Annotated in this window: 54 protein-coding genes (1 of these 54 only partly in view); 17 read left to right on the forward strand and 37 right to left on the reverse strand. The window is 55.0% G+C overall.

The window, feature by feature from the left end; genetic code table 11:
- Positions 1–10 precede the first annotated feature (10 nt).
- A complete protein-coding gene (locus tag GSQ62_RS09970) occupies positions 11–607 on the forward strand; it encodes an NADH-quinone oxidoreductase subunit C (protein WP_161889359.1) in 597 nt (198 codons plus the stop codon).
- A gap of 51 nt (positions 608–658) precedes the next feature.
- Here GSQ62_RS09970 and GSQ62_RS09975 read toward each other — a convergent pair whose 3' ends face one another.
- The 7 genes from GSQ62_RS09975 to GSQ62_RS10005 all read right to left on the reverse strand — a co-directional run bounded on the left by GSQ62_RS09975 (position 659) and on the right by GSQ62_RS10005 (position 4,315).
- Complete coding sequence (locus GSQ62_RS09975; protein WP_161889360.1) at positions 659–1,063, reverse strand: endonuclease domain-containing protein; 405 nt, start codon at positions 1,061–1,063, stop codon at positions 659–661.
- A 195-nt stretch (positions 1,064–1,258) separates the two neighbouring features.
- Positions 1,259–2,053, reverse strand: a complete 795-nt coding sequence (locus GSQ62_RS09980; protein WP_161889361.1) for an SPFH domain-containing protein — start codon at positions 2,051–2,053, stop codon at positions 1,259–1,261.
- Entirely contained in the window at positions 2,053–2,241 is a 189-nt protein-coding gene (locus GSQ62_RS09985) for a hypothetical protein (protein WP_161889362.1), read from the reverse strand. The genes GSQ62_RS09980 and GSQ62_RS09985 overlap by 1 nt, the downstream gene beginning before the upstream one ends.
- Before the next feature lie 118 nt (positions 2,242–2,359).
- The gene (locus GSQ62_RS09990; protein ID WP_161889363.1) at positions 2,360–2,719 is read right to left on the reverse strand and encodes a HepT-like ribonuclease domain-containing protein; all 360 of its coding nucleotides are present in this window, start codon (positions 2,717–2,719) and stop codon (positions 2,360–2,362) included.
- On the reverse strand, positions 2,716–3,006 hold the full coding sequence (locus GSQ62_RS09995; protein WP_161889364.1) for a nucleotidyltransferase family protein: 291 nt from the start codon (positions 3,004–3,006) through the stop codon (positions 2,716–2,718). The genes GSQ62_RS09990 and GSQ62_RS09995 overlap by 4 nt, the downstream gene beginning before the upstream one ends.
- A 90-nt stretch (positions 3,007–3,096) precedes the next feature.
- Positions 3,097–3,630: a hypothetical protein gene (locus tag GSQ62_RS10000; RefSeq protein WP_161889365.1), complete on the reverse strand. Its 534-nt coding sequence runs from the start codon at positions 3,628–3,630 to the stop codon at positions 3,097–3,099.
- Positions 3,631–3,802: 172 nt separating this feature from the next.
- Positions 3,803–4,315, reverse strand: a complete 513-nt coding sequence (locus tag GSQ62_RS10005; RefSeq protein WP_161889366.1) for a DUF6252 family protein — start codon at positions 4,313–4,315, stop codon at positions 3,803–3,805.
- A 216-nt stretch (positions 4,316–4,531) separates the two neighbouring features.
- Between GSQ62_RS10005 and GSQ62_RS10010 the strand changes: the two genes are divergently transcribed.
- The 4 genes from GSQ62_RS10010 (at position 4,532) to GSQ62_RS10025 (ending at position 11,338) form a co-directional block, all read left to right on the forward strand.
- Positions 4,532–5,758: an NADH-quinone oxidoreductase subunit D gene (locus GSQ62_RS10010; RefSeq protein WP_161889367.1), complete on the forward strand. Its 1,227-nt coding sequence runs from the start codon at positions 4,532–4,534 to the stop codon at positions 5,756–5,758.
- Positions 5,759–6,133: 375 nt separating this feature from the next.
- The gene (locus GSQ62_RS10015; RefSeq protein ID WP_237586580.1) at positions 6,134–7,006 is read left to right on the forward strand and encodes a phosphatase PAP2 family protein; all 873 of its coding nucleotides are present in this window, start codon (positions 6,134–6,136) and stop codon (positions 7,004–7,006) included.
- A gap of 83 nt (positions 7,007–7,089) precedes the next feature.
- Entirely contained in the window at positions 7,090–9,528 is a 2,439-nt protein-coding gene (locus tag GSQ62_RS10020) for a DUF5686 and carboxypeptidase-like regulatory domain-containing protein (RefSeq protein WP_161889368.1), read from the forward strand.
- A gap of 292 nt (positions 9,529–9,820) precedes the next feature.
- Complete coding sequence (locus tag GSQ62_RS10025) at positions 9,821–11,338, forward strand: NAD(P)H-hydrate dehydratase (RefSeq protein WP_161889369.1); 1,518 nt, start codon at positions 9,821–9,823, stop codon at positions 11,336–11,338.
- Here the strand turns inward: GSQ62_RS10025 and GSQ62_RS10030 are convergent.
- The 11 genes from GSQ62_RS10030 to GSQ62_RS10080 all read right to left on the reverse strand — a co-directional run bounded on the left by GSQ62_RS10030 (position 11,328) and on the right by GSQ62_RS10080 (position 20,666).
- Positions 11,328–12,236, reverse strand: a complete 909-nt coding sequence (locus tag GSQ62_RS10030; protein WP_161889370.1) for a UbiA prenyltransferase family protein — start codon at positions 12,234–12,236, stop codon at positions 11,328–11,330. The genes GSQ62_RS10025 and GSQ62_RS10030 overlap by 11 nt on opposite strands.
- A 117-nt stretch (positions 12,237–12,353) precedes the next feature.
- On the reverse strand, positions 12,354–12,926 hold the full coding sequence (locus tag GSQ62_RS10035) for an inorganic diphosphatase (protein ID WP_161889371.1): 573 nt from the start codon (positions 12,924–12,926) through the stop codon (positions 12,354–12,356).
- Between the two features lie 62 nt (positions 12,927–12,988).
- Positions 12,989–14,692: an alkaline phosphatase PafA gene (gene pafA, locus GSQ62_RS10040; RefSeq protein WP_237586581.1), complete on the reverse strand. Its 1,704-nt coding sequence runs from the start codon at positions 14,690–14,692 to the stop codon at positions 12,989–12,991.
- Positions 14,693–14,862: 170 nt separating this feature from the next.
- Entirely contained in the window at positions 14,863–15,753 is an 891-nt protein-coding gene (atpG, locus tag GSQ62_RS10045) for an ATP synthase F1 subunit gamma (protein ID WP_161889372.1), read from the reverse strand.
- 69 nt (positions 15,754–15,822) lie between these two features.
- A complete protein-coding gene (gene atpA / locus GSQ62_RS10050) occupies positions 15,823–17,403 on the reverse strand; it encodes a F0F1 ATP synthase subunit alpha (RefSeq protein WP_161889373.1) in 1,581 nt (526 codons plus the stop codon).
- 2 nt (positions 17,404–17,405) lie between these two features.
- Positions 17,406–17,963, reverse strand: coding sequence for an ATP synthase F1 subunit delta (gene atpH / locus GSQ62_RS10055; RefSeq protein WP_161889374.1), 558 nt, complete (start codon positions 17,961–17,963; stop codon positions 17,406–17,408).
- 57 nt (positions 17,964–18,020) lie between these two features.
- Positions 18,021–18,515: a F0F1 ATP synthase subunit B gene (locus GSQ62_RS10060; RefSeq protein WP_161889375.1), complete on the reverse strand. Its 495-nt coding sequence runs from the start codon at positions 18,513–18,515 to the stop codon at positions 18,021–18,023.
- 140 nt (positions 18,516–18,655) lie between these two features.
- Complete coding sequence (gene atpE, locus GSQ62_RS10065) at positions 18,656–18,916, reverse strand: ATP synthase F0 subunit C (protein ID WP_114782027.1); 261 nt, start codon at positions 18,914–18,916, stop codon at positions 18,656–18,658.
- Between the two features lie 39 nt (positions 18,917–18,955).
- Positions 18,956–19,996 carry a F0F1 ATP synthase subunit A gene (gene atpB / locus GSQ62_RS10070; RefSeq protein ID WP_161889376.1) on the reverse strand — a complete coding sequence of 347 codons (1,041 nt, stop codon included), beginning with the start codon at positions 19,994–19,996 and terminating at the stop codon, positions 18,956–18,958.
- 38 nt (positions 19,997–20,034) lie between these two features.
- Positions 20,035–20,424, reverse strand: a complete 390-nt coding sequence (locus GSQ62_RS10075) for a hypothetical protein (protein WP_161889377.1) — start codon at positions 20,422–20,424, stop codon at positions 20,035–20,037.
- Between the two features lie 5 nt (positions 20,425–20,429).
- Positions 20,430–20,666, reverse strand: coding sequence for an AtpZ/AtpI family protein (locus GSQ62_RS10080; protein ID WP_161889378.1), 237 nt, complete (start codon positions 20,664–20,666; stop codon positions 20,430–20,432).
- Between the two features lie 313 nt (positions 20,667–20,979).
- On the opposite strand from GSQ62_RS10080, the gene porW reads away from it, so the two are divergent.
- Genes porW through uvrC form a run of 3 tightly spaced genes read left to right on the forward strand, consistent with a single transcriptional unit; the run spans position 20,980 to position 28,024 of the window.
- On the forward strand, positions 20,980–23,859 hold the full coding sequence (porW, locus tag GSQ62_RS10085) for a type IX secretion system periplasmic lipoprotein PorW/SprE (protein ID WP_161889379.1): 2,880 nt from the start codon (positions 20,980–20,982) through the stop codon (positions 23,857–23,859).
- Between the two features lie 4 nt (positions 23,860–23,863).
- Positions 23,864–26,185: a penicillin-binding protein 1A gene (locus tag GSQ62_RS10090; protein ID WP_161889380.1), complete on the forward strand. Its 2,322-nt coding sequence runs from the start codon at positions 23,864–23,866 to the stop codon at positions 26,183–26,185.
- Positions 26,186–26,197: 12 nt separating this feature from the next.
- Complete coding sequence (uvrC, locus tag GSQ62_RS10095; RefSeq protein WP_161889381.1) at positions 26,198–28,024, forward strand: excinuclease ABC subunit UvrC; 1,827 nt, start codon at positions 26,198–26,200, stop codon at positions 28,022–28,024.
- A gap of 437 nt (positions 28,025–28,461) precedes the next feature.
- Here uvrC and porN read toward each other — a convergent pair whose 3' ends face one another.
- From porN to GSQ62_RS10150, 11 genes are all read right to left on the reverse strand, one after another.
- Complete coding sequence (gene porN / locus GSQ62_RS10100) at positions 28,462–29,328, reverse strand: type IX secretion system ring subunit PorN/GldN (RefSeq protein WP_161889382.1); 867 nt, start codon at positions 29,326–29,328, stop codon at positions 28,462–28,464.
- A gap of 21 nt (positions 29,329–29,349) precedes the next feature.
- Positions 29,350–30,945: a type IX secretion system motor protein PorM/GldM gene (gene porM / locus GSQ62_RS10105; RefSeq protein WP_161889383.1), complete on the reverse strand. Its 1,596-nt coding sequence runs from the start codon at positions 30,943–30,945 to the stop codon at positions 29,350–29,352.
- A gap of 57 nt (positions 30,946–31,002) precedes the next feature.
- Positions 31,003–31,800, reverse strand: coding sequence for a type IX secretion system motor protein PorL/GldL (gene porL / locus GSQ62_RS10110; RefSeq protein WP_161889384.1), 798 nt, complete (start codon positions 31,798–31,800; stop codon positions 31,003–31,005).
- A 77-nt stretch (positions 31,801–31,877) separates the two neighbouring features.
- Positions 31,878–32,897 (reverse strand): T9SS ring complex lipoprotein PorK/GldK, encoded by a 1,020-nt coding sequence (gene porK, locus GSQ62_RS10115; RefSeq protein WP_161889385.1) that lies wholly within the window; start codon positions 32,895–32,897, stop codon positions 31,878–31,880.
- 229 nt (positions 32,898–33,126) lie between these two features.
- On the reverse strand, positions 33,127–34,092 hold the full coding sequence (locus GSQ62_RS10120) for a PorP/SprF family type IX secretion system membrane protein (RefSeq protein ID WP_161889386.1): 966 nt from the start codon (positions 34,090–34,092) through the stop codon (positions 33,127–33,129).
- A gap of 162 nt (positions 34,093–34,254) precedes the next feature.
- The gene (locus GSQ62_RS10125; RefSeq protein WP_161889387.1) at positions 34,255–35,058 is read right to left on the reverse strand and encodes a uroporphyrinogen-III synthase; all 804 of its coding nucleotides are present in this window, start codon (positions 35,056–35,058) and stop codon (positions 34,255–34,257) included.
- A 67-nt stretch (positions 35,059–35,125) separates the two neighbouring features.
- On the reverse strand, positions 35,126–36,298 hold the full coding sequence (locus GSQ62_RS10130) for a DUF4271 domain-containing protein (RefSeq protein ID WP_237586582.1): 1,173 nt from the start codon (positions 36,296–36,298) through the stop codon (positions 35,126–35,128).
- Positions 36,270–37,331 carry an MraY family glycosyltransferase gene (locus tag GSQ62_RS10135; RefSeq protein WP_202621767.1) on the reverse strand — a complete coding sequence of 354 codons (1,062 nt, stop codon included), beginning with the start codon at positions 37,329–37,331 and terminating at the stop codon, positions 36,270–36,272. The genes GSQ62_RS10130 and GSQ62_RS10135 overlap by 29 nt, the downstream gene beginning before the upstream one ends.
- A 169-nt stretch (positions 37,332–37,500) precedes the next feature.
- The gene (locus tag GSQ62_RS10140) at positions 37,501–37,905 is read right to left on the reverse strand and encodes a hypothetical protein (protein WP_161889388.1); all 405 of its coding nucleotides are present in this window, start codon (positions 37,903–37,905) and stop codon (positions 37,501–37,503) included.
- Positions 37,889–38,623 (reverse strand): lipoyl(octanoyl) transferase LipB, encoded by a 735-nt coding sequence (lipB, locus tag GSQ62_RS10145; RefSeq protein ID WP_161889389.1) that lies wholly within the window; start codon positions 38,621–38,623, stop codon positions 37,889–37,891. Before lipB ends, GSQ62_RS10140 begins: the two co-directional genes overlap by 17 nt.
- 1 nt (position 38,624) lies before the next feature.
- Entirely contained in the window at positions 38,625–39,620 is a 996-nt protein-coding gene (locus tag GSQ62_RS10150) for a bifunctional phosphoglucose/phosphomannose isomerase (protein ID WP_161889390.1), read from the reverse strand.
- Positions 39,621–39,685: 65 nt separating this feature from the next.
- Between GSQ62_RS10150 and GSQ62_RS10155 the strand changes: the two genes are divergently transcribed.
- Entirely contained in the window at positions 39,686–40,048 is a 363-nt protein-coding gene (locus GSQ62_RS10155; protein ID WP_161889391.1) for a YraN family protein, read from the forward strand.
- Here GSQ62_RS10155 and GSQ62_RS10160 read toward each other — a convergent pair.
- Complete coding sequence (locus GSQ62_RS10160; protein WP_161889392.1) at positions 40,045–40,965, reverse strand: toxin-antitoxin system YwqK family antitoxin; 921 nt, start codon at positions 40,963–40,965, stop codon at positions 40,045–40,047. The genes GSQ62_RS10155 and GSQ62_RS10160 overlap by 4 nt on opposite strands.
- 349 nt (positions 40,966–41,314) lie before the next feature.
- Positions 41,315–43,138 carry a molecular chaperone HtpG gene (gene htpG, locus GSQ62_RS10165; protein ID WP_161889393.1) on the reverse strand — a complete coding sequence of 608 codons (1,824 nt, stop codon included), beginning with the start codon at positions 43,136–43,138 and terminating at the stop codon, positions 41,315–41,317.
- A 253-nt stretch (positions 43,139–43,391) separates the two neighbouring features.
- Here htpG and GSQ62_RS10170 point away from each other — a divergent pair, with 253 nt between their 5' ends.
- From GSQ62_RS10170 to GSQ62_RS10180, 3 genes are all read left to right on the forward strand, one after another.
- A complete protein-coding gene (locus GSQ62_RS10170; RefSeq protein WP_161889394.1) occupies positions 43,392–43,715 on the forward strand; it encodes a hypothetical protein in 324 nt (107 codons plus the stop codon).
- A gap of 190 nt (positions 43,716–43,905) precedes the next feature.
- Positions 43,906–46,302 carry a TonB-dependent receptor gene (locus GSQ62_RS10175; RefSeq protein WP_161889395.1) on the forward strand — a complete coding sequence of 799 codons (2,397 nt, stop codon included), beginning with the start codon at positions 43,906–43,908 and terminating at the stop codon, positions 46,300–46,302.
- A gap of 73 nt (positions 46,303–46,375) precedes the next feature.
- Positions 46,376–46,942 carry a hypothetical protein gene (locus tag GSQ62_RS10180; RefSeq protein WP_161889396.1) on the forward strand — a complete coding sequence of 189 codons (567 nt, stop codon included), beginning with the start codon at positions 46,376–46,378 and terminating at the stop codon, positions 46,940–46,942.
- Positions 46,943–47,005: 63 nt separating this feature from the next.
- Here the strand turns inward: GSQ62_RS10180 and GSQ62_RS10185 are convergent, their stop codons facing one another.
- Positions 47,006–47,638 carry a YdeI/OmpD-associated family protein gene (locus GSQ62_RS10185; protein ID WP_161889397.1) on the reverse strand — a complete coding sequence of 211 codons (633 nt, stop codon included), beginning with the start codon at positions 47,636–47,638 and terminating at the stop codon, positions 47,006–47,008.
- 251 nt (positions 47,639–47,889) lie between these two features.
- Here GSQ62_RS10185 and GSQ62_RS10190 point away from each other — a divergent pair, with 251 nt between their 5' ends.
- The 3 genes from GSQ62_RS10190 to GSQ62_RS10200 all read left to right on the forward strand — a co-directional run bounded on the left by GSQ62_RS10190 (position 47,890) and on the right by GSQ62_RS10200 (position 49,896).
- The gene (locus tag GSQ62_RS10190) at positions 47,890–49,134 is read left to right on the forward strand and encodes an MFS transporter (protein ID WP_161889398.1); all 1,245 of its coding nucleotides are present in this window, start codon (positions 47,890–47,892) and stop codon (positions 49,132–49,134) included.
- A gap of 171 nt (positions 49,135–49,305) precedes the next feature.
- The gene (locus GSQ62_RS10195; protein ID WP_161889399.1) at positions 49,306–49,512 is read left to right on the forward strand and encodes a hypothetical protein; all 207 of its coding nucleotides are present in this window, start codon (positions 49,306–49,308) and stop codon (positions 49,510–49,512) included.
- 51 nt (positions 49,513–49,563) lie between these two features.
- A complete protein-coding gene (locus GSQ62_RS10200; protein ID WP_161889400.1) occupies positions 49,564–49,896 on the forward strand; it encodes a DUF4286 family protein in 333 nt (110 codons plus the stop codon).
- A 265-nt stretch (positions 49,897–50,161) separates the two neighbouring features.
- On the opposite strand, the gene GSQ62_RS10205 is transcribed toward GSQ62_RS10200, so the two are convergent.
- The 4 genes from GSQ62_RS10205 to GSQ62_RS10220 form a co-directional block, all read right to left on the reverse strand.
- The gene (locus GSQ62_RS10205) at positions 50,162–50,635 is read right to left on the reverse strand and encodes a GNAT family N-acetyltransferase (protein ID WP_161889401.1); all 474 of its coding nucleotides are present in this window, start codon (positions 50,633–50,635) and stop codon (positions 50,162–50,164) included.
- A gap of 87 nt (positions 50,636–50,722) precedes the next feature.
- Entirely contained in the window at positions 50,723–51,466 is a 744-nt protein-coding gene (locus GSQ62_RS10210; protein ID WP_161889402.1) for an acyl-[acyl-carrier-protein] thioesterase, read from the reverse strand.
- 85 nt (positions 51,467–51,551) lie between these two features.
- Positions 51,552–51,983, reverse strand: a complete 432-nt coding sequence (locus GSQ62_RS10215) for a hypothetical protein (protein ID WP_161889403.1) — start codon at positions 51,981–51,983, stop codon at positions 51,552–51,554.
- Positions 51,984–52,236: 253 nt separating this feature from the next.
- On the reverse strand, positions 52,237–54,435 hold the full coding sequence (locus GSQ62_RS10220) for a prolyl oligopeptidase family serine peptidase (RefSeq protein WP_161889404.1): 2,199 nt from the start codon (positions 54,433–54,435) through the stop codon (positions 52,237–52,239).
- A 268-nt stretch (positions 54,436–54,703) separates the two neighbouring features.
- Here GSQ62_RS10220 and GSQ62_RS10225 point away from each other — a divergent pair, with 268 nt between their 5' ends.
- On the forward strand, positions 54,704–55,360 hold the full coding sequence (locus GSQ62_RS10225) for a 2OG-Fe(II) oxygenase (protein ID WP_161889405.1): 657 nt from the start codon (positions 54,704–54,706) through the stop codon (positions 55,358–55,360).
- A gap of 116 nt (positions 55,361–55,476) precedes the next feature.
- Here GSQ62_RS10225 and GSQ62_RS10230 read toward each other — a convergent pair whose 3' ends face one another.
- Positions 55,477–56,478, reverse strand: coding sequence for a sugar nucleotidyltransferase (locus tag GSQ62_RS10230; RefSeq protein ID WP_161889406.1), 1,002 nt, complete (start codon positions 56,476–56,478; stop codon positions 55,477–55,479).
- A gap of 297 nt (positions 56,479–56,775) precedes the next feature.
- On the opposite strand from GSQ62_RS10230, the gene GSQ62_RS10235 reads away from it, so the two are divergent.
- A protein-coding gene (locus tag GSQ62_RS10235; RefSeq protein ID WP_161889407.1) for a LemA family protein crosses the window boundary here: on the forward strand, positions 56,776–57,181 show its 5' portion. It continues 173 nt past the right edge of the window; only the first 406 of its 579 coding nucleotides appear in the window; it begins with the start codon at positions 56,776–56,778; its stop codon lies beyond the right edge, outside the window.

Below are 57,181 nucleotides of genomic sequence, written 5' to 3' on the forward strand. Positions count from 1 at the left end.
ATTAGAAGCGGTGTCTTTCGAAGAGCTAAAAGCCCTGATAGGCGATATATTCGGTGCGGAGGTGATTGTAGCGGAGAATACGGACAAGCTGCAACCCTACCTAGTGCTGCAGACGGAGCGCCTGGCGGAAGTGTGCCTCGCCCTGCACGACCACGAGCAGACCTACTTCGATTTCCTCTCCTGCATCACTGGCATCGACAACGGCCCGGAGGCGGGTACCATGGAGGTAGCCTACAACCTCTACTCCATCCCCTACGACCACCACCTGATGCTGAAGGTAATAGTGGAACGCAACAACACGCCAGAGCAACCCATCCCAGCCGTTCCGACCGTCAGCCATATATGGCGCACCGCCGACTGGCACGAGCGCGAGGTGTTCGACATGGTGGGCATCTACTTCACGGACCACCCGGACATGCGCCGCATCCTCTGCGCCGCCGACTGGGAAGGCCACCCGCTCCGCCGGGATTACAAACTGCAGGATTACTACCACGGCATCAAAGTGCCCTACGACAACCACAACGAGAACAGCGGCTTCCGCGGAGAGCCACAGCAACTCACAGGCACGCCCACGCCTTTTTCCGATAAGCGCGAGAAACCGGAGTAGGTTATATATGCTTTTGGCTTAGTATAAACTGACTTGGTATATAGAACCGGGTCAAAATACAGTACCGGGTCCAACCACCCCTGCCCCTCCTTGTCCAAGGAGGGTAGTTTTACTACTGCTGATTTCCTGTAGCACGGCATCCAGGTTTTGAAATACCTCCTTATTCTCAAATCGGATAACTCTGATTCCCAATTCTTGTAGCGCTTTATCCCGTTCTGTATCCACCTGTTCAGCAACTATATGCTCGTGAACTTGTCCATCCAACTCAATTGCCAATTTTTCGGAAGGACAGTAGAAGTCAAGGATATAATTGCCTACGCTGTGTTGCCTTCTGAACTTACGGCCGCTCAATTGCCCAGCCTTCAGATATTTCCACAACTCAGCCTCAGCAGGCGTTAAGTTACTTCTAAACTCTTGACGATTTTCCTTCAGATACTTCCTGTTATGCAGCGTCATTATAGCATAGATTTTGATAAAGTATAGTAAACGAAGGCACGCAGCATTAGGAGTAGCAGACTCCCCTCCTTGGACAAGGAGGGGCAGGGGTGGTTGGATACAGTCGGCCTCGGAACCACACTAATTTCCTATATAAACAGCAAGGCTGCCAGTTATATATCTGGCAGCCTTGCCTTACTCTAAAGCTATATCTACCTACTCCACGTTCTTGAAAAACGTGGGGGAGTTGCCGTAGAGCGGGGTGCGGCCGTCCCATTTCTCGATGAACTGCTGCTGGATGAGCAGGGGCGTGAGCGTGCGCTGGCGCAGTTCGTTGGCCCGGGCCTCGGCCTCGGCTTCCACTATCTTTTTGCGGGCCTGCGCCTCGGCCACCTTCAGTTCGTTCTCTACCTGCATGGCCTGCTGCACGGCCTTGTTCTTCAGGTTCACGGCCTGCACAATCACGTCGGGGTACTGCAGGCCGCTCGTCATCTGCTCCAGCTCAAAGCCTTCTTTTCTCAGGGCATCACCGAGCGCCGCCTGCACCTTGTCTTCAAACGACTGGCGGTTGGAGATGATGCTGTCGGTGCTGTACTGGTTAAACTGGATGCGGAAGGCGTCGCGGGTGTAGTTGTACAGCGTGGTTTCGGTGATCTGGCCTATCTCCTTGCGGTATTTGCTGAAGATGCGGGGGCTCTCGCCGGGCATCACCCGGAACGAGATCGTGGGGTCGACGGTGAAAACGGAGCCGTCTTTGGCGTTCACCGAAAAAGGATTGTAGTCCACGGTTTGCACGTACGTCGGAAACTCGAACACCTCCTCGGTGAGCGGGTTGTACCACACGCGCCCCGTTACCAGCGACACGTCCTGCACGCCTTTTTCGGAGCCATATAGTTTCACGAGGATGCCTTCGTGCCCGGCGTCGATGCGGGTGCAGGAGGTCATGGCGGTAACGGAGAACAGAAACAGGAGGACGACAATCGCGGTCCAGGTAAAAATTCGGGTGTTCATCAGGCGTCGAGCTTAGAAAGGGAATAGCGAATAATAAAGAAATTAACAACAGCAAGCAAGGCCAGCAACAACAGCCCCATCATCACGGCGGTGTCAGAAGGCTTCCGGAGGAGCGCAGCCACCTCGGTGAAGGCAAATATGTCAGCCAAAAGCAGCAGGCCCAGCAGGAGGATGTATGGGAATCTCATGGGGAGGATAGGGTGTTTAACGGTTGGGGCAAGCAGCATAGCGGATTTCATGGTGTGCCCTATCCGGGCTTCAATTTGCCTACATGTTTGCGGTGGATGTTGCTTTTTACATTTGAGCTTACCCCCTGTTCTCCTTTTCTTTTTGTAGTATTTCCTCCAATTGAATCTTGTTTTTAAGTAGGTGGTCTTCGGCTATCTCCCATAGAATCTGGGGATCAATTGTATGATATTCGTGCGATGCAAAGTTCCTCAGTCCATACATCTGTCGCCATGGAAGCTCCGGATATTTAGCCTTGATTTCCTTTGGTACCTGATTGGCCGCTTCTCCAATGATTTCGAAATTCCGGGTGACGGCATCAATCACCATTTCATTCTGCAGGAAGCCCTGCAGCCCATCTACCGTATCTAAATACCTGACAATTTTACTAATTGCCTCTATCATATCTTCAATAAAGACCAGGTTGTCTCTCTTTCTCATATATACTTAACCTGCTGCATGATAGCTGGCTTCCATTGCTTTTTAAGAGACCTTTCAGTTACTAAGTCAATCTTTCTCCCAACCACGGCTTCCAGGTAATCTTTTAAATCGAAGAACTTCCATCCGATTTTTCTATTAAAAGCAACGATAACATCCAAATCAGATTCATCCCTATAGTCGCCGTTGGCAAACGACCCAAAATACCCTATCTGCTCAATGCCGTACTCGTCTCTTAAATACGGCTTTACTGCTCTGATTTTAGCTTCTATATCTTCCGGAGTTTCCATACTTTAAAAAAAACACATTCTCTTTTGATTCAACGTAAGATTAACGGCCCGGCTATGGTGCGTTTATGGGGCTGAGTTATTTTTTTAGACTTAATACTTTTCAAGCTCAGCTTTGAGTTTTCCTTTAATAAAGAAGTTAGGAACTGTAGCCTTTATCAAATCTTTTACCAGCTTGTTTTGGTCAGTATCATTTGATTGTAAATATTGAAGTCCTGGCCAAGTATTGGAGTGTACAGCAAAGATTCCAAGCTGAGGGCTATAGTAGTGAATGACTTCGCCATCCAGTATACCTTTATTTTGTACATACTTGGTTACCATCAATTCATTACCATTGAGAATTAAGGTTGTATCCATGATAGGAAGCAAGAGCCCATCCTGGTAGGAGCTAACAGTAAAGGAGCTATCTCGATTCTTATGCAGAATGTAGTAGTTCAACGTGTCCCATTGGGCATAATATGAAAGTATAGAAGTATCTTTCTTCTCTTGTCTATCAAATCTGGAAATCTGGTTTATTTTATCATCCTTTAGGGTTACCCAATAATACTTTGTCTCTTGCTCTTTCTTGGTACAAGAGAGGGAAATGCCCCATAGAAGGATTAATAAACCAAGGATTTCTTTTTTCATTTATTACAATTTAGCCCAACGGCCTCGCCTAATAAGGTGTGCGAGGCGGAGCCGAATCATAACTTATTAGGCTGTGTTAGGTGGTTTTGTTTTACCTTTTCAATACTATAATCTTGCTGTCAAAGTTTGCTTTCCATTTTGAAGGACTGGCAAATTACAAGCTTAAAACCTGTTAATATTCTGAATACTTACCGTTAAACGAACCTTTAGTTACTTCCACAGTTTCTCCCGTAACAGAATTCCTTCCCCTAAAGTAGAAAGTTCCAGCAACCGTTTTCTTGACTCTATCTAATGAAGTAATTGTTAACTTTCCCGTATGTGAAGCGTCTGTTTTGAAGTTAATATTATGTTCTCTTGTATAACTGCCACTGCAGCATGTTTGTCCTGCTAGAACATAATCACCTACTCCTATCCCTCTTGTGTGGTCAATTACTCCGACTAATACAGAACTTGAACCATTGTAGGCCCCAATCCAAAACTGATTATTGTCATCTAATAAATGGAAAGTGAGGGGACTTGATTTAAAATCATTACTCTTAGGCCACCACTTCTTACCATTCACCTCTACACAGAAGGCTTCATTTCTACACAAATTATCCTTGCTGCAGCTTAACAAAAAAAATAATAATAGGAACACACTTAACTTTGCTTTCATAACGAAGAGTTTATCTTTTTGAGATTTCATAGTTCCAATATCACCTAACTACCGTGTAGCAGCAGTTATCCCTTTTAGCCTTCCAAAATAGCAGGATAAACGGAACTGAACTACCGAATATACTATATATAATCTTATATATAAACAAGTTGCCACCGTTTATCATCCTAAGCCCGCCTTTTATACAGCCGACAACTTCCCGCTTCATAACTCCCGCATTTTTGCGAACTTTGCATATACCTCATCATGCCTTACGGACCTTTGGAAACCAACACCATATATAAAGACTACCTGCTGCAGTCGGAGCCCAACAAGTTCAGCCTCGACAACCTGAGGGCGGGCGAGATGATTGTGAACATGGGCCCGCAGCACCCGAGCACGCACGGCGTGCTGCGCCTGGAGGTGGTGACGGACGGGGAAATCATCACGGACGTGGCCCCGCACATCGGCTACCTGCACCGCTGCTTCGAGAAGCACGCCGAGCACATGGCCTATAACCAAACCATTCCCTACGTGGACCGCATGGATTACCTGGCCGCCATGAACTCGGAGCACGTGTGGTGCATGGGCGTGGAGAAGCTGCTGGGCATCACGGACCAGATCCCGAAGCGGGTGGAGTATATACGCGTGCTGGTGGCCGAGCTGAACCGCATCGCCTCGCACTTTGTGGCCATCGGCACCTACGGCATCGACATCGGCGCTTTCACGCCTTTCCTGTGGATGCTGCGCGACCGCGAGCACATCCAGCGCCTGCTCGAGTGGACTTCCGGCGCCCGCATGCTCTACAATTATATATGGGTGGGCGGCTTGTATTATGATTTGCCCATCGGGTTTGAGAAGCGCTGCCAGGAGTTCATCGATTACCTGAGGCCCAAGCTCGACGAGATTGACACGGTGCTGCTGGAGAACAGGATTTTTATTGACCGTACCGCCAACGTGGGCATCCTTCCGCTGGATGTGGCCATTAACTACGGCTGCTCCGGCCCCATGCTGCGCGGCTCCGGCCTGAAATACGACTTGCGCCGCGTGGACGGCTACAGCGTGTACCCGGAGTTGGAGTTTGATGTACCGACCGGCACCGGCCTGGTGGGCAGCGTGGGTGATTGCTGGGACCGCAACTACGTGCGGGCGCTGGAGTGCCGCGAGTCCGTCAAAATCATACAGCAGTGCCTCGACCGCCTGCAGGGCGACTATAAACGCACCCCCGATTTCGACCCGCAGGCGGCCTGCCCGAAGAAGCTCCGCACCACCGGCACGCAGGAACTTTACTTCCGGGGCGAAACCCCGCGCGGTGAGTTGGGCTACTTCTTCCGCACCACCGACCGCAGCGACGTGCCGTTCCGCTGCAAAGGCCGCTCTCCCTGCTTCTCCAACCTGTCGGTGCTGCACGAAATCGCCAAAGGATGTATGGTAGCGGATCTGATCGCCATTGTGGGCTCAGTGGATATCGTGCTGGGCGAGCTGGACCGGTAGCTTCCATATATAAGCTGAGCTACTTTCTATATAGCGCGAGCCTCCTGACCTTTTCGGAAGTGAACTGTTCAAGATTGGCATATGACCTCCCCGTGACATCGCTCGGGACAGGCTGTAGGGACAGGTCGCGACCTGTCCACTCGTTGGCCTGTGGATGAAACGGAGGCGGCCAAAGTGACAATGAACCTTCATCCTTCAATCATACGCATCCTGTCCATCCCATAAATCCTGCAAATCCTGATTCAGACAGATTGGCCCGGGAACGACATCCAGACACGGGCCAGAAAGTCTAATTATATATAAATTGCGTGTATAACCCCGTTCCAACAGCACCCGTTAAGATTTAGTACATTCCCGAAAATTAACACAGGCTTCATGATGCTTACCCCATTGCGGCATACCTATAAACTCAACAAGCTACTCACCGTCCATCTGCTCTGGCTGAGCATGCTGCTGAGCCCTGCCATGGCCGTGGCACAGGTGCAGCCCAGGCATACCACAAAGCCCGACACGGTAAAAATCCACGAGGAAGGCTTTGTTCCGCCGGATACCGTATTGCCGGGCCAGAAGCACCCGTTTACCGAGGCGCAGCGCCTGGAGGGCCATAACGGGCGCTACCTGAAGCGGGCTGTGCTGCCGTCCGCCATTCTGATTGGTGCCGGCATCTACACCATTCAGGACCGGGGCTTCATCAGCAGCTTCGACACCCGCGACGCCCGCAACAAGGTGCTCCCCGAGTTCGCCACCAGCGCCGACGACTTTATCATGCTGGCGCCGCTGGTCGGTCTATATGGCTTCAATTTGATTTCATCACAAAACCGCCACCAGTTGAGCCGCCAGACGCTCCTGCTGTTTTCCTCCGGCGTGCTTGCCTCGGCCATGGTGTGGCCCACCAAGAAATTCACCGACATCGACCGCCCAAACGGGAAACCGCATGCCTTTCCTTCGGGGCACACCGCCTACGCCTTCACCATCGCCACGTTTATGGACAAGGAGTTCCGCCACAAAAGCCCGTGGGTGAGCGTGGCCAGCTACACGGTGGCCGGGGCGACGGGCGTGCTGCGCGTGCTCAACAACGCCCATTGGATGGCCGACGTGCTGGCCGGGGCCGGAGTGGGCATTCTCTCTGTGAACACGGTCTACTGGATACACGCCAAACTTACGCATGGCGGCGGCCTCAATACGGCTGTCATCCCTGTGATGCTGCCCGATGGCAGTCCGGGCGTGGGGCTGGTTTTACAGTTCTGAAAGGATAAAAGATTCTATATATCCCTGAAAAGGCGCTTCTTCCATAGCAGGAGGAAGCGCCTTTTTCTTTTTATCTTTACCGGATGCCACGACACCGTTTTCTCCTTGCGCTGCTGTATATATGCTTTTTCGGGGCCGCCGCCTCGGCCCAAGTGCGGGAAATAAGCGGCGTGGTGCGCGACGCCCAGACGCGGGAAGCCTTGCCCTTTGTGAGCGTCACGGCCAACGACGGCGAAACGGGCACCACCACGAACCTGGACGGCATATATAGGCTGCGCCACCACCGCCCCATCACCAGTTTGCGCTTCAGCTATGTAGGCTACGCGCCGCAGGTTATATCCCCTGATTCCGCTGGAACGATTACTATATACCTACAGCCCGCAGCGGCGCAGTTGCAGGAAGTGGTGGTGCGGGGCACCGGCGAGAACCCGGCGCACCGCATTATCCGGCTGGCGAACCAGAACCGCGACCGGCACCGCCCTGAAAACCTCCCGGCTTATACCTACCGCACCTACAACAAGTTCGTGCTGACCGCCACCGACGCCCGCGAACTGGACCTGAGTGACACGCTGCAGCTATCGCCCCAGGACTCGGCTTACCTGAAAATGCGTGACCTGCTCAGCAAACAGCATATGTTCCTGCTGGAGAGCGTGACCGATTATGCTTTTCTGCAGCCCAACCACACGAAAGAAACGATACTGGCCACCCGCGTGTCGGGGCTGCGGCAGCCGAGTTTTGGCATTGTGGCCGCCGAGGCCCGCGACTTTTCGGTGTATGACGACATGCCGCTATTCTTTGGCAAACGCTACCTCAGCCCCCTGAGCACGGGCAGCACCCGCAAGTATGACTTTGTGCTGCAGGAAACGAATGTGGTGGGTCAGGATACGGTCTTTATCATTTCTTTCAAACCAGAGCCAGGCACAAACTTCGACGGGCTGGAGGGCCTGCTCTATATAAACAGCGATGGCTGGGCCGTGCAGAACGTGCTGGCAAAGTCTGCCGCCGATGACGACAAGCGCGGGATCGAACTGCAGCAGCAGTACGGACAGGTGGGGCCGCAGGGGCAGTGGTTCCCCAGCGAGCTGGACGTGGAGATCACGGTGCCGCAGGTCGTGCTGAAAGGGCACCAGCCTTTTGCGCACCTCCGCACCTACATCACCAACATCAACCTGAACCCAAACCTCCGAAAATCGTATTTTGGCGTGGTAGCGCTGCAGCAGAAGGCCGACGCGCACCTGCAGCCCGACAGCTACTTTCAGCAGTTCCGCCCCGATTCGCTTACCGCCCTGGAGCAAAACACCTACCAGCGCCTCGACAGCATCGGGAAGGCGCAGAAACTGGACCGCACCATCCGCTTTATGGAATACCTGACGGCCAAGCAAATTCCCATCGGCCCCATCAGCCTCGACCTGAAACGCCTGCTGCGCCTCAGCGCTTTTGAGGGGCTGCGCCTGGGTTTGGGGGCGCATACGAATGCTTTGCTGTCGGAGCGGTTTAGTGTTGGCGGCTACTGGGGATATGGTTTCCGGGATGAGGCGGCAAAGTACGGGGCCGATGCCGCTGTGGTGCTGCATCAGCCGTCAGAACTTCAATTAAAGGCCGCGTTTTTTGAGGATGTGCTGGAGCCCGGCGGCACCCGGCTGCCCTTCCGGCAGCGCAGCCTGCTCGGCGACTTACGGCCTGCCGTACTTCCCGACCTGGATTACACCACCCACAAAAGCGTGGCGCTGGCGGGCAGGCCGCTGCGCTACGGACAGGCACAGGTGATGCTGCGGCAGCAACAGCGCCGCCCCACGCTGGGCTATATAGCTTCCGACACGGCAGGCGGTGGAGCTGGGCCTATATATAACCTGACGGAGGCCGTGGTGAGTTTGCGTTATGCCCACGGCGAGAAATTTATGCGGCAGTTCAACCAGTTGATGCCGATGGGCGGCGAATACCCTGTGCTGTGGCTGCAATATACCCGCGGCATCGACGGGTTGCTGGACGGTGCATATGGCTACAACAAATACGATGTGCGGGCAGAGGCGTCTTTCCGGCACCGCACCTTCGGCGAGAGCAGCTTTACCCTGGCCGGAGGCTTGGTAGACGGCAAAGCTCCCCTTGTGAGCCTCTACAACGGTTCCGGCAGCTTCAACCCTGATTATGAGGTATATACCGGAGATGGTTTTGAGACGATGCAGCCCTACGAGTTCTTCTCCGACTGCTATGCCGCACTCTTTTTCTCCCAAAACCTGGGCAAGCGCCTGCTGCGCACCCGCTTCTTCAAACCAGATATCGTGCTGGTCACCAACATCGGCTTCGGTGATTTAAAACAGCCGGTGCAGGAGGCATGGCCACAGGAACCCGCTTTCCAGACGATGGAAAAGGGTTTTTTTGAGTCAGGTTTGCTGCTGAACAACATCATCAGCTCTCCTTTCTCCGGTATTGGCGTCGGGGCTATATATAGATTTGGCCCCTATGCGCTGGATGATGTAAAGGATAACCTGAAAATAAAGCTGACGCTTTCGATTGCGCTTTAGCTCAATGAAGCGGTTTTCCGCTGCGGCTATATATGGCGCGGGTGTCTCCGCTCGTGCCTGCCACTCGGAAGAGTCTCCTTCCCACATCTTACTTCCTACGGTGATTGTTCTGGCAACTTGCCCACCAGAACCCCCTAATCAAGCCTGGGATTTTTCACCTACCAGGCTATTTTGGAAGCAACAGGAATGTGATAGCCCCGATTGTGAAGCCGCCCCAATCATTCCCGCTGCCTCCGGGCAAACACTAACCCCGCCGTTCTAATTGTAGTATAGGGAGTAAACACATCTATATATGAAAATCCTTACCGCCGCACAGACCCGCGAAGCCGACGCATATACCATTAAAGAAGAGGGTATTCCCTCCGTTGACCTGATGGAGCGTGCTGCAAAGGCATTTACAGGCTGGTTTGAGAACAAATTTCAGCCTTCGGAGGAGGTGTTCATCTTCTGCGGACCCGGCAACAACGGCGGCGACGGACTGGCGATAGCCCGGCTGCTGCACCAGCGGCACTACCAGGTGCAGGTATATATAGCCGGAGGCACTGACAAAACCTCTGCCGATTTCAGGACAAACCTGGAGCGGCTGCCCGGAGAGGTGAAGCGTCAGGAGATAAAAAAGGAGCAGGACTTTCCGGATCTCCCGCTTTGTGCCTGTGTGATCGATGCGCTGTTCGGTACCGGCCTTACGCGCCCTGTTACGGGGCTGTATGAGGAGGTGGTGGAACAGTTGAACAACAGCGGCGCCTGCCTCATTGCGGTGGATATACCCTCCGGCCTCTACACCGACAGCCAGTCGCCGGAGGCCAGCACCATCATCAAAGCCGACTACACCATCAGCTTCCAGCTGCCCAAACTCGCGTTCTTTTTGCCGCAGCACGAGGAGTTTGTGGGGGAATGGCACGTGGTACCGATCGGGCTCAGTGAGCGCTATATAGCCAGCGTGAAAACAGACCTCTGCTACACCACCCGGCAGGATGTGCAGCACCTGCTGAAGCACCGGAAAAAATTCTCGCACAAGGGACTATATGGGCATGCGCTGCTGCTGGGCGGGGGATATGGCAAGATGGGGGCGGCCGTGCTGGCGGCAAAAGCCTGCCTGCGGAGCGGCGTGGGCCTTTTAACCGTCCATGCACCGGCGGCAGGGTACACGGTGCTGCAAACAGCGGTACCGGAGGCCATGACACTGACTGACCCGAACCGCCGATACCTTTCGGAACTGCCCGAGGAGATAGAAAAATTCAATGTGATTGGCGTTGGTCCGGGTATCGGCACCGCGCCTCCCACGAAAACGGCCATCGGGCAATTGCTGGCAACCGCCACACACCCGCTGGTGATAGACGCCGACGCTATCAACATCATAGCCGGCAGTGAGCGGCTGAAAGCGCAGATTCCGAAGAACAAGGTCATCTTTACGCCGCACCCCAAGGAGTTTGAGCGGCTGGCAGGCAAAACCGCCAACGACTACGAGCGCCTGGAGCGCCTTCGGGAGTTCTGCCGGCAGCACCAGTGCTATATCGCCCTCAAAGGCAGCCACACCGCCATCGGCACCCCAAGCGGCAACATCTTCTTTAACACCACCGGCAACCCCGGCATGGCGACAGGCGGCACCGGCGATGTGCTGACGGGCATCATCACGGCCCTGGTGGCACAGCACTACAGCCTGGAGGAGGCCTGCCTGCTGGGCGTATATGTACATGGGCTGGCAGGGGATATGGCCCTGCGCACGGTGGGCGCCATCAGTATGACCGCAACCGACCTGATCGACCACCTGCCGAAGGCTTTTATGTGCCTGCAGCAGCCTATACCATAGCCAGGTACACCATGCCCGCGTGCAGCAGCATGGCTCCATCAACCAACAGGGCGTAATATATCCGTGGTTTGTTTTCAGAGGAAAGCGACACCACCACGGCAGCGGCGGCGGCACTGCTTAGCAGCGCCCACAGCACTACGCCCTGCTCGGTGCCCAGCAAAACCAGCATATATAAAAACAGCAGCCCCAGCGAGAGCAGCCTGGTGTTGCGCACGCCTATCCAACCGGGGATGGTGAGGGTGTTGGTGGTGCGGTCGTAGGTATAGTCCCGGATGTCGAAAAGCAGGGCTAGGGCCAGTATGAACAGGAAGCGGCGCAGGAAGAGCTGCAGCGCCTCCGGCTCCCACACCGCCATGCCCGCGTGCATCAGCGGGAAAAGCGCCGTCACCACCGCCCACACATAGGCAATCAAAAACACTTTCAGCAGCGGCACGCTCCGCAGCGGCCTCACCGTTTTCGCCTTATATACAATGGGCACGGTATACCCGATGGAAATAAGCGCGAGGTGCAGCATCAGCCAGATGTTCATCTGTAGCCCAAACCCTATATAAACCACCGCGGCAGCGGCAATACTGACGGTGCCCAGCACCGCCAGCAGCCTCTTGTTGCGCTGGCTGAAGACGGCGCTGTGCCTGTCGGAGGCTTGCCGTGGGTGGCGCAGCACACTCTGCACGCTGCTCAGGTTATAGGTGAACAGAGTAGCCAGGAAAGCGAACACCGCCATGGGCAGCGATACCGGCAGCCTGGCCAGCAGGTAGGTTTCCACCGTCAGGCTGAAGGCGCAGCACGAAATGAACACGCTGCTGTAGAGCAGCCAGCCGAGGACGCGCTCCACCGGCGTGTACGGTATTGCCCCTGCCGCGCGGTCGCTCATGCCCATGCTTCTGTTCTGCTCCATCTTACATGCAATTACGCAACAAATCCTTCTTCATTCAAATAGCGGCGCACCTGCCACAAAACAAAAAGCCCGGCACAGAGGTATCCGTGCCGGGCTTTACAGGAAAAATAACTTGTGTTACAGTGCCCGCTCTTTCTTCTGAGGCTCCCCAAAGGTCGTGTTGTACAGCTCGATGCTGTCCTGGATAATCTTGTAGGCGTGCTCACGGCCCAGAAACTGCTCCACGATCACTTCTTTTTGCTCCAGCTTCTTGTAATCCTCAAAGAAGCGGCGCATTTCCAGCAGGGTGTGTGGCGGCAGTTCCGATATATCGTTGATGTGGCGCACCGACATGTCGTTGTTGGCGACCGCGATGATCTTGTCGTCTTCCTCGTTGTTGTCGATCATCTGCATCACCCCGATCACCTTGGCGTCGATCAGGCACATGGGCTGCACGTCGATGGAGCAGATCACCAGGATGTCGAGCGGGTCTTTGTCGTCGCAGTACGTCTGCGGGATAAAGCCGTAGTTGGCCGGGTAGTGGATGGAGGAGAAAAGCACCCGGTCCAGCTTCAGCATGCCGCTTTCCTTGTCCAGCTCGTATTTTGCTTTAGACCCCTTGGGTATTTCGATGATGGCCGATAATACCGCTGGCGCCTCGTCCCCGTAGCTCACACTGTGCCATGGGTTGCTGTTGTCTGTATTGTTCATTAGTATGCTTTATTTTAGGTTACGCGCCCCATGCACATGCTGTGCCGGGGCGCACTGTCTTTTTACTCCATATACTCCTGCAGCGGCCGGCCCACGCTTCCGTTCGGCTCCTGTATATATAGCCAGGCGGCGATGGTGGGGGCAATGTCTGCAATCTCTGTCGGCACGGCACTTTCTCCGGGCTCCACGTTCCATCCGTACCATACCAGCGGCACGTGGGTATCGTAGTTGGAGTACGAGCCGTGGGTGGTGCCCTTGCTGCCTCCCTCAAACCAGCCCGGCTCCAGCAGGATGATAACGTCGCCGGAGCGCTGCGCATTATACCCGTTCTCTACACGGGCCATTAAACCTCCTGCGCCCCAGTTGGCGCCCTGCAGGGTGCTGGCGGCCACGGCGCGCATCACGCCCTCATGGCGCATCACCTGCACCGCCACGCGCTGCTGCACATCAACCAGGTTCAGCTTTTTATTGTCGATGAGGTCCCTGTTCAGGTATACCTGCTGGTTGGTGTAGCGCTCCACCCAGTCGCCGCTGCCATATAGCTTGTCGAGGTAGGCTTCCACAGAGTCGCGCACAATACCCGACGAAGCCACGCCCGCCGGAACGTTATTCTCTTTCAGGAATGCCGGTACATGGGCCGCACCGTGGTCTGCCGTCAGGAAGAACAGCACTTCGCCTTTGCCCACCTCCTGCTCTATCTCGTTTATCAGTTCGCCAATCTCCCGGTCCAGGCGCAGCAGCCCATCCTGTGCCTCCACAGAATTAGGCCCGAATTTGTGCCCGATGTAATCGATGGTGGAGAAACTGACGGCCAGGAAGTCGGTGAACTCTCCCTTGCCGAGGCTCTCTCCCCGCAGGGCAGCCAGGGCAAACTCCTTGGTGATGGTGTTGCCGCCAGGCACCGAGCGCAGCAGTTCGTAATCCTTTTGCCGGATGGCCGGGAGGTTGTGCGGGAACACGGGCTTCACCTCCCCTGGCAGCGTCTCCTCCCAGGGCACGTCGTCTGCGGTGCTCTCGGTATATGCTGCAATGGGCAGCAGCGTGTTCCAGGGCTCGCTCAGGTACTGGTCCGGCAGCTTTTTGCTGTTAAACTCCTGCACCCACTGGGGCAGGTCTGTGCGGTAATAGGTGCTGGTGATCCAGTTGCCCGTGGGCGAGTCGAACCAGTAGGCGGTATTGCCCAGGTGCCCCGCGGGCAGAATGGAACCGCGGTCTTTCAGCGCGACGCCGATTACCTTGGAGCCCATGTTCGTTGCCAGTCGCAGTTCGTCAGTGATAGTGGTAGTGAGCAGGTTGGCAGGAGACATTTTACCGGCATCGGAGGTGCTGCCCACGGTGTTCACGGTTTGGTCTTCCACGCAGTACACCATCTCGCTCCGCTCCCGGCTATACCAGTTGTTGCCGATAATGCCGTTGAGGGCGGGCACGCTGCCGGTATATACGGACGCATGGCCCGGCCCGGTATAGGTGGGCACGTAGCTGTACTGGTTGTTTTTGAAGTTGAAGCCCTGCTTCACCAGTTTGCGGAAGCCATCGTTTCCGTACTTGTCCCAGTACCGGTACAGGTAGTCGTAGCGCATCTGGTCTACCACTATGCCGACCACCAGCTTTGGCCTCGGCAGCAGCATATCGGTGTTCTCTGAATCGGCAAGCGCCTTGGTTTCAGTGGCAGTTGAAGTGGCGGAGCCCGCGCAGGCGCTCAGCACGAGCAGACAGGCTGCGGCCACTTTCGCGGCCAAACCGTGCTTTAAAATGCGTTTTTTCATATATGATACTGTATACCCGCCTACAAATATAACAGGTAATGCCGCTTTCTTGCCATCTTACGACGCTTTTGCGCGCTTTTCACGGATTGGTGCGACACGGCACAGACACCCCGAAAAAAAAGCAGCGCTCCTGCTGTTGCCGGGCGCTGCTGCAAAAAGGTCCTGTTTCTTTATTTCGCTGCCAGTGCCTCTGCACCACCCACAATCTCAAGGATTTCCTTGGTGATGGCTGCCTGACGCGTCCTGTTATACGTTAGCTTCAGCTCTTTTATAAGCTCGCCGGCGTTCTCCGTTGCTTTGTCCATGGCGGTCATACGGGCACCGTGCTCCGAAGCGTTCGACTCCAGCACAGCTTTGTATACCTGTATTTTCAGCGACTTCGGGATCAGCTCTTCAATTATCTGCTCTTTCGACGGCTCGAAGGTATAGTCCACCAGCATGGCCGCAGCATCAGCTGCTACAGCAGGTTTGTCTTCAATAGGCAGAAACTGCTCGTGCCGCACGATTTGAGTCGCTACGTTCTTGAACTCGTTATACACCAGGTCTACCTGGTCATACTCCTTTGCCACAAAACCATCCATGGCCCGCTCCGCCGCGCCGCGCACCGTGTCAAAAGACAAATTCGTAAAGACGCCGCTGTAGTCACCGATGACCGGCATGCCCCGCTTGTTGAAGGCGTCCAGGGCCTTTTTGCCGATGGTGAGCACCGTCACGTTGCCTGCGGCAGCCTGGCTGCTGTACTTGCTGCCGATCAGGGCCACGACGGCCTTCACGATGTTGGCATTGAACGCGCCCGCCAGGCCCCGGTCAGAAGTCACGGCGATGATCAGCACGCGGTTCACATCGCGCTTTTCGGCGTATATGTTCGTTACAGTGCCCTCTGTCTGCGACGACAGGTTTGCCAGAATGCCGCTCAGGCGCTGCGCGTAGGGGCGCATGCGCATGATATTGTCCTGGGCACGCCGCAACTTCGCAGCCGACACCATTTTCATGGCTTTGGTAATCTGCTGTGTCGAAGAAACTGAAACAATGCGGCTCCTGACTTCTTTTAAACTCGCCATATGGTTTTATTGTAGCATAAAGGCAGGAGCTAAAGGAATGCGCCTTTAACTCCTGCCTTTTATATAGGTCTATTTCTTGTAACTGGCTGCCACCTCGCGCGCCACCTGCTTCAGGGTTCCGGTAATCTGATCATCCAGCTTTCCGGCCCGCAGGGCACTCAGCACATCGGCGTGTTGCGCGCGCAGGTTACGCAGGAAGTCCTTCTCAAAAGCTCTCACCTCGTTTACCGGCACGCTGTCCAGCAAGCCGTTTGTGGCGCAGTAGATAATGGCCACCTGCTCTTCTACCGCTACCGGGGAAAGCTGCGACTGCTTCAGGATTTCCAGGTTGCGGCGGCCGCGCTCAATGGTCAGTTTGGTAGAGGCGTCCAGGTCTGAACCGAACTTGGCAAACGCCTCCAGTTCGCGGAACTGCGCCTGGTCCAGTTTCAGGGTACCGGCCACCTTTTTCATGGACTTGATCTGAGCCGAACCACCCACACGCGATACCGAGATACCTACGTTAATGGCAGGACGGATACCGGCGTTGAACAGGTTGGTCTCCAGGAAGATCTGCCCGTCGGTAATCGAGATCACGTTGGTGGGGATATAGGCAGACACGTCTCCGGCCTGCGTCTCGATGATCGGGAGAGCCGTTAAGGAACCACCGCCTTTCACCAGGTGCCGGATGGAGTCCGGAAGGTCGTTCATGTTCTGTGCGATCTCGTCCGAGTTGTTGATCTTGGCTGCACGCTCCAGCAGGCGGGAGTGCAGGTAAAACACGTCGCCTGGGTAGGCTTCGCGTCCAGGCGGGCGGCGCAGCAGCAGCGACACCTCACGGTAGGCCACTGCCTGCTTCGACAGGTCGTCATATACCACCAGGGCCGGACGGCCGGTGTCGCGGAAGAACTCGCCGATGGCGGCACCGGTAAATGGTGCGAAGAACTGCATTGGTGCAGGGTCGGCCGCCGTGGCCGCCACTACTACCGTGTAGGCCATCGCACCGCCTTCTTCCAGCGATTTCACAATCTGCGCTACCGTGGACGCTTTCTGGCCAATGGCCACATAGATACAGAACACAGGCTCGCCTCTGTCGAAGTACTCGCGCTGGTTCAGGATGGTGTCAATCGCCACGGTTGATTTACCTGTCTGGCGGTCCCCGATGATAAGCTCGCGCTGGCCGCGGCCAATCGGAATCATCGAGTCAATTGCTTTGATGCCCGTCTGCATCGGCTCGTTTACCGGCTGGCGGTATATAACGCCCGGGGCCTTGCGTTCCAGCGGCATCTCATATAGCTCGCCCGAAATTGGGCCCTTGCCGTCAATCGGCTGGCCGAGCGTATTTACCACGCGGCCTATGATGCCTTCGCCTACCTGAATAGAGGCGATACGGTTTGTTCTCTTTACAGTGGCACCTTCTTTTATTTCGCTGTAGTCGCCGAGCAACACGGCTCCCACGTTGTCTTCCTCCAGGTTAAGCACAAGGGCCTGAAGTCCGTTCTCAAATTCTAAAAGCTCCCCGGACTGTGCCTTAGAAAGGCCGTAGATGCGGGCGACACCGTCTCCGACCTGCAGCACTGTTCCTACTTCTTCCAGTTCCGCCTCGGTGCGGAAGTTGGACAGCTGTTCTCTTAATATGGCTGATACTTCATCAGGTCTTACTTCTGCCATGATTATAGTTTATTAATATAGGAGTTGTCTTTAAAATCATTTCTCAGTTTGCGCAGGCTGTTCCGCACAGAGCTGTCTATTTGTTGGTCGCCCACGCGCAGCACGAAACCACCGATGAGCGCGGGGTCTACCGACTCTTTCAGTTGGATGGATTTGCCGGTTTCAGCGGTTAATCGCTTTATCAGGGATTCCCGTTGCGTCGGCGCAAGCGGGTAAGCGCTTGTCACGGTTGCTATCTGGATGCCCTTTACCTCGTTGTACTGCTTCTCAAACTCAGCGGTCATGGGCAGCAGTACCGCCTCCCGGTTTTTCTGGGCCACGAGGTTAAAGAACAGCAGGGTCATGGGCTGCACCTTGCCCGTAAAGATGCTGTTGATTACCTTCAGCTTCTTGTCTGACTTAATGACCGGGTTTGTGAGCAGCAACTCGAAGCCCCTGTTCTGCGCAACGACGGAGGAGAACAGCAGCATATCCTGGTGCACCTGCTCCAGGACCCCTTTCTCGCCCGCCAGCTCAATCAGCGACTTCGCGTACCTGGAAGCAACTCTTATATCTGACATAATTTCTTATATAGGAAGCATGCCTCTCGCTCAGGAAAGGCACCATCAGCTTATGTTTTAGTAAAGTGTTACTTCGCGCACATAGTCCTGTGCCAGCGCCTGCTGTGCCTGCGGGTCGCTCAGTTCTCTGCGGAGGATGCGTTCCGCTATCTCGATGGAGAGTGCTGCAGCCTGGTTTTTCACCTCTGCGATGGCGGCGCGCTTCTCAGTCTCGATCGCTTCGCGGGCCATGGCAATCATGCGGGCACCTTCTTCGTTCGCTTTTTCCTTTGCCCGCTCCACCAGGTTGTTGCCAGCCTCTGTCGCGTCTCTGAGTATCTTGTCGCGCTCCAGGCGCGCCTGTGCCAGCAGTTTCTCGTTCTCAGCCTTCAGGCCCTGCATCTCCAGCTTTGCCTTCTCCGCTGCGCTCAGGGCGCCCTCAATGGATGCCTCGCGCTCGTGCAGCGCCTTCATGATCGGCTTCCAGGCAAACTTTGTCAGCAGGAACAAAACGATCAAGAACGTGACTGCCTGCCAGAAAATCAGACCTATACCAGGGGTTACTAATTCCATTATGCTATAATTTGAAAATCGCTATATGAGGATGGCTCCGTTTGCCGCCAGGCGCTACGTCTGCCTTTTTAACTATCACTATAGGTTAGATCTCATCGTCCGGACCATTCGTCCGGACGAGAGACCTGCAAAAACTATTGCTAGCCTTTGAAAGAGATCAGCAGGCAAACCACCACACCGAACAGCGCAACGCCTTCGATAAGGGCAGCAGCGATAATCATGGCAGTCTGGATTTTGCCACCAGCCTCAGGCTGACGAGCGATAGATTCCATGGCGGAGCCACCGATTCTACCAATACCCAAACCAGCGCCAAGGGCCACTAGACCGGCACCGATACCGGCACCCATGATCGCGAAACCTGCGCCTTCTGACAGAGCTTGAAGCAGAATTGCTAATAGCATAATTATAGTTATATATAGTTAAAAAAAAGAAATTCAGATTTAATGGCCTCCGTCCCCGTAGCCCATGTCCTCCACATGGTCGTGTTCTTCCACGGCCCCGCCAAAATACATGGCAGAAAGCAGCGTGAAGATATAGGCCTGCAGCAGGCCCACGAACAGCTCCAGGAAGTTCATGAAGATGGCAAAGGCAATGCTCAGCGGGGCCACCGCAAGGCTCTCAAAGATAAAGATAAGGCTGAACAGCGAAAGGATAACAATGTGGCCCGCGGTGATGTTGGCAAAAAGCCGGACCATCAGTGAGAAGGGCTTGGTGATAATGCCGATAAGCTCCACCGGAATCATGATAGGGGCCAGCCATACCGGAACACCCGGCGTGGAGAAGATATGCGACCAGTACCCCTTGTTGCCGCTAAACACGGTGATGAGCAGTGTCATGACGGCCAGCACCATCGTGACAGCGATGTTGCCGGTCAGGTTGGCTCCCCCGGGCGTAAGCCCCAGCAGGTTATTGAACCAGATAAAGAAAAAGATGGTGAGCAGAAACGGCATGTAGCGCTCGTATTTGGGGCCGATGTTCGCTTTGGCGATGTCGTCGCGGATAAAAATGATGATGGGCTCAAAGAACGACTGAATGCCGCTCGGCGCCCGGCCCTCGTTCTTTTTGTAACGGGCCGCAATCACGAAGAAGATAATGAGCATCAGCGCCACGCTCAACAGCATGGAGGCCACGTTCTTGGTTAGCGAAAGGTCGTACAGGCCACTGTATCCCTCCACCGGCTCCCCTGCCGCATCGGCTTTGTATATATGGCCGTGGTCCAGCACATATCCGTTGTAGGGCACTTCTCCGCCATGCTCATCAAAGAAGTTGCTGGAGGAAAAGACCTGCAGTTGTCCGTTGTCCCACAGGATGACCGGCAGGTACAGCTCCAGGCCGTGTGCAAACTCCCACTTGTGCGCATCCGCAATGTGGTGCATGATCATGTCTCCAGGGCTGAACTCACCACCTTCTTCGGCCGGGGCCTCAGCCGCAAAGGCCGGAAGGGTAAAAAAGCACAGCAGCAAAACAATTAACTTCTTCATCAATAGAGATTTAGCAACAGAGTCCATAAAGCGGTGCCTTACACTTGGTTCTGCTTTTTCAAATTGGGCCGCAAGTTAGCCAATAAGCTGTAAATTTCAAATCCGGTAAAGAGAAAATATAATGCGAAGAAGTTCAGCACGAACTGCAGCTCGTTTTCGGAGAACAGGTACACATATATAAACACGACGCCGATGCTCAGCATCATCCGGAAGCCCATAGACCCGAAGTAGTAAAGTTGGAAGTTATCCTGGTCGTAACTGATGCCGAGCCGGGTGATATAGAAGGTGCCCGCTGTGACCAGCACAAAGAACGCCAGGATGTACCACACGTACGCATGCACCAGCGCATCGGCCGTAAAATACGACAGGGCGCCGATGCCAAGGCCCACAACTCCTGAGAACACCGACAAGTTTCGAAGAAAATTCACGTAAGCTATTTTTTATTGAGTGATAGAATAACCAGCACCATGGAGGCCACCACGGCCAGCACCAGCAGCACGATGGTAAACCACGGGTTCTCCGTCTGGAAATAAGCGTCCAGTTTCCCTCCTGCAAAGGCAGCCAGCACCATCGCCCCAATCATCTGGAAGGCGAGGCCGGAGTACTTCAGGTAGGGCTTCACGCTGTCCTCGCGCGAGGGCTTTGGTTTCTGGTCTGGCGTTTGGTCCATGTGTTACAGCCTTTTACAAAGGTAAGCATTTTAAAGTCATCTCTGCCGCGCGGTCACAAAAGCGGCATTGCGAAATTGCGGCTCCGCCTGAAACCATTTAGAATTTTGTATAGTTCAATAGCAGGCTGCAAAACAGCCGCTTGCCCAACTATTGGCAGAATGTTGTATTTTTGCAGGAGGTGCCTGGCATATAGGGGCAGGCTCAGGTTTCCGGCGTGCTCATGAGCCGCCGCCACACTCATACTGAAAGCTTGCGCCGCTACGTTTACACCTTATATATATAGTGCCTCAACATCCTGCACACGCTACTACCTTGAACAGAAGAACGCTGCACTTACTCTTTATTCTGGCAGGTCTGCTGCTGGCGGCATGCTCGGCTGAGCGCAACAACCCGCTCAGCAAGGCCTACCACAATACCACCGCGCGCTACAACGGTTTTTTCCTGGCAAGGGAGAAAATGCGCCTGATGGAGGAAGCCCTGCAGGAGCAAACGCAGTACGACTACAATCAGGTGCTGCCCATCTACCCCGCCATCGACACCACCACGGCCAAGGCCTTCGAGGCCGACCTGGAGGACATCAAGAAAAAAGCCTCGCACCCCATCCAGTACCACAAAAACAGCAAGTGGATTGACAACAGCTATATCCAGATAGGAAAAGCCAACTTTTACCAGCTGAACTTCGCGGAGGCGGTGCGCACCTTCAAATATGTGAGCGCCATCAGCAAAGACGAAGATGACCGCCACGAGGCGCTGGTGTGGCTGATGCGCAGCTTCATGCAGCTCGGGGAGATGGAGAATGCGCAGCAGGTGTCGGAGTATCTTCGTAAGGAGCGCCTGAACAAGGAAAATGCCCGGGAGTTGTACCTGGCACGCGCGCATTACTACCGCCAGCAGGCCGACACCGCTCAGGTGATGGAGAACCTGGCTCTCTCGCTCCCCAACTTCGACGACAAGGACCATGAGTCGCGGGTACGTTTTATGCTGGCGCAGCTCTACCAGCTCAAAAACCAGAAGAAAGAGGCTTACGAACAATACAGCAAAATACTGCGCCGCAACCCGCCCTACGACCTGGGCTTCTTCAGCCGCCTGAACCTGGGGCAGGTGTCGGAGTTGTCGGATGAGCAGGACAGGGAGCGCATCGCGGGCTACTACGAAAAGCTGCTGAAGGACGAGAAGAACCTGGAGTACCGCGACCGGATTTATTACGAGATGGCGCAGTTCGAGCTCCGACAGCAGAATTACGACAAGGCCCTGGAACTGCTGCAGCAGTCGCTGAAGACGCCGGGGAGCCTGGCCAACCAGAAAGGCTACAGCTATGTGGCGGCGGGCGAGATATACTTCGACAACCTGCAGAAATATGACCTGGCCGCCGCCTACTACGACAGCGCCGTGCAGGTGTACCCACAGCGGGCACCGGAGTATGAGACGGTGGTGGAGCAACGTGATATACTGTCTGACTTCGCGAAACAGTACGGCACCATACAAACACAGGACAGCCTGCAGCGCCTGGCCCGCATGAGTGAGCAAGAGCGGCTGGCGTTTGTGCAGGCGCTGGTGCAGCGCGAGGAAGAGGCGCGGCAGCAGGAACTTGCCCGCCAGCAGGAGCAGCAGCAGCTTGCCCAGGCGCAGCCATCGCGCAACAACAGGCGCAGCCAGAACGGCGATGCCTTCGGAACGGCTACCGAACCCGGCGGCGTCTGGTATTTCGACAACCAGGCTGCCATGGCCTCGGCCCGCGCGGAGTTCGTGCGCCGGTGGGGCGACAGGCCGCTGCAGGATTTCTGGCGCTACCGCAGCCGCGGCGAAACCGGGGAACAGCCCGCCGCCGCTATAGCCCAAGCCCCTGCCCAGGATACGGCACAGGCCCAAATCCCGCCGGAGGAAATGGCCGCCGCCCAGGTGCAGACGTACCTGCAGAACATCCCGTTGACAACAGCCGACATGCAGCGCTCCGAAAAACAGGTGGAGGAGGCGCTGTTCCGGCTGGCAAAGATATATGCCCAGAACCTGAACGACACGGCACAGGCCGAGCAAACCTACTTAAAGCTGCTGCAGCGTTTCCCGAAGTCGGAGCATACGGCGGAGGTATACTACAGCCTGTACCTGCTATATGGCAAAGCAGGCAATGTGGCGCAACAGCAGGTGTATTACAACAAGGTGAAGCAGGAGTTCCCGAACACTTCGTACGCCCGCCTGCTCGACGATTCTGAGTTCCTGACGAAGAACGCGGCAGATAACCTGAAGGCCAGGGCGCTGTATGATTCCGCCTTCAGCTTTTACGATGCGCAGGAGTATGCGCAGGCCACCGCGCTTCTCAACCAGGTCACCAGCCAGTACCCGCTCAACGACATCAAAGACAAAGTCTCGTTTTTAGAGGTGATGGTGACGGCGCGCACCCAGAAGCCGGAGGTGTTGCGCCAGCAGTTGGAGCGGTTCCGGAAAAACTACCCCGGCAGCCCGCTACAGCCGCAGGCAGACCAATTGCTGGCTATATATAGCGAGCTGGAGCAGAAGAACCTGCTGCGCAGCGACGCCCCGGCAGCGCCTGCCCCCAAAGAGCCCAAAAGCGAGGTTGCCCTCACGCCTGAGCAAAAAGTTAGCACGGAACTTGCTTCCATTACCGCGTCGGCAGCAAAGGCTACACCCCAGTTGCCTCCTGCAGCCGCGCCGACACCAAAGCCACAGCAGCAGGCTGAGGCGCAACCACAGGCGGCAACACCACCACCAGACAGTGCGGCTACCGCTGCCCCTGCGCAACCTGCAGCCGCCACGACCGCTGACTCAGCAGGCGTGGCGATCGTAACGGCAACGCCTGCGGCAGACCCGCTGGCTTACGAGGCAGCAGCCGATTCTGCTTATTACTTTGTGCTGGTGTACCCTGCGGCCGAGTCTGCTTTCAAAGATGTGCTGAAGAAGTATGAGCAATATAACAGTACCTATTACAGGAACGAGAAACTGAGCATAGACTCTGTTGCGATGGCAGAGGGCAAAACGATGCTGCTGGTAAAGGCCTTCAGCGACCCGGAACTGGCCTTGTCTTACAACGTGAAACAAAAAGGCCCACAGGCCCCTGTTGGCAGGATAAGAGGCGTAGATTTCACTACCTTTGTCATCTCATCCGCCAACTACCGGAAGTTCCTGCAGAAAAAAGATTTGGAGGCCTACCTGGCCTTCTTTAAAAATAATTATTAAGCACATGGCTACGCGTCAAAAGACACCCGCACCCTCCACCTCCAGTAAAGTTTACTCCGGCATCGTCTCTACGCTCTGGCTGTTCTTTGTTGGTGGGCTCGCAGCCTTCATCCTGTATCTGTATGCCGTCAGCATCAATTTCCTGAACCTGTTCGGGGAGTTGCCCAACACGCGCGCGCTGGAAAACCCGAAGAGTGAAATCGCCTCCATCCTGTATTCCGCCGATAACGTAGAGTTGGGAAGCTACTTCCGCGAGAACCGCACGCCGGTGCAGTACGAGGACCTGCCCGACAATCTGGTGAATGCCCTGATAGCGACAGAGGATATCCGCTTTGAGGAGCACTCGGGCATAGACCCCGAGGCGATGGCGCGCGTGGCCGCCTCGCTTGCGATAGGCCAGTCAAAGGGCGGCGGCAGCACCCTGACACAGCAGGTGGCAAAAAACCTTTTCAGGACGCGCGGGGACGAACTGAACGGCGGCCTGCTGAACAACGTGCCGGGCCTGCGCACCCTCATCCACAAGACCAAAGAGTGGCTGATGGCCGTGAAGCTGGAGCAATCCTACACCAAGCGCGAGATTCTGGTGATGTACCTCAATATCTTCGAGTTTGGCAGCAACGCCTTCGGCATTGAGTCGGCCGCCAAGACCTTCTTCAACAAAAAGCCCAAAGACCTGGAGGTGCAGGAGTCGGCGGTGCTGGTGGGCCTGTTCAAGAACCCGACTTATTACAGCCCCAGGTTCAATCCCGAAAACTCCAAGCAACGCCGCAACGTGGTGCTGTCGCAGATGGTGAAATACGGTTTTCTGGAGCGGGCAACGTACGACACGCTGAAAACACAGGACATCGAGCTGGACTACAACGTGGAGAACCAAAATGTTGGCCTGGCGCCTTACTTCCGGACCGAGGCCAGCAAGTTCCTGCGCCAGTGGGGCCGCGAGAACGGCTATGACCTGTATGGCGACGGCCTGCGGATATATACCACCATCGACTCGCGGATGCAGAAATACGCGGAGCAGGCGCTGGCCGAGCATATGAAAGACCGCCAGAAAGCCTTCTTCGCGCACTGGGAGGGCCGCAACCCGTGGGTGGACGAGTCGAACCAGGAGATAAAGGGCTTCGCACAGCGGGCCATCCGGCGCACCTCCCGCTACCGCGACCTGCAGGAGCAGTTCGGAGACAACGAGGACTCTATCAACTACTACCTCAACAAGAAGGTGCCCATGACCATCTTTACGTGGGATGGTGAAAAAGAGGTGATGATGAGCCCCATGGACTCGCTGAAGCACTACAAGCACTTCCTGCAGGCGGGTTTTATGGCCATGGAGCCACAGACTGGCCATATAAAAGCCTGGGTGGGCGGCATCAACTACAAGCACTTCAAGTACGACCATGTGAAGCAGGGCGCCCGGCAGCCGGGCTCCACTTTCAAGCCGTTCCTGTATACCACCGCCATCGAAAACGGCTATTACCCCTGCTACGAGGTGATTGACGCGCAGGTGTGCGTGCCCCTGCCGGACGGCACCATGTGGTGCCCCAACAATGCCGACAACAAGTACAGCGGTGAGATATTCACCCTGCGCAAGGCCCTTGCCGAGTCTGTGAACTCCATATCTGCTTTCCTGGTAAACAAACTGGGCCCCGAGAAGCTGGTGCAGACGGCCAAGAAAATGGGTATCACCACCCCGCTCGACCCCACCCCGTCGCTGGCCCTCGGCACCAGCGATGTGAGCCTCTACGACATGGTAGGTGCCTACGGCACTTTCGTGAACGGTGGCACCTGGACAGAGCCTACGTACATTACCCGCATCGAAGACAAGCACGGCAATGTTATATATGAGCACCTGCCCAAAACCGTGGAGGCCCTGAGCGAGGAGACGGCCTATATGATGGTACACATGCTGAAAGCAGCCGCAGAGCCGGGAGGCACGGCCTATTATGGCCTGCGTTACCGCAACGGCCTGAAAAACGAGATAGGGGCCAAAACGGGCACCACCCAGAACTATTCCGATGCCTGGTTTATGGGTATCACCCCGGATCTGGTCGCCGGCACCTGGGTGGGCGGCGAAGACCGTTCCATTCACTTCCGGACTATGAAGGAGGGGCAGGGCGGCAGACTGGCCATGCCTATATATGGCGCGTTTATGCAGAAGGTGTACAGCGACGAGGCGCTGGATGTGTCGAAAGAACCGTTCCCTAAACCTTCCACGCCGCTATCAGTAGAATTAGACTGTGAGAAGTACAACCAGTTCATTCAGCCTGACTCCGCCGACCAGCACGAGTTCCTGGACCTGCCAACGGAGATTGACCTGGACGCTGAGATATAACCCGGACCCTGTATGCCCGCAGACGAGAAGCTGAGAGAGGAAATAGCGCACCTGCCGCACAAGCCCGGCATCTACAAGTTTTTTGACGACAACGGCTTCATCATCTATGTAGGCAAGGCGGTGGACATCCGGAAGCGGGTTTCTTCCTATTTCAATCGCTCTGCCCAGCACAACAAGAAAACGCTGAAGCTCGTGTCCCAGGTCAGGGACATTGCGTTTACCATTGTGGACACTGAGGCCGACGCCTTCCTGCTGGAGAACAACCTTATCAAGCAGTACCAGCCCAAGTACAACATCCTGCTGAAGGACGGGAAGACATACCCCTATATATGCATCGTGAACGAGCGCTTCCCGCGCGTCATTAGCACCCGCAACAAGATCAACGACGGCTCCCGCTACTTTGGTCCCTACCCCAGCGTCACGACTATGAACGTGGTGCTGGATTTGATCCGGACGTTGTACCCGCTCCGCACCTGCACCTATAACCTGTCGCCGGAGAATGTGGCGGCTGGTAAGTTCAAGGTTTGCCTGGAGTACCATATCGGCAACTGCAAGGGCCCCTGCGAAGGCCTGGTGGACGAGACGGAATATAACGCCGCCATCTTGCAGATTCGCAATATCCTGTCCGGCAACCTGACAGTCGCCAAGAACTATTTTAAGGAAAATATGGCCGCCGCCGCTGCCGAATATCAGTATGAGCTGGCGCACCAGTACAAGCAGAAGCTGGACATGCTGGACGATTTCCAGGTAAAGTCCACGGTTGTCTCCAACACGCTCACCAACATCGACGTCTTCACCATCACCAGCAACGAAGACTGTGCCTTCATCAACTACCTGAAGGTGATGAACGGCTCCATCATCCTGACGCAGTCGCTGGAGATACAGAAGAAGCTGGATGAGGCCGACGCGGATATTCTTGCCTCTGTGGTGGTGCAGCTGCGCCAGGAGTTTGAAAGCACCTCCCGCGAGGTGATCACCAACATTGAGCTGACACTCCCGCTCGACAACATCACCGTCACTTACCCCCAGATTGGTGATAAGAGGAAGCTGCTGAACCTCTCGCTCAAGAATGCCCTGTACCTGCGCAAAGAGCGGGAGGGGCGCCAGGAGCAGAACAAGGAGTTGAGCGAGAAGCGGGAGCTGCGCGTGCTGGAGACGCTGAAGAAAGACCTGCGCCTGACGGAGCTGCCCCGGCAAATCGAGTGCTTCGACAACTCCAACTTTCAGGGCGACAACCCGGTGGCCTCCATGGTCTGTTTCAAAAATGGCAAGCCGAGCAAGAAAGACTACCGCCACTTCAACATCAAAACGGTGGTGGGCCCCAACGACTTTGAGTCGATGTACGAGATTGTGACCCGGCGCTACAAACGCCTGCTGAACGAGAACCAGCCCTTGCCGCAACTCATCATCATCGATGGGGGCAAGGGGCAGCTGAGCATGGCCGTAAAGGCGCTGAAAGACCTGGATATATATGGCAAGGTAGCTGTGGTGGGCATTGCCAAGCGGCTGGAGGAAATATTTTACCCCGGCGATTCGCTGCCTTTATATATAGACAAGAAGTCAGAGTCGCTGAAGCTGATTCAGCGGCTGCGCAACGAGGCGCACCGCTTCGCCATCACGTTCCACCGCAGCAAGCGCGATGCTGGCACCCTCCGCACGGAACTGACGGATGTAAAAGGCCTCGGCCCCAAAACCGCCGAAGCGCTACTTTTGAAGTACAAATCGGTGAAGAAGCTGAAAGAACTGACGCAGGAGGAACTGGCAAATGAGGTAGGCAAGACGAAAGCGGCAATTCTCTACCGTTACTTCCACGATGCGCCCGATGCGGTAGCTGAATAGCTAGATTGCTGCGGCTGGGTTAGTGCTGTACAAGTTTTCGGTCTCTTTGATCTCACACCCCTCCGAGCCTCATCTTATAAGCAATTACTTAATTCATGCCGCAAATTTAGCAACAGCGCACATATGGTTATATATGGCTATATATGAGGCCAATTTGTCAAGACGTTACCCTAAGGCTATTTTCGCATTTATAAATTTGCTGCCATATATACCACCAGTTACCGCTGCGCTCAAACTGGCGGTATATAAGCGTTCGAAATGACAATTCCATCTAGTCGCTCTTAAGTTGACGGCATTGGGGGCAGGGGTGGTCTAATTATATATAAACTCATTTGATACTCCTTTTATATATGAGCCATATATGGCTCATATATAAAAGAGAAGGGGAGACGCAGTTGCGTCTCCCCTTCTCTTTTATATATGATTTTGCTCCGGGCTTAGTAGCTCCAGAGGCTGTATTCATATTCAATCAGCGCCTCAGCAGCTTCCTGTGCCGCGAGCAGGGCTTTTTCGCCGCCGCCATATATATCGGCCAGGGCTCTGTCGCCGGGGTTAGATATCTTGGTGATGTAAGAGTTGAACAGCCACAGGTCAAACGCATCGGCCAGATTCTTGTGCTGGGCGTCGTTTTGGGCGTTGTACCAGATAGCCATCTCCGGGTTGTTGCGGAACACGCGCACAAGGTCATCCATCCTGAAAGAACCGACGTTCTGCTCAAAGCCCAGCGGGTTAAGCGTGGAAGGCACCTTGATGCTGATAGTCTGGATGTCGTGGTACATGCGGGAGCGCTTCTTGTCGAACACCGCGTTCTCCTTCATCTCCAGCAGGTACAACTGCTTCGGGAAATACTCGGTGCTTACGGGAGCAGTTGATTCTGTACCGGCGTCTTGACCGAGGGCATCACCCCAGGCATCTTCCGCTGCCTCCTCCTGCGCCTCCCCAAAACCGGCGGCAATTTCTTCCTCGCTCAGCTGGCTGCCCGATTCCTGCGGCGTCATGTTCGCGATGAACTCTTCCCGCGTCAGCGGCGTGGTGATGGAGTCGTTTTTATAAGCCGTCAGTTCACCGCTTTTCACCGCATTGATGATGATCTTGGTGATTTCTCTGTTTTCAGAAAACATGGGCTTGTTCTGCTTCTCACGCAAATCTATTTTGCGCCAGACTGTTTTCTTGAACAGGATATCAGACTCCGGAATCGGTCTTGCGGATGGGTTGCTGGCGGTTGTGTTAGACACCTGTTGCGCCATAGCACCCACAGACAGCATCAAACCAGCGGCTACACCTATTGCTTTTATTAGTTTCATACTCCTTGTAAGCTTCTGTTATTAGATTAACGGAATGTTGAACGGCGCAACGGACACCTTTGCATCCACGGCATTGCCCTGGTAGTTCAGGCGTTTTACATCCTTCACTTCCAGCACCACCCTGTCGCCTTTGTTTGCCTTGGAGGCGAAACTGGTCAGGTTGGCGTCCGGCCCGGAGATATCTTCCTGCGCTATCGGCTGGTTGTTGCGCACCAGGTAGGCCGTCCATTTGGTCACCCTGAAGCGCGCATCGTTCGGCAGCAACTGCTTAAAGCCTTCGTCTGCCACAGCTTCTAATTTCACAGCGCGGAAAGAAGCCGCAGGCACGCCACGCTTCACATCTACCGGCTTGCCATTTACTAACGCTACCACTTCTGGCTTTGGTATCGGGCGCACCTGGAATGTTTCTTTGCCGATGGCGTTTCCACCGCTGCTTACGTTAATGGTCACCTCCGTAGCCGTCGGGATAATGGTTACCTCACCTTTCTTAGCGCCTTTTATGGCAGAGCCGCCACTGGCATTGAAGCTTGGGTCATATACCGCGCCCAAAGCAGGCACCTGGATGTTGAGCTCGTTCGCGCACTGGAAATACAGGGCCTGCACTGCAGCAGACTGCACCTGAATGACCGGCTTGGCCACCACGTAGTCTTCCGTAACAGGGAAGGTTTTCTCCTCGCCGTTCTGGTTGATGGTAATCATCCCCTTCCAGGTTTGCTTAGAGTTGCCGTCTGCATCATAGTTAGAGGCAGAGGCCACAAACTCTATTTGCCCTACACCATTCTCTACCTTCACCGGCTTGCCCTGGAATGTCATTTTGGGAACGATGTTGTCAGAAGAGGCGGCGATAAACATATCTGCTTTGTATTTTGTGCCGGCCGCAACGGTCTTGGATTCCGCACGCGCCATGGCAAAAATCTTCTCAAACTTGATGATATCGGCACCTACCTTGGCGGCAAGCTTCTGCAGCGCATCGGCTTCATACTTCAGGATCTCGCTCTCTTTCTGGGAAAGCACAGCCAAAGCGGCTACCATCGGCGTCTCCTCGAAGTTCAGCTCGGCGAAGTCCTTGTTCTTCTGCGCCGGGTCCTGACTGGCCACCGGGTCTTCCGAGCCTTCCAGGGCCAGCTTATCCGGCATGTTCGGGTTGTACTGCTTCAGGAACTTGGCATACTCGTTCAGTTTGTCCTTCAACTCATATGCCAGGCCGTTGTTCTTGTTCGCGGCACCAATCATGGTGTTCGCTACAATATCATTTCCCTCCAGGTTGGCATAGCCTCCTTCCGGATTCTTACCCCCTGTTCTTTCAATCAGGGTTTCCCGGATGCCTATAATGTAGTCTACCATTTGGGCCGTTTGCTCACGCACCTTCTGTGCGTCGGCCAGCACCCGCTGGTCGTTGGCAGACGGGCTCTTGTTTTCTGCAATAGCAGCTCTGATGTTTGATACGACCCCGGCATTATCCGTTATTGTTTTCTTGTTCACTTCCTGCAAACTCGAATCGAGGAAATGGAACTTTAACAGGATAGCCGAGCTCACGTTTAAGGCAAGCATCGCGGTCAGTACGAGGTACATCATACCGATCATCTTTTGCCTTGGCGTCTCTTTTCCTCCAGCCATTTTATACTATATAAAAATGTTGTTTTCTTGTTGATTATAGGATATGCAACTCCGGCCTTAGCCTCTCATGGCTGTCAGCATGTTGCCGTACACCGTGTTCAGGTTGTGCAGGTTATGCGTCAGGCGGGAGACTTCTTCCTTGAACTGGGCAGTATCTTTGCTGGCGTCGGTCAGGTTTTCCATGGCCATGCTCAGGTTGCCGTAGAACTTGTTCATCGCTTTCAGGTGGCTGTTCGCATCCTGCAGCTCCATTTCGTAAACAGCGTTCAGGGCGCCCAGGTTCCTGGTCATGCTCTGTACCTGGCTATGGTACTCCTGTGCATCCACAGTAGTGCCGGCCATCTGCGCCAGGGCGTCTGCCGTAGTGGCATATGACTTGGTGATTTCGCCTAACTGGTTAGAGGCCGCTCTCACACGCGTGTTGTACTCGTCTGTTGCGGCGGTTGCCTGGCTCAGGTCGGCCAACTGAGCAGTAGTATCGCTCAGCCTGCTCAGGCCAAGACCCAGCGTGTTGATAGACTCCGGCGTGATGTCCGCGTTGCGCATCATCTCATCCAGCTTGCCTGTGATGGAAGGGCCGCTGGCGGCATGGGCAGGGACCAGGCCTTCACCGGCGTAATCATCTGCCAGTTGCGGGTACACCCTGGCCCAGTCCGGCTCGTGCGGCTGCGGCTGGAAGGCACTCAGTGCGAAGATAACCGCTTCCGTAAGCAGACCCACTATAAGCATTTCGTTCGCACCGTCCCAGTGCTGAATCTTGAACAATGCACCTACGATTACGACAGCAGCGCCAAGACCATAGATTTTAGGCATCAACACGTCGAATAGGAAATTGCGGCTTTTAGCTTTGCTCATTTTGTTTTCTGATTAATTGTGAACGTTAAAAAAGGGATTGATTGAAAAGGGTTGATTTATTCTGTTTGTTTTTGATGCTATCTGAATTCGTTGCCTGATGAACGCCCGAGGTAAATCATGGCGTTTCTGAAACCGATGTAAGACCGGGCTGAATCCTGGTATTCGAAGTTGCGTGTGCCCGTCTCCAGGAAGTACGCGATGTCTTTCCAGGAACCGCCTCTCACCACTTTGCGCGGCTCGGCATCTACGTCATATACCGGGTTCAGGTCCCAGGTGATCGGCACACTGGCCTCGGCGTATGCGTCAGAGCACCACTCGGCCACGTTGCCCGACATGTCGTACAGGCCGAAGTCGTTCGGGAAGAACTGCGCTACAGGGGCCGTGTAAGTAAAGCCATCGCTGTAGTAGTCGCCGCGGCCCGGCTTAAAGTTGGCCAGCAGGCAGCCTTTCGCGTTGCGCAGGTAGGGGCCGCCCCAGGGGTACACCGCCATATCGCGGCCGCCTCTGGCAGCATACTCCCACTCTGCCTCTGTCGGCAGGCGGAACTCCGGCATCGGCGCCATGCCGTCTTCTGTGTTGGCCTGGTTCTTATGCTTGGTGCGCCACTCGCTGAAATATTTGGCGGCGAACCAGTCCACCCCTACCACCGGATAGTCATCGAAGGCGGGGTGTGAGAAATAGTACTCCATCAAGGGATCGCCCATGTGGTAGGTATAGTCTTTTACCCAGACAGAGGTGTCGGGATATAGCTGCGTCATCACGAATTCCTCCCCCAGCACATCCAGCGAATCCTGCAGCATCACATCGATAAACTGGCGGTACTCGTTGTTCGTGATCTCAGTTTCGTCCATATAGAAGCCACTGATTGTCACTTGCTTGTTCAGGTTTACCATAGAAGCTGCTATGTCCTGATCTGCCTGCCCCATATGGAAAGTACCCCCGGGGCAGATAACCATGCCATATGGCACGGCCTGCGGGTTGTACTCCGGACGCTCCTCAACACCTACCAGGTCGCCCTGTGGCCCACGCCCCATTCCGCAGCTTGCAAGCAGTGTCACCGCCAACGCAAATGAAGACAGCTTAAGTAGTTTGTTCATGACGAAATCAAAAGAAGTAAAAGTTTCATTTATCTGTTATAGCACACCTAGCAGGCGCAGCAAATATATATGAAATAGAATCAATAAAAAAACAATTTACATATACCCGCATTTATTATTTCTGAACGTGTTAAAGAGTTGATTATTATTATCTAAATAATAATAATTTCCGGAGGCGGAGGGCATTCTCTCCCTAAACAGTACAATTAATTGGAGTTGACGGGTATAACTATTTTGCAAAGTAATAGCGGGGAGTTCTAACAGGCGGCTTAAACCTGATAATTGGCTCTGGGAGGCGGTAATTGAGCATTACTTCATGCGAAGTAGCTGCTTTGGCGTCAGCATGGAACGTTGTCACATCTAAGCCATAACCCACCCGAAGCGCCTTGTCCTGGAACAGGGACACTCCCACAAGCGCACTAACAGCTTCCTGATACCGATAATTCAATCCTACCCAATATTTTTCTAAATAAGATACCTGGCCACCCACATCAAAGGAAAAGGACTCGGTATCGTGCTTCAGCAACAGGGTAGGCGTAATTGTTATCTCTGTAGTGACGGGCAGGCGGTAGCCTGCTGTAACGTATATATGGTTCTCGCCCAATAATGTTCCTTTTCCGGTATTTGTGGAGTCGGCAAACTCGTACTTGGCGTGCCGCAGGTTGTTGATGCCGCCGCCGGCATAAAACGTTGGAGACTCGTACCAGAGGCCCGCGCCCAGGTCGAATTTTGTGTCGGAGCTGTTATAGGGCACACTGGGGTCGTTGTCGTCTATCGCCCTGTAGTTGCCCTTCTTGTAGTTGTTCAGGTTGCCCTGCACGCCTATGCCCAACCGCCCGGTCTCGCCTACATTAATATGGTAAGAGTAGGAAAGGGCCGCCGAAAGGAGGGTGGTGTTGCCAATCTGGTCGCGCATCAGGTTCAGGCCCACGCCGCCGTGCAGCAGGCGCACGGGGGTATGGGCCGTCAGCAAAAGGGTTCTGGGGGCGCCGCCGTCATCAAACGAGGCATCATACCCCAGCCACTGATATCGGTATATAGAGGTGAACTCGGGCCTGTTGGTGATACCGGCATAGGCAGGGCTGATATACATGCCGTTGAACCCGTAATGGGTGAACTGCGGCTGTTGCTGCGCCAGTACCACAACTGGTGCGCACAGAAGCAGCAGCAACAAAACAGGCAGAAGTTTCTTCATAGGCCGTGGCAACGAGGCAAAGTAAGGGGCGGCGCCTGCAAGGGGTGCCACAGTCCAAATATAGTTATTAAACACTAAAACGCAAGTGCCGCCTGCCGTGGTGCAGCGCGCGCATTTGCGTTTTATAACTATGTAATTGCGAAATAAAAGTTACGTATCCGCCTACTTTTTTAGATGCTGCAGTTGGTTCTGTATATATACCTCAATGGCACCCGTCATAGACGGGGCGTTGGGCATCGGCGCCTCTATGTCCAGTTCCAGGCCGGCGTCGCGCACAGCCTTGGCTGTGGTGGGGCCGAAGGCGGCAATCCGGGTGTTGTTCTGCCTGAAGTCCGGGAAGTTGATAAAGAGCGAACTGATGCCCGACGGGCTGAAGAAGGCGATGCAATCATACGTCACATCGTCCAGGTCAGACAGGTCGGCGGCCACGGTTTTGTAAATGATGGCTTCCGTGTGCTTGATCTTGTTGGCGGTCAGAAACTCCGGGATATCCTCTTTGCGGATGTTGGAGCAGGGGAACAGGTAGTTCTCGTTCTTGTGCTTCTTGATCACCTCAAAAAGGTCTTTGGCTGTTTTCTCGCCCACAAACAGCTTGCGCTTGCGCAGCGTGATGTACTTTTGCAGGTAATACGCCGTCTGGTCCGAAATGCAGAAGTACTTCATGTCGGCAGGCATCTCGATCTTGCTCTCCTGGCATATCCTGAAGAAGTGGTCCACGGCGTTGCGGCTCGTGAAAATCACGGCCGTGTGCGACAGGATGTCGACCTTGTCCTTTCTGAACTCTTTGAAGGGCACCGGCTCTACCTCGATGAACGCCCTGAAGTCAACTTTTATATCATACTTTTCAGCTATAGACAGGTAGGGCGAATTATCGGTTGTGGGCTGTGGTTGCGTCACCAGGATTGTCTTGATCGGGACTTTGTACCTTTCGGGGTTTGCACTGCCCTTTGCGTTGTTTTCAGCCATAGTCACTTAATACGGTTATCAAAAACACTTCAGCCATCATTCCCGCCTCGATCGCCAATTAGTGAAATTAAAAGTTAAAAACGATAAACTTCAGCATGATGGCCAGCGGGATCACCTCTGTGGCGCAAAGGTATGAAAATAAATGCAGATTTAGTACAGGAGCCTTTTTATTTACCACAGCAAACACCCGCATCAGCGTGACAATCAGCACCATCGAAACAGCCAGGTTCGACACGAGCAGGATGGTGCCCGGCATCATGGTGTTCAGCGCCAGGTAGAGCAGCATCACGAGCGGCAGGAAGATGCCCAGAAACAGGATAGACCGGACAAACTCTCGGTACTGCAACCGCACCACCTGCTCCAGTCCGAAGATGAACCCCATGATCTTCAGAAAAAGGTACTTCAGCAGGATCACCATAAAAATAAGCACGGCGTAAAACAGCACTTTGGTGGTAATGTCGGCCTCAGAAACCGGGAAGAACTGACTGACCAGCTGAATCTGCTGCACGTTGGTGTGGATGGCCGCGATCAGCAGCGCCAGCGTCAGCGAGAAGGCCATCAGGAAAAGCAGGCTGGACAGTGACCGGATAGGCCTTGCCATAACGCCTTCCTCCAGTGCATTGGTGCGCATGAAGGAGTCAAGCCGGAACAGGCCGCTGAAGTCGCTCGGGAAGTTGGTGCGCAGCGCGCCGTAGAGCAACCCGATCACCAGCATAAACAGGATAAAGGTGTTCTGATTCACGTGCTCTCGCACCCGCCCCGAGAAAGGCCGCTGGCTTGCCTGCTGCAGGCGCGTGGTGTCGAGTGGCTGGCTCCGGAACGAGTTGATGTTCGGCTGCTGCTCCGGGTGCCACACCGTCAGCAGAAACCTGCCCTCCACTGGCTCCAGGCCCTTGCTGTAGCTGGCAAGGTCTATGGTGTAGTTTGCCGGAAAATCTGCTTTAAAGATAAGCTGGTTATTGAGGAAGAGGCAAAGGTCCTTGGGTGCGGCAAAGCCTATCGTGAAAGGCTGCCCCTGCGCCACCGACAGCCACTGGTGCAGGGCCTTGTGGCTGCCGTGCCTGCCCGCCACATAGGGCACCAGTTGCGCCCCCTCCCCCTGCACCAGCCAGTAGGGCGTCAGGGTGTTTCTCTGCTCAAGCGGCAACACCTGGGCGCACACCTGCCCAGCGGCAAGCCACGCAAGGATATATAGCAGGAGGAAGCAGCGGCTATGCTTTTGCTTTAGCACTCGAGACACTTTGCGCACTACGTGATTTGTAAACCCCTAACACAATACTCAACACCACCGAGAAGCACAGCAACGACAGCAGTATCTCCAGATTGCCCCAACTCCCGAAGCTCACCACAAACGCGATGACCAGTATATTAATGAGGGCAAGCACAAACACGGTGCTGATCTGGCTGAAGCCCATGGCCAGCAGCCGGTGGTGTATATGGTTTTTGTCCGGTATGAATGGAGACTTTCCCTTCATGATGCGGATAATGGAAATACGGATGGTGTCGAAGAGCGGCACGAAGAGAATGCCCAGGGCAACGGCCGGGGAGGCAGGCTCCGGCCGCATCTCGATGAACTGGATGGCCAGCACCGACACGATGAAGCCGCAGAGCAGCGAACCGGTGTCGCCCATAAAAATGGTGGCCTTGTGAAAATTGTAGCGCAGGAAGCCCAGCAGCCCCCCAATCAGGCAGAAAGCCACCGCCGCGTAGTTCCCGTAAGAGGTGCCCCCGAACTGGTAAAAGTATATGCCGAAGGTGCCGGCAATGATCAGCACAATGGTTCCGGCCAGCCCGTCGAGCCCGTCTATCAGGTTGATGGCGTTGGTGATGCCAATGATTACCAGAAACGTGAAGCCGTAGCTCATGCCTATCTGCAGCTCCCCGATGCCGAAAATACCCTGGAAGCTGGTGATGCGGATATCCGCCATAAACATGACGATGCCCGTGGCCAGAAGCTGCACCGCGAATTTTTTGAGGGCCGAGATGGAAATAAGATCATCTTTGAGGCCGATAAAGAACAGGATGATGCAACCCGCCAGCAACTGCTGCACCCCGTTGGTCAGGCTGGAGAAGATGGTGAGCGCCGACATAAAGCCCGCAAACATGGCCAGCCCGCCCAGGCGCGGGGTCAGTTCTTCATGCACTGTGCGCACGTTTGGCCTGTCCAGGATGTTCTTGAGGTGCGCCACCCGGATGATGGATGGAACAGCGAAGATGGCAATAAGGAAAGCCCAACTGAAGGCGAGTATGAGGGGTAAGATTCTCTGATCCATAAGCTCAAGGACTGGGGCAAAGAAGGGGCTTTACTTCTTCCACATATTAAACAACAGCACACGCCGCTTTGCCAACGGCTAACTATCAGGCAAATATACGGGCAAAATTCCTTTAAAAACACAATATTTTGTGCATTTGCGGTCTGTACGCCTCCGCCGGGAGCCTCATCTACGAATGGAGCACCCCGCGCAGTTGCAGCAGGCCAATCTCTATCAGGTTTTCCTCCTGTATGGCGTCGGGCACAAACACAAACTTCTTGTCATATATCTGCCTGCCGACATAGTAGCTCACCCAATACTCGTTATTGATATGGAAGATGGCGGGGTCAATCGGCTCGACCTGCACGTAACTCTTGCCTTCCACGCGCTCGAACATATGCCGCAGCACCGACGTTTTCACCTCCTTATCACCCTGAAGGCCATAGCCTTTGGAGGTAACCAGCACGTTCTCAATGGCAAAAGCGTTGTTGTTGAGCAGGTATACGTTCCAAACCGGTTCCCCCGTCTCGCTGTGGGATAAGGCTATCGCCACCGCGATGCCCTCCACCGTGCCAAAGTCAATGTCTTTCTTCATGTGCCGCTGTTATGATGGTGGCGCCGAACTGCTGCGCCAGGTGTTGCTGTAGTTTTTCCTCCACTTCCGCCATATCCACCTCATGCCCCAGTTCCTTAGCCAGCGAGGTTACCTGCTTATCGGAGATGCCGCAGGGCACGATGTTGTTGAAGTAATCCAAATCGGTGTTGATGTTGAGGGCAAAGCCGTGCATGGTGACCCAGCGGCTGCACTTCACGCCCATGGCGCATATCTTGCGTGGGTTGAGTTGCCGCTCGTGGTCGAGCCAGACGCCCGTGAGCCCCGGTATGCGGCCCGCCTCCACCCTGTATTCCGCCAATGTCCGGATCACAGCCTCCTCTAAATAGCGCAGGTACTTGTGTATGTCGGTAAAGAAGTTCTCCAGGTCCAGGATAGGGTAGCCGACCAGCTGGCCGGGGCCGTGGTAGGTGATGTCGCCGCCCCGGTTTATTTTATAATAAGTCGCGCCCTTCTCCTTCAGCCCCTCCTCACTCAGGAGCAGGTGCGCCTCGTGGCCGCTCTTGCCCAGTGTGTACACGTGCGGGTGCGAGCAGAACAGCAGGTAGTTGGGCGTGGGTTGCTGCGCGCTGCCTTCAGCCTTCCGGTTTTGCGCCTTTAGCTCCAGAATGCTGTTGAAAATCTTTTCCTGGTACTCCCACGCCTCCTGATAGTCTATCAGGCCGAGGTGCCCGAACTTTATCTCTGTATTTTTATCCACGTTATCTTTTTGAGAGCTCACTTTTCAGGTAATCAATGTTGGCAATGGTGTCGGGGTTCTCGTTGTTGAGTGCTGCGAGGTACACCGACACCCAGTCGAACAGGTGGATGAGGTAGAGGGCCTGCTCCAGGTAAGTGGCTCCCAGCGCCTCAATCTCCAGCACGTCCTGCACCTTCCTTTCAAATATCTTCTTCGACAAATCCATGCGCAGGCGCACGCGCGGATGGTCGTAGGCCGTCCTAATAAGCAGGACCGCCAGTTGCCCATATATACCTTCCGGGTGCTGCCAGGCCACAATCTCGTTGTGGTTCATCTCCGGGAAAGTATTGACATGGCACAGGTGCTTGGCGTTTTCGTTGAGCTGCTGCTGAAAGCGCACGGCCACTGGCTCCAGTGCGTTGCTGACGTAAAGCACGGGCAGCCTGTTGTGGAAGTTATTGGCCAGGGCGCTTGCCTGCACCTTGATACTACCGGCCTCTTCCTCCAGCAGGCTGATGCTCTGCCGCAGCTCGGTTTTGAAGGTGTCGTCCAGCAGGCCCGCGTAGTGCAGCAGGTACAGCATCTCCACCACGGAGTAGCCCAGGCAGGCCCGCGGCTGCTTCGACTTGCCGGGTATAACAAGGTGTGGCATGCCTTCTTCCTGCGCGATGCGCAGCAGCTCGCCGCCGGAGGTTACGAAGCCAACCGTGGCGTCGCTGTTCATGGCGGCTCTTACGCCGGAGATAGTCTCTTCTGTGTTCCCGGAGAAGGAGGAGGCGATAAACAGCGTGCCCAGCCCCACAAATGCCGGCAGCGTATAGCCTTTGCTCACTACCACGGGCACCTCCAGCTTATCGGCCACGTATGATTGGATGATGTCGCCGCCAATGCCGGAGCCGCCCATGCCCGCAATCACCACATTGTTATATATAGTATTTGGGAAAGTAACCGTAGCCTTCTCCCCGATGTCCATGGCGTCCCGCAGTTGTTGCGCGAAACCCTCAACAAGTTGCTTCATAATCCGTCTTTAATTTTAATGAACAATCATTTCATCTCAGACTGGTGCAAAGTACCGGATAATTCATGGCTTCTCAAACAAACGCCCACATCCGCACCGGCCAGGCCGGCGAAAGCCGCGCAACGGCATTTCTGCAGCAACAAGGCTACAGCATTGTGCGGAAAAACTACAGGCACAGGCGCGCAGAAGTAGATATAATTGCACAGAAAGAGAACCTGCTGGTTTTTGTTGAAGTCAAAACCAGGGGTACTGATAGGTACGGATATCCGGAAGAGGCAGTTGATTCCAGGAAGGAGGCGCTGCTGCTAGGCGCAGCGGAGGCCTATATAGCAGAAACGGGCTGGCAGCACGAGGTCCGGTTCGACATCATCTCCATCACCCTCACCGCGCCGCTAACCGTGCATCATATAGAGGACGCCTTTCATTAGCGCTGGGCCTGCGAGCGCTTGTCCAGCTTGTCTTTCTCATATATGAGGGTGCCATGCCGGTCATATTCTTTCACCAGGTACGGCTCAAAAGGCGCTTCATAGGGCGTTTCGGGGTACTGGTACTCGTAATGGCGGCGGCCCCGGAAGTCGTAGTAATTAATCCAGGTGCCCACTTTGCGGCCCTTGGCGTACTGCCCCGACCACTGCACCTGCCCGTTCTCATAGAAGCGGTAGTAGGTGCCCTGCACCTCGCCGTATTCATACGGTATAACCTCCTTTATTTTCTTGGTGTCGCCGTAATAGCTGACCACCGCGTCGCGCACGAAGCCCTTGTCGAAATGGTCTTTGTCCACCAGGGTGCCTTCCTCGTCGGGCCTGTACTTTTCCCAGCGCAGGTGCTTGGTGCCGATATAAAAATAGCCTTCCTCCACTACCTGCCCGTCCACCTTTTTCTCGTAAGGCCCGTGCAGCACTTTGTAGCGGCCCTGGTCCACCTCGTCGCTGCTGGTGCGGTACAGCTTGCGCTTTCTGGCATCGTACAGGTACTTCAGGGGCGCGTAGGGGTTGGGCGCCTGGTACTCCTCCAGATAGCTGAAGGTTTCCAGTGTTTCCCGCGCGCCTCTCCCCGATTTAATGAAGCCACGCTTCACCTTCTGGCCCAGAAAGTAACGTTTGCTGTACCGTTTCTTCTTGCGCTTCCCCCCTTCCTGCAGGTCCGACTTCTCCAGCGCCTTCCGCTCCTCCACCTCCACATTAATGGTATCGCCGGAGGCAAGCAGCCCGGCACCGGGGTCCCCTTTCAGGCGCGCCTGGTTCAGGTTATAGTCGCTGTTCCACTTGGGCTCGCTGCACCCGCCCAAAAACAGCATGCCTGCACCTGCCACAAAGGTTAACACTAAAAGTAAAGGATGACGCATTTCTAATTTTGAATAACTGAATTTTGAATAACTGAATTGTTCAATGGTTGGTTCAGCTATATATTATCCGTTTAACAAATGGTTAAACCGTTAAATTGTTAGTTCAGCTATATATAATTATCGGATAACAATTTAACCATAAAGCCATTTAACCATTACCCAAACAATCAGCAACTAACAATCAAAATACAAACGCAAAGATGCATACATTTCATATAGGCACCTAATACACAAACTGCCCCTATAACTTTGCCTGCGGCCGGTAAGTTTCATCTGCTGGCATCCCAAGAGCAAAAAAGGCAGCACCCTCGGGGCGCTGCCTTAAAACTGTTGGTATAATATAAGGGTACTATTCTTTCGTCATCAGCTCGAAGCTGCGCTTCACGAAGGTGGTGAGGGCCGCGCCGGAGAGCATGTTCTGCGACAGCAGCGCCAAGTCGAAGGCCTGACGGGCCACGGCGGTTTTGGTATCGCCCCCGGTGTTCAGCACGCGCTGGTTCAGCGGATGGTTGGCGTTCACGGTCACATTGTAGGTGTCCGGCATGTCGCCCATAAACATCATGCCGCCTCCGCCGGTCTTGCTCATATCCTTCATGCGGCGCATAAACTCCGGCATCGTAATCACCACCGGGGCATCGTCCGGAGAAAGCGGGGCCACCTCCACAATCATATGCTGGTTGCTGATGGCCTGCTCATATATGGCTTTCAGGTCTTCCTTCTCCTTGTCGCTCAGCACACTTTCCTTTGTCTCGTCGCGCTCAATCAGCTTGTCAATAGTCTCGGAGTCCACGCGCTTCAGGGTCACCTTCTCCAGCTTCTGCTCCAGCAGCCCGATAAAGTGGCTGTCAATCAGCGAGTCCATCTGCAGCACATCGTAGCTGCGGCTGCGGGCAGCCTCCACGAAAGCGTGCTGCTTGTCGGCGTCGGTGGTATAGAGCAGCACCAGCTGGTCGTTCTTGTTCTGCTGGTTGGCCTGCACCAGCGCCTTGTATTCTTCGATGGTATAGTACTTGCCCTCGGTGTTCTGCAGCAGCACGAAGTCTTTGGCTTTCTCATAGAACTTGTCGTCGGAGAGCATGCCGTACTTCACAAACACGTTGATGTCGTTCCAGATGGTCTCAAAAGCAGCACGGTCTTTTTTGAAGTTCTCGTTCAGCTTGTCAGCCACCTTCTTGGTGATATAGGTGTTGATTTTCTTTACGCTGGAGTCGGCCTGCAGGAAAGAGCGGCTCACGTTCAGCGGAATGTCCGGCGAGTCGATGATGCCGTGCAGCAGCATCAGGAACTCGGGCACCACGTCCTTCACCTCGTCGGTGATGAACACCTGGCGGGAGTAGAGCTGGATTTTGTTGCGCTGCAGTTCAAAGTCGTTCTTGATTTTCGGGAAGTACAGGATGCCCGTCAGGTTAAACGGGTAGTCCACGTTCAGGTGAATCCAGAACAGCGGCGGCTCCGAAAACGGATACAGCTCCTTGTAAAAGTTCTTGTAGTCCTCGTCCGTCAGTTCCGACGGCTGCTTGGTCCAGATGGGGTTCGGGTTGTTGATTACCTCGCCCTCAAACTCCACCGGCACCGGCAGGAACTTGCAGTACTTGTTCAGGATGGTGCGGATGCGCGCGGCCTCCAGGAATTCGTCTGAGTCAGGGGCAACGTTCAGGATGACGTTCGTGCCGCGGTCTTCTTTCTGCGAGGGGATAATGGCGAACTCGGTGCTGCCGTCGCAGGTCCAGTGGGCCGCCTCCGCCCCTTCCTGGTATGATTTCGTGATAATCTCCACGCGGTCGGCCACCATAAAGGCTGAGTAGAAGCCCAGACCGAACTGCCCGATGATCTGGTCTTTCTCGCCGGAGTCTTTGAAGCGCTCCACAAACTCGGCGGCCCCCGAAAAGGCAATCTGGTTGATGTACTTCTTGATTTCCTCGGCCGTCATGCCGATGCCGTTGTCGGAGATGGTGATGGTGCGGGCCTCTTTGTCTACCGCCACTTTTACCTTCAGCTCGCCCAGCTCGCCTTTATACTCGCCCACAGACGCCAGCCGCTTCATTTTCTGCGTGGCATCCACCGCGTTGCTCACCAGCTCCCGCAGGAAAATCTCGTGGTCGGAGTACAGAAACTTTTTGATGATGGGGAAAATATTCTCGGTGTGAATCGAAATATTACCTCTTTCTTCCATGTTTATACCTTCTATTTTTGAAAATTCTTTTCTGCAGACGGATACATCTGGCAAAGCTGCTTTCAAATCCTGTTCCACACAGCCAGCAGCGCCCGTTACTGTGACAGGTTGTCAGCAAGGCGCCGGAAAGTCGGCAAGATTGTATCCAAAGGGCCGTTTATATATAGCCTTTGCTTCCGCGGAACAGCGAAACAACAAGTGCGTAAATGCAACATTGTGGAATTTATCTTACCTTTGTCCCAGTATATATAAGGTGACCCGATTCCTGAGACATATCGCCCTGTTGCTGTTGCTGCTTTTCTGCAGGGCCATGGTACCGGACGCCCTGGTGCTGGAGCTGCACGCGCACACCCACACCGTGCATACCGACCACACCGATACTAATAAGGCGCAGGTGGGCATCAAGCACAAGCATTGCGCCGTGGAGGATGTGTTCGGGGCACCTTTCCAGGGCAGCCTGACGTCGCTTGACTTTACACCGGTTGTTCATTCCACGGCCTATACCGCTTTTTATACAGGCAGTTGCCTCACCTCTCCGCTTACCTCCCGCTACCTGCGCGGTCCGCCGCAGGCTTAGATTCAGCCCACCCGCACCTTCGTTTCCTGCTGATTTATATATAAAGCAGGCACAGGTGCCATCTATCTTTTTACACACAAGCCCGTTTCTGCATTGCTGCACCTTTGGCGTGGCCGTTTGCTATATATTCAGCGGGCATGGCAGCTATCCTTGTTATATGGCTGCTGCGTGTTCAGCTAAAATCCAAGCCGTGTTTCTATATAAAAACCTGCAGTACATACCACTGCTGCTTCTTACCTATATGGCTTTGCTGGCGCCGGCGCTGGCCCAGTTCCAGCCGCCTCCCGGCATCAACCTGAGCGCAGAAATGGTCCCGGACCAGGACTGTGGCCTGACGCTTTCCGGCAAGGTGCTGGACCACGACTCCCGCGCTACGCTTGTTGGCGCCACGGTGTCTATTCCGCAACTGCACCAAGCCTCGATAGCGGACGAATACGGAAACTATCATTTCCACCACCTGTGCCAGGGCACTTACACCCTGCAGGTGACGTACGTGGGCTACGAGCCGGAAAGCTACACCTTCAGGCTCACCGCCTCCTCGGTAAGAGATTTGCAGCTGCACGCTTCGCCCCAAACCCTCAACACCGTGGAAGTAAGCGGTAACAGATTGCAGGAGCAGGCACAGTCGTCGCAGACGCTGACGGGGCAGGAGTTGGAGGAGACGCGGGGCCTGTCGCTGGCCGGGTCGCTGAAGGGCATCCCCGGCGTCTCCACCATCCAAACCGGCCCCACCATCTCCAAGCCCGTGATACACGGCATGCACAGCAACCGCGTGCTGCTGCTCAACAACGGGGTGCGGCAGGAGGGGCAGCAGTGGGGTTCGGAGCACGCTCCGGAGATAGACCCGTTTGTGGCCACGGAGATGAAGGTGATAAAGGGTGCCGCTGGCGTGCGCTACGGAGCCGATGCCATTGGCGGTGTGGTGCTGGTGGAGCCAAAGGCCCTGCCGACCTCACCGGGCGTGGGCGGCGAGGTGAACCTGCTCGGGAGCACCAACAACCGCCAGCTGGCTGCCTCCGCCACCGTGGAGGGAAATTCTGCCAACATACCGCCGCTGAGCTGGCGGCTGCAAGGCACCGTCAAAAAAGCAGGCAACACCCGGACGCCGGATTATTACCTGGATAACACGGGTTTTGGGGAGCAGAACTTCTCGGGTGCGCTTGGTTACCGGAAGGAGAAGTTTGGCGGGGAGCTGTTTTACAGCCAGTTCAACACCAAACTCGGTATTCTCCGGGCCTCGCACATCGGCAACCTGACGGACCTGCGGTACGCCATTGAGCGCGGCAGGCCCGCCGGGGCCGACACCGTGGGCTTCACCTACGACATTGGGCGGCCTTACCAGCAGGTGCAGCACGACCTGCTGAAGGCGAAACTGTACCTGCAGACAGGCCAGGCGGGGCGGCTGGAGTTTATATATGGCTGGCAGCGCAACAGGCGCGAGGAGTATGATTTGCACAACGTGAACTCCGGTAACCCGGCCCTGTACCTCAACCTGAACACGCACACCACCGAATCCATCTGGGAGCATAACCCGCTCGGAAACTTCAGTGGCTCGGTGGGCGTGAGCACCACCTACCAGCAGAACACCTACAAGTACAGCGCCTTCCTGCCTTATTTTACAGCCATAACCGCCGGTGCCTTTGTCATCGAAAAATGGCGGAAAGACAGGCTGCAGTTGGAGGCGGGCCTGCGCTACGACTACAGGCAGCTACGAGTCATGCAATTCGACACGAGCGGAACGCTGCAGAAACCGGCGTTTGATTTCAATAATGTGTCGGGCACGCTGGGGGCTTTGTACGATGTGGGCTACCACCTCACCTTTGGGCTGAGTGCCACCTCGGCCTGGCGGGCGCCGAGCGTGAACGAGCTTTTCAGCAACGGCGTACACCACAGCGCCGCCACCTACGAGATAGGCGACCCGGGCCTGGTATCGGAGCAGGCATATAACTTCGAGACGTCTGTGAATTATTTTGGCAATGCCCGGCTCAACGGCCAGCTAAGCCTGTACTACAACGTCATCAACCATTATATCTACCTGTCGTCGGAGCCTGAGCCGATACTGACGGTTCGCGGCGCTTTCCCGGCTTTCCGCTACAGGCAGACCGACGCCACGTTCAAAGGCATCGACCTGAGCCTGCAATACAACCTGCTCCCGAACCTGATACTCGACTCGAAAGCATCTGTGGTGCGGGCCCGAAACACGACTGCCGGAGACTATCTCATCAACATTCCGGCCGACAGGTTCGACAACAGTCTGCGCTACGAGTTTGCCCAAAGCGGTGAGGGAAGCCGTTTCTCCGATGCTTATATATCCCTGGGGGGCACCTATATGGCGGAGCAAACGCGCGTGCCTACGCGAACAGAAGAAGACTTTGCCCCGCCGCCGGATGCTTATTTCCTGCTGCAGGCCGGGGCGGGCGCCACGGTGCATATAGGCAGCCAGCCGGTGGAGTTTGGCGTCACGGGTAACAACCTGCTCAACAGCACGTACCGGGACTATCTGAACCGCTTCCGCTATTTTTCTGACGAGGCGGGCCGCTTGTTGCTGTTCCGCATCAGGGTGCCACTGGACTTTAGCGGGTTCTGACAAATCAATAATTGCGCAGACAACGCGTACGGGTGTACCGTTTCTTAACTTAAATCTTACTTACACTATCTATATGAAAAATCTATTGAAGCCTTATTTCTCCGCCCTCATGCTGGGTTCTTTGCTATTTGCCGGCACCTCCTGCAAAGACGAGGAGCCAAAACCCGAGCTAGTGGTAGAACAGGAACTGATTACGACCGTGACGCTGAGCCTGGTGCCGGACGGCAAAGGGCAGAACGTGACCGCCATATATAGCGACCCGGATGGCGACGGCGGCACCCCTCCCGAAATCGGGGCATTGGATTTAGCGCCGAACACCACCTATAGCTTCACGGTAACCTTGTCTGACGACAGCAAGACGCCGCCTGTGGACATTACAGCGGAAGTGCTGGCGGAAGGCGAGGCGCACGAGCTGTTTTACAGCGCGCTTGGCGGCCTGGACGTAACTGTTGAGAAGACAGACATGGACAAGAACAACCGGCCGATTGGTCTGGCAGGCACCTTAACAACCGGCGGGGAGAGCGCGGGCAAATTACAGGTAACCCTGAAGCACCAGGAAGGCCTGAAAGGCAGCACCAGCGACGTGACGAAAGGCGAGACTGATGTGGAGATTCAATTTCCGGCGGTGATTCAGCCGTAATATAATAATAGCATCACCTATATATCAAAAGGAGGCGCCGTATATAGGGCGCCTCCTTTTTTGTTATGCCTGCTGCCTCAGGCTAAGTTGCTGCACTATTTTGCGGATGCGGCTGGCCCTGGTCTCCGGCCGCTTCGCTTCCAGCACCGCCACCACGTGCTCCTTCCGGTGCGTAAACGCCAGTTGGCTGAACCGCTCCGAAAGCCCCGCCTCCTCCAGCGCCTGCTGCAAATCGTCGGGCACAACGACGGTTTTGGTTTTCCGGTCGATGCCCGGGGTGTCAACCCCGAAGGTGGAGGCCGTTTTTCGCTCGGAGCGGTGCCGGAAGCGCAGCGCCGACCATATAGCATTTAACGCCACCTGCCGCACTGGCTCATACCCCAGCTCCGCCATTGTGCGCCAGCCCTCGTCGCGGGTGAGGTCTGTTTCTATTCCGGATGATTTTTTAGGGTAGGCGATCCACAGCAATCCGCCTAGTTTTAGCAGGGCCGTGGCCTGTGGCACCTCCTGCTCCAGTTGCTGCCTGCGCTGCACAAACAGCAGCACCGCCTCGTAAGCACCCGTGGCAGGCGCTTCACCGGCACGCACCACCGCCACGCCTTCCTCTGTTAGGGCTGTTGCCATCTCCTCCGGCGCATGCAGGAGCAGTAGTTCGGTGGCAGCCCTTAGCTGCAATTTCTTCTTTAGTTCAGGCATGGAATGTGGTATTGTGATATATGGTTAACAGTGGTGTGTTTTCGTGTGGAACGGGCAGATTAACGCGCGGCTAAACGTAGGTAGCTTATTCCGTTTGCCTCCCAATATAGCTGGATAACCGTAACTGAACTACCGAATATACTATATACTTTCTGATATATAAATACCCCCGCCACAACTTTCCGCAGGCGCTGCCCCTCTTTGCAAGTTTCGTTACAAAAGCTATCTTACGGGCTCACAAAATACTATATATGGCTGCCGAACCGACACCTGCCAAAGGGAACATCCTCCTCAACACCTCCGTCATTGTGGCGGCGCTGGGCTACTTTGTGGATATATATGATCTGGTGCTCTTCAGCATTGTGCGCATCCCCAGCCTGCGCGATCTGGGCGTTACAGACCAGGCGGCGCTGCTGGAGGAGGGCGTGATGCTGCTGAACATGCAGATGCTCGGGATGCTGATCGGCGGCGTGGCCTGGGGCATCCTGGGCGATAAGCGGGGGCGGCTGTCGGTGCTGTTCGGATCTATTTTCCTGTACTCCGTCGCCAACATCATGAACGGGTTTGTCACCACCATCCCAATGTATGCGCTCCTGCGGTTTGTGGCGGGCCTGGGCCTGGCCGGAGAGTTGGGCGCCGGCATTACACTGGTGAGCGAGGTGCTGCCGAAGGAGAAGCGCGGCTACGGCACCATGATTGTGGCCACCATCGGCATAACCGGCGCAATTCTGGCGGGTTTCGTGGGCGAGTTGTTTGGCTGGCGCTCCGCTTATTTTATTGGTGGGGGCTTAGGCTTCCTGCTGCTGTTCCTGCGCATCGGGGTATATGAGTCGGGCATGTTCGAGCATGTAAAGAGCGCCGCGCATGTTACACGTGGAAATTTCCTGAGCCTGTTCTCCAACGGCAAGCGCTTCTGGAAGTACCTGAAATGCATCCTGATAGGCGTGCCCATCTGGTATGTGGTGGGCGTCCTCATCACCTTCTCGCCAGAGTTTGGTGTGGCGATGGGCATGGCGGAAACCGTGTCGGCGGCCAAGGCCGTCTCGTTCTGCTACCTCGGCCTGGTACTCGGTGACTTTCTGAGCGGCTACCTGAGCCAGCGCCTGAAGAGCAGGCGCAACATTGTGCTCGCCTTTCTGCTGCTGACGGGTGTGTTCGTGCTGCTTTACCTGCTCAGCAGCGGCCTGTCTTTAGACGCCTTTTACCTGTTGTGCGTGGCTTTGGGCGTGGCCAGCGGCTATTGGGCCGTGTTTGTGACGATTGCGGCCGAGCAGTTCGGCACCAACATCCGGGCGACCGTCACCACCACGGTGCCCAACTTTGTGCGGGGGGCGGTGGTGCCGCTCACGCTGGCCTTCGAGGCGCTGCGGGGGAGCCTGGGGCTGGTGCCCACGGCCATGGCGCTGGGGGCAGTCTGCCTGGCCGTTGCCGTGGCCGCTATCCTGTCGCTGGAAGAAACCTACTCCAAAGACCTGAACTTCCTGGAGCCGGTATAGCCACACCCAACAGAAGGCTCCGTTTCTGAGGCAGCCTATATAGAGGGCACCCTTCCTCAGGCTTGTGCTATATAGGCCGGTAACTTCACGGTGGCCGCTGATAAGGGCAACCAATCGGGCTTGTGCATAGTATGATCATATATAGATCGAACCCTATCAATCTGATGTCCTATGGCGAAACTCTCTCCTTCTGACGAGGCCGATCTGGTGTTGCTGGCGATCCTGTTCTTCTTCCTGGTGCTGTTCTCTTCCGCTGTGCCCGACGAGGGGCAGAACGCGGAACGGCGGCACGAAACAGCCCAACACTTCGCCTCCACCGAATATGCCGCCGCTCCTGAGGCAGCCGCCGGGGATGTGTGCCGTACTCTGTCTATATAACAAAACTCCCGGACAGCCACCCTCGGCGCGATAAAATGCGTATTTTTGCATATGATCTTGTACAACGAAACTGTAAGCGTCGACAACAGTGTGGCCCCGGAATGGCTGCAGTGGATGAAGGAGGAGCATATACCCGCCGTGATGGGGACAGGCTTTTTCCTGAGCAACCAGATTGCCCGCCTCCTGAATGAATTAGACAACGGGGGCACCACCTACGCCGTGCAGTACTATTGCCGCAGCATGGTGGACTTGGAGGAGTACCAGCGCGACCACGCCCCGGAGTTGCAGCGCAGGCATCAGCAGCGCTTCGAAGGCAAGTTTGTCATCTTCAGCTCGATGCTGGAGGTGGTGGCGGCAGATGTGGAGCGCACCAACCAGTCATAGAAATTACTGAGGCATATATAGCTTGCTGGAAGGCACGGGTTGCCAGCCATCCTTGTCCCGTATCCTTTCAGGAGAGATTTGAGGTGTCTGGCGCATGCCCTCTCCGAAGCTTCGCCAATCCTCACGTTCTTCACTGTAGCGATACGGGCCAGGAAGGAAATTGCAAACCCGCGCCAGAAAAAGGCCACTACGCCGAAGCGCCGCTATATACCCCTCTATAGAGCGGCACTTCTTTTAAATATAAAACCTATATATAGCTGGGCTCTTAACCGACGTATTGCTGAATCTGCTCTTCGGTCATGTTGCAGTTGAACCACTCACCGTCCAGACTGGCCCCGATCTTTTTGTAGAAGGCAATGGCCGGCTCGTTCCACTCCAGCACCTGCCACCGGAAGCGCTTCGCCCGGATTTCTTTCGCCTCCTGCGCCACCGCCTTGAACAACTTGCGCCCAATGCCCGCACGGCGCAGTTTCTCCGTCACGATCAAATCCTCCAGAAAAAGCATTTTCCCTTTCCAGGTAGAGTAGCCGATGTAATACAGCGCAATGCCCACAATGCCCTCCGCCGACTCGGCCACGAAGAACTTGTAGATGGGGTTTTCGCCGAAGCCGTCCAGTTCCATGTCCTCCAGCGTGTTGGTTACCTCCTGCGGCGCGCGCTCAAACTCGGCCAGTTCCCGGATCAGGGCATGCACCTGCGGCAGGTCATCCCGGTTTCCTCTTCTTATTGCTACCTCCATTTTGGTTGTTGATTGTTTGTTGTTGATTGTTAAATGGCTATATGGTTAAACTGTTGATTCAGTTCCTGACTTTCTACTTTCTACTCTCTAACTTCTCCACTTTGTCATCGCCTGCACCAGTTCTTTGCCGGTTTCCTGGCTGCTGAGTTGATGCAGATACGCATCCTGCTCATCGCCGGGTGCCACCGCAGAAACCACCGTGTCGCCCAGCAAGGCCTCGGCGCGGAAGATGATATCCACCTCGCGCAGCTGTTTCTGCTCCAGCACCTCCAGCGGCAGCGTGTCGAGGGCCCACTGCAGGTAACGGGTGTTGGTGACGTGGCGGTTCAGGTCGATGTCGTGCCAGCGCACCGGTATTTGCTGCTCATATATAGCCTCCTGCAGTGGCGGCAGCTTGCCTTTGGCAAAGGGCAGCGGCTCCTGTGTGGGCACCACCTCCAGGTCCGTGATAAACCCCGGCAACGACACCAACTGGCGCTTCACCATGTCCATCACCAGCCAGACGCTCGTCGCCTGGCCCAGCAGCTCGCGTTCGGCGCTGTATATCCGGAAGTCGCGGTGCAGGAAGATGCGCTCCCTCCCCGAGGCCCACGTCTCCACGGTTACCTTTTCGCTGTGCCCGGGGTAGCGGAACATCTCCACGCGCATCCGCTGCAGCACCCAGGTCATGTCGTGCTGTAGCAGGTCATATAGCGAGATGCCGAGCGCCACGGTATTGTCCCAGGCGGCTTCGTGCATATAGCTGACCAGGGCGGGCAGCGTGGCCTGCCCTCGGTAGTCTATCTCGCTTGCGCGCACGGTAAACTGGCTGCTGCCTCCAACTGCTTTCATAGCTGTAGGTTTGGTAGTGTGCAAAGGTACGTAAGAATCGTAGCAGCTACTACGCAAGTGACCACTTGCGCCTTGATGTTTACTATTAGAACATATAATAGACTATATCTTCAAAAATAAACGGCCTTATAATACGAGCTAAAACTATTATCACCACAACTACACCTACTATTTTGAAGACTGAGTTCAAATTGGCTAATGCATTAATAAGGAATGGTTGATGATTCGTTTTTAAGGCTTTGTTTACGTTAATAGAAAAAAGGAGCAAAAGCAGGCCCAATAGAAAAACTATGATATCAAAAGCCAGCTTAAGTAAAGCATCTGCTTCATGTGAAACACCACTTATGTGCCATAGCGATCTATTTAGGATTATGAAGAGCTTTACCCCAAAAACGAGGAAGCTTATAGCCGATAGCACTTTGCTCCAATAAGATATTGAAAGAAGAAGTTCTCGGGAGGCTTTATCCAGTATAAGTTCCTGCTCTGGCAGCTCGTAGCGGTTTTCTGTTGTTTCCATGCGCTTGTTTTAAGAAGAGTCTACTATAGCTCATAAATATACGATATTATATATATTTCAAAATTTCTATCCAGCTATTCATAGAACTTTAACATAGTCCATATACCCCGTCACAAAAAAGCCGCGCCACCTGAAACAGGCAGTACGGCTTTTTTATTTTCACACTGTATAGACGCAATATTTTGCGTCTTAACTTTTTGCTCACTAGGCAGGAGACGCAAAATATTGCGTCTATACAGAGCGGTCAGGTACTTTACTGCGCCGGATAGGGATTGACGCCCATGTTCTGATATATAAAGGCGTAGGTGTCAGCGTACTCCTGTATCACGAGCGAGGTGGGCTTGCCGGCACCGTGCCCTGCGCGCACGTCTATTCGTATCAGGTAAGGGTTGACGGGCGCGCCTTTCGCCTGCAATTCGGAGATGAATTTGAACGAGTGTGCCGGCACTACGCGGTCGTCATGGTCGGCGGTTTTCACCAGCGTGGCCGGGTATGCCACGCCTTCCTTGATGTTGTGCAGCGGTGAGAAAGCATATAAATTTCTGAACTGCTCCTCATTGTCCGAAGAGCCGTACTCCGGCACCCACGCCCAGCCAATCGTGAACTTGTGGAAGCGCAGCATGTCCATGACCCCTACAGCCGGGATCGCTACTTTCGCCAGTTCCGGGCGCTGCGTCATAAAGGCGCCCACCAGCAAGCCGCCGTTAGAGCCACCGGCCACCGCCAGTTTCTCTGAGGAAGTGTATTTCTGATCAATCAGGTACTCAGCGGCCGCGATAAAGTCGTCGAACACGTTCTGCTTGTTCGGCGTCATGCCTGCGTTGTGCCACTCCTCGCCGTACTCGCCGCCGCCGCGCAGGTTCGGCATGGCATATACGCCGCCGTTCTCCAGCCACAGCATGTTGGCGATACTGAAGCTCGGCGTCAGCGAAATGTTAAAGCCGCCATAGGCATATAGGTACGTCGGGTTCTGGCCGTTCAGTTCCAGCCCTTTTTTGTGGACGATGAACATCGGCACCTTGGTACCGTCTTTGGAGGTATAGAACACCTGCTTCGTTTCATAGGCGTCTGTGTCCACGTTCACCTCGGTTTTGCGGAAGAGCGTCACCTTGTTGTTCGGCACGTCGTAGCGGTAAATGGTGGGCGGGTGCGTGAAGGAGGTGAAGGTGAAGAACACTTCGGTGTCTTCTTTCTCGCCGTTGAAGCCGCTCACCGTGCCGAGGCCCGGCAGTTCCACGGAGTTCATCTTTTTGCCGGTGTTATCGAATACCACCACCTGGCTGGTGGCGTCTTTCATATAAGTGACAATGATGCGGCCCCCGACCATCGACACGCCCGTGATGACATTTTCATTCTCAGGCACCACCGTCTTCCAGTTCGCTTCCTGCGGCTTTTTTGGGTCGATGAGCACGAGGCGGTAGCGCGGCGCGTTCTTGTTCGTCATCACCAGCAGCTTGTCGCCGATGTTGTCCACCACGTTGTACTCACTCTCAAAGTTATCAACAATGGGTTTGATGGTGCTTTTCGGATCCTGCAGGTCTTTGTAGTAAAGCGCGTTGGCCCCGCTGGCTCCCTCCGACACGTTCAGCACCAGGAAGCGCTCGTCGTCGGTGGTCTGGCCGTAGAAGTTGCGGAGCGGGTGCTGCTTGTCTTCATATATGAGTTGGTCCTGGCTTTGCGGCGTGCCCACTTTGTGGTAATACACCTTGTGGAACTCGTTCTTGTTGGCCAGCTTGTTGCCTTCGGTGGGGACATCGTAGCGGCTGTAGAAGAAGCCGTCTTTGTACCAGCTGGGGCCGGAGAACTTCACCCACTCCAGCTGGTCGTCCAGCTTTTTGCCGGTGGCCGCCTCCATTATGTGGTAGGTGTTCCAGTCGGAGCCGCCGCTGGAGGTGCCGTAGGCCACATAGCGGCCATCCTGCGAGAAATCAAAGGCGGTGAGCGCCACCGTGCCGTCCGCCGACAGCTTGTTGGGGTCGAAGAACACTCTCGGCTCCGCGTCCAGCGTCTCCTGCACGTAGATAACGCTCTGGTTCTGCAGACCGTCGTTCTTCGAGAAGTAGTACTTGCCGTTTTCCTTGAACGGTGCGCCATATTTCGGGTAATCCCATATCTCGGTCAGGCGCGCCTTTATCTCGTCGCGGAAGTCGATGCTGCTGAGGTACTCCTGCGTCACCTCGTTCTGCGCCTCAATCCACTCCTCCACTTCCTCGTTGTGCGTCTCCAGCCAGCGGTACGGGTCGGCTACCTGGGTGCCGAAGTAATTGTCTATCTGGTCCACTTTTTTGGTGTTGGGGTAATCTAAATCCAGCGCTGCCTCAGCCGTAGTGGCGGCAGCCGTTTCGGTGTTTTCCGTTGTCATGCCAGTAGCAGTTGTTTCGTTTTGGGCCGGTTTGCAAGCCGACACAGCCGTGAGGCCGCCAGCCAGCAGCAGTACAGTTGTCTTCTTCATAAGGACTACGCCCGTTGTTTTGTTTAAAATGAATGAAATCGAATCAGCTAATATACGCATTTATGTCCTGATTTCAGAAGCGGCATATATGGCAACCCCTGTTATAGCGCTCTTCCTCAATCTTATATATCCACACAAATTCTTTCCTGCACACCCACCCAAGCTGTCAGTATCCGCCTTACATTTGTCAGCTTTTTTGCGGCTGCGCCAGCCAAAGCTATGCAAAGAAGAGTATAAGCATCTGCATGAAACAACCGGCAAGAGGTATATGATGGAAGAACTGGAAGACGAGAGACTGCTGCAGAAGTTTGAGCAGATTGCCGACAGGCTATCAGACAAAGGCTATGCCATTGTGGATAATTTTCTGGAGGCGCAGGAGGTGCGGGACCTGCTGGCGGTGCTGACGCACCACCAGGAGCAGGGCACGTTTAAAAAAGCAGGCATTGGCTCCTCTGACCAGTTTCTGGTGGATAAGCAGGTGCGCGGCGATTATATCCGCTGGATTGAGCCGCAGCACGCGCTGCCGCCCACGCAGGTGTTCCTCAACCGCATGGACGAGGTGATGCGCTATATAAACCGCACCTGCTTTCTGGGCCTGAAAGACTACGAGTTCCACTTCACGGTATATCCGCCGGGCACGGTGTACAAGCGCCACATCGACCAGTTCAAGACCAACGACCACCGCAAGCTTTCCTTTATCTGTTACCTGAACGAAGAATGGCTACCAGAGCACGGCGGCAACCTGCGTTTATATCTGCCCAAGGCTGACGGAACAGAGGAAGAAGTGGATATCCTGCCGATTGCGGGCCGCCTCGCCTGCTTCCGCGCCGACCTGATTCCGCACGAGGTGCTGGTGGCCACCCGCCCCCGCTACAGCCTCACCGGCTGGATGCTGGACCAGCTGAAGGAACTGACGTTTTTGTAAAGACCTCGCGGTGTCCGAAGGTCCCGCGAGCGTCTGAGCTACAAAGTGTAGCTATATATAAAATCATTTTTAAACCAGACACTCGCAGGAGCTGCGCACGCTGCGAGGTCTCTAAGCTACTGCCCGAAATTGATCTCGGTGCTGTCGCCGATGTTAAGGCTGTGGCTGAAGCCTTTGAAGGAGGCGTCGCTGCCAATGATGGAATCGCGCATGACGGCATAGCGCAGCTCGGAGAAGGAGCCGATGATGGAGTTGCTCAGGATGCAGTTCTCGATGGTGGCGTTGTCGCCGATGGCCACGTTCGGGCCGATGATGGAGTTGTAGATGGCACAGTCGCTGCCGATGCTCACCGGCGGAATGATGATGCAGCCCGGGTAGTGGTTGTCCTGGTTCTTCGCCCGGAGTTTCTGGCGGTTCAGCAGGGTGGCGTTCGCCTCCAGCAGCGTCTCTTTGCGGCCGCAGTCAAACCAGTGGTCCACGCTCCAGGTCACCATCTTCTCGCCTTTCTTCACCATGTGCATCAGCGCGTCCGTCAGCTGGAACTCGCCCTGCGTGCGGATATCCTCTGAGATGATATAAGCCAGCGACTCAATCAGCTTCTGCGGCTGCACAATCTTGTAGAGCCCCACCAGCGCAAAGTTCGACTTCGGGATTTTCGGCTTCTCCACCAGCCGGGTGATGAACTCGTCGTTGCCCACCTCCGTCACGCCGAAAAGCGAGGGCTTGGCTACCTTCTTCACCCCCAGCACCGAGTAAGGCGCCGCAATAACGGCCTGCAGGTCCACATCCACGATGGCATCGCCCAGCATAATCAGCACGCTCTCTTCCTGCTCGTACGTGTGGCGGGCCACCCACAGGGCGTGGCCAAGGCCTTCGCGCGGCTCCTGCACCACAAACTCGGGCTTTATCTGCGGGTACTTGGTGCGTACGTAGCTCTCCACCTTCTCGCCCAGATAGCCGATCACGAACACGAACTGCTCGACGCCCGCCCCCAGCAGTTTGTCAATGATATGGCCCAGGATAGTGTTGTCTGCCACAGGCACCAGCGACTTCGGCTGCGTGTGCGTGTGGGGCCTGAGCCTTGTGCCGACGCCTGCTACGGGGATGATTGCTTTCATACACGATACATTTCCTGCAATATATCAAAAGAAGCCTGTAACTTCAACAACTGCCGCGCTGCCAGGCGCAAGAGATTTTGCGCCGCAAACAATTGGCGCGGCTACCTGTATATATACTTCGGCGGGGCTGTAGCCGACAGGTTTGCCACGCAACCCCGAACAGGAGAGGAGCGGCAGATCTCATTTTCTGCTTCTTTTACTGCCCGGCTTAACGTACCTTTCTTAACTTCGTACTCATACCGCCCGCCGTGCGGTACGTAATGTATCATATATAAAGAAACACACGCACACCCACTTATGAAAAGACTATTTTTTTACCTGATCGGATTTATAGTACTGGCGTCGCAATCGTCGTGCGGCTACAACTCTATGGTGGCGAAAGACGAGAGCGTGGAGGCGCAATGGGCCAACGTCCAGAATGCTTACCAGCGCCGCGCTGACCTGATACCCAACCTGGTGAACACCGTGAAAGGGGCCGCCAACTTTGAGCAGGAAACCCTGACGCAGGTGATAGAGGCGCGCGCCAAGGCAACCAGCGTGAACATCAGCCCCGACAACCTGACACCTGAGAACATTGAGCGCTTCCAGGCCGCGCAGGGCGAACTGAGCGGCGCTTTGAGCCGCCTGCTGGTGTCGGTGGAACGCTATCCGGAGTTGAAGGCCAATCAGAACTTCCTGGAGTTGCAGGCGCAACTGGAGGGCA

It is taken from the genome of Pontibacter russatus, from assembly GCF_009931655.1.
Taxonomy (GTDB): domain Bacteria; phylum Bacteroidota; class Bacteroidia; order Cytophagales; family Hymenobacteraceae; genus Pontibacter; species Pontibacter russatus.

Excerpts from the sequence above, each read along its gene's own strand:
- GSQ62_RS10030 (WP_161889370.1), bottom strand. The coding sequence starts at position 12,236 with ATGGAGCAGAACAGAAGCATGGGCATGAGCGACCGCGCGGCAGGGGCA.
- GSQ62_RS10200 (WP_161889400.1), top strand. The coding sequence starts at position 49,564 with ATGATCTTGTACAACGAAACTGTAAGCGTCGACAACAGTGTGGCCCCG.
- GSQ62_RS10220 (WP_161889404.1), bottom strand. The coding sequence starts at position 54,435 with ATGAAGAAGACAACTGTACTGCTGCTGGCTGGCGGCCTCACGGCTGTG.
- GSQ62_RS10225 (WP_161889405.1), top strand. The coding sequence starts at position 54,704 with ATGATGGAAGAACTGGAAGACGAGAGACTGCTGCAGAAGTTTGAGCAG.
- atpA (WP_161889373.1), bottom strand. The coding sequence starts at position 17,403 with ATGGCAGAAGTAAGACCTGATGAAGTATCAGCCATATTAAGAGAACAG.
- htpG (WP_161889393.1), bottom strand. The coding sequence starts at position 43,138 with ATGGAAGAAAGAGGTAATATTTCGATTCACACCGAGAATATTTTCCCC.
- GSQ62_RS10010 (WP_161889367.1), top strand. The coding sequence starts at position 4,532 with ATGCCTTACGGACCTTTGGAAACCAACACCATATATAAAGACTACCTG.
- GSQ62_RS10180 (WP_161889396.1), top strand. The coding sequence starts at position 46,376 with ATGAAAAATCTATTGAAGCCTTATTTCTCCGCCCTCATGCTGGGTTCT.
- GSQ62_RS10185 (WP_161889397.1), bottom strand. The coding sequence starts at position 47,638 with ATGCCTGAACTAAAGAAGAAATTGCAGCTAAGGGCTGCCACCGAACTA.
- uvrC (WP_161889381.1), top strand. The coding sequence starts at position 26,198 with ATGCCCGCAGACGAGAAGCTGAGAGAGGAAATAGCGCACCTGCCGCAC.
- porN (WP_161889382.1), bottom strand. The coding sequence starts at position 29,328 with ATGAAACTAATAAAAGCAATAGGTGTAGCCGCTGGTTTGATGCTGTCT.
- porM (WP_161889383.1), bottom strand. The coding sequence starts at position 30,945 with ATGGCTGGAGGAAAAGAGACGCCAAGGCAAAAGATGATCGGTATGATG.
- atpB (WP_161889376.1), bottom strand. The coding sequence starts at position 19,996 with ATGAAGAAGTTAATTGTTTTGCTGCTGTGCTTTTTTACCCTTCCGGCC.
- GSQ62_RS10160 (WP_161889392.1), bottom strand. The coding sequence starts at position 40,965 with ATGCGTCATCCTTTACTTTTAGTGTTAACCTTTGTGGCAGGTGCAGGC.
- atpH (WP_161889374.1), bottom strand. The coding sequence starts at position 17,963 with ATGTCAGATATAAGAGTTGCTTCCAGGTACGCGAAGTCGCTGATTGAG.
- GSQ62_RS10190 (WP_161889398.1), top strand. The coding sequence starts at position 47,890 with ATGGCTGCCGAACCGACACCTGCCAAAGGGAACATCCTCCTCAACACC.
- pafA (WP_237586581.1), bottom strand. The coding sequence starts at position 14,692 with ATGAAAAAACGCATTTTAAAGCACGGTTTGGCCGCGAAAGTGGCCGCA.
- GSQ62_RS10025 (WP_161889369.1), top strand. The coding sequence starts at position 9,821 with ATGAAAATCCTTACCGCCGCACAGACCCGCGAAGCCGACGCATATACC.
- GSQ62_RS09985 (WP_161889362.1), bottom strand. The coding sequence starts at position 2,241 with ATGAGATTCCCATACATCCTCCTGCTGGGCCTGCTGCTTTTGGCTGAC.
- GSQ62_RS10195 (WP_161889399.1), top strand. The coding sequence starts at position 49,306 with ATGGCGAAACTCTCTCCTTCTGACGAGGCCGATCTGGTGTTGCTGGCG.
- GSQ62_RS10005 (WP_161889366.1), bottom strand. The coding sequence starts at position 4,315 with ATGAAATCTCAAAAAGATAAACTCTTCGTTATGAAAGCAAAGTTAAGT.
- GSQ62_RS10210 (WP_161889402.1), bottom strand. The coding sequence starts at position 51,466 with ATGAAAGCAGTTGGAGGCAGCAGCCAGTTTACCGTGCGCGCAAGCGAG.
- GSQ62_RS10215 (WP_161889403.1), bottom strand. The coding sequence starts at position 51,983 with ATGGAAACAACAGAAAACCGCTACGAGCTGCCAGAGCAGGAACTTATA.
- GSQ62_RS10205 (WP_161889401.1), bottom strand. The coding sequence starts at position 50,635 with ATGGAGGTAGCAATAAGAAGAGGAAACCGGGATGACCTGCCGCAGGTG.
- GSQ62_RS10155 (WP_161889391.1), top strand. The coding sequence starts at position 39,686 with ATGGCTTCTCAAACAAACGCCCACATCCGCACCGGCCAGGCCGGCGAA.
- GSQ62_RS09975 (WP_161889360.1), bottom strand. The coding sequence starts at position 1,063 with ATGACGCTGCATAACAGGAAGTATCTGAAGGAAAATCGTCAAGAGTTT.
- GSQ62_RS10020 (WP_161889368.1), top strand. The coding sequence starts at position 7,090 with ATGCCACGACACCGTTTTCTCCTTGCGCTGCTGTATATATGCTTTTTC.
- GSQ62_RS10035 (WP_161889371.1), bottom strand. The coding sequence starts at position 12,926 with ATGAACAATACAGACAACAGCAACCCATGGCACAGTGTGAGCTACGGG.
- GSQ62_RS10135 (WP_202621767.1), bottom strand. The coding sequence starts at position 37,331 with ATGGATCAGAGAATCTTACCCCTCATACTCGCCTTCAGTTGGGCTTTC.
- atpG (WP_161889372.1), bottom strand. The coding sequence starts at position 15,753 with ATGGCGAGTTTAAAAGAAGTCAGGAGCCGCATTGTTTCAGTTTCTTCG.
- GSQ62_RS10080 (WP_161889378.1), bottom strand. The coding sequence starts at position 20,666 with ATGGACCAAACGCCAGACCAGAAACCAAAGCCCTCGCGCGAGGACAGC.
- GSQ62_RS10015 (WP_237586580.1), top strand. The coding sequence starts at position 6,134 with ATGATGCTTACCCCATTGCGGCATACCTATAAACTCAACAAGCTACTC.
- porK (WP_161889385.1), bottom strand. The coding sequence starts at position 32,897 with ATGAACAAACTACTTAAGCTGTCTTCATTTGCGTTGGCGGTGACACTG.
- GSQ62_RS09980 (WP_161889361.1), bottom strand. The coding sequence starts at position 2,053 with ATGAACACCCGAATTTTTACCTGGACCGCGATTGTCGTCCTCCTGTTT.
- atpE (WP_114782027.1), bottom strand. The coding sequence starts at position 18,916 with ATGCTATTAGCAATTCTGCTTCAAGCTCTGTCAGAAGGCGCAGGTTTC.
- GSQ62_RS10090 (WP_161889380.1), top strand. The coding sequence starts at position 23,864 with ATGGCTACGCGTCAAAAGACACCCGCACCCTCCACCTCCAGTAAAGTT.
- porL (WP_161889384.1), bottom strand. The coding sequence starts at position 31,800 with ATGAGCAAAGCTAAAAGCCGCAATTTCCTATTCGACGTGTTGATGCCT.
- GSQ62_RS10000 (WP_161889365.1), bottom strand. The coding sequence starts at position 3,630 with ATGAAAAAAGAAATCCTTGGTTTATTAATCCTTCTATGGGGCATTTCC.
- GSQ62_RS10140 (WP_161889388.1), bottom strand. The coding sequence starts at position 37,905 with ATGAAGAAAGACATTGACTTTGGCACGGTGGAGGGCATCGCGGTGGCG.
- GSQ62_RS10125 (WP_161889387.1), bottom strand. The coding sequence starts at position 35,058 with ATGGCTGAAAACAACGCAAAGGGCAGTGCAAACCCCGAAAGGTACAAA.
- GSQ62_RS10120 (WP_161889386.1), bottom strand. The coding sequence starts at position 34,092 with ATGAAGAAACTTCTGCCTGTTTTGTTGCTGCTGCTTCTGTGCGCACCA.
- GSQ62_RS09995 (WP_161889364.1), bottom strand. The coding sequence starts at position 3,006 with ATGGAAACTCCGGAAGATATAGAAGCTAAAATCAGAGCAGTAAAGCCG.
- GSQ62_RS10230 (WP_161889406.1), bottom strand. The coding sequence starts at position 56,478 with ATGAAAGCAATCATCCCCGTAGCAGGCGTCGGCACAAGGCTCAGGCCC.
- GSQ62_RS09990 (WP_161889363.1), bottom strand. The coding sequence starts at position 2,719 with ATGAGAAAGAGAGACAACCTGGTCTTTATTGAAGATATGATAGAGGCA.
- GSQ62_RS10150 (WP_161889390.1), bottom strand. The coding sequence starts at position 39,620 with ATGAAGCAACTTGTTGAGGGTTTCGCGCAACAACTGCGGGACGCCATG.
- GSQ62_RS10060 (WP_161889375.1), bottom strand. The coding sequence starts at position 18,515 with ATGGAATTAGTAACCCCTGGTATAGGTCTGATTTTCTGGCAGGCAGTC.